General features: G+C 60.8%; 51 protein-coding genes and 1 pseudogene (1 of these 52 running past the window's edge). 27 read left to right on the plus strand and 25 right to left on the minus strand.

The features are described from left to right. The coding region (locus DVH23_RS17070) for a twin-arginine translocation signal domain-containing protein (RefSeq protein WP_198667969.1) at positions 1-366 on the minus strand (366 nt) is incomplete at its 3' end. 221 nt (positions 367-587) lie between these two features. Between DVH23_RS17070 and DVH23_RS17075 the strand changes: the two genes are divergently transcribed. Continuing rightward, positions 588-1,019 carry a universal stress protein gene (locus tag DVH23_RS17075; RefSeq protein WP_114578634.1) on the plus strand — a complete coding sequence of 144 codons (432 nt, stop codon included), beginning with the start codon at positions 588-590 and terminating at the stop codon, positions 1,017-1,019. A gap of 6 nt (positions 1,020-1,025) precedes the next feature. Here DVH23_RS17075 and DVH23_RS17080 read toward each other — a convergent pair whose 3' ends face one another. The 5 genes from DVH23_RS17080 to DVH23_RS17100 all read right to left on the minus strand — a co-directional run bounded on the left by DVH23_RS17080 (position 1,026) and on the right by DVH23_RS17100 (position 6,583). Further along, positions 1,026-2,174 carry an inorganic phosphate transporter gene (locus DVH23_RS17080; protein WP_114578701.1) on the minus strand — a complete coding sequence of 383 codons (1,149 nt, stop codon included), beginning with the start codon at positions 2,172-2,174 and terminating at the stop codon, positions 1,026-1,028. Between the two features lie 50 nt (positions 2,175-2,224). Further along, positions 2,225-3,136 (minus strand): universal stress protein, encoded by a 912-nt coding sequence (locus DVH23_RS17085; protein WP_198667970.1) that lies wholly within the window; start codon positions 3,134-3,136, stop codon positions 2,225-2,227. A 113-nt stretch (positions 3,137-3,249) separates the two neighbouring features. Beyond that, complete coding sequence (locus tag DVH23_RS17090; RefSeq protein ID WP_198667971.1) at positions 3,250-3,990, minus strand: RNA methyltransferase; 741 nt, start codon at positions 3,988-3,990, stop codon at positions 3,250-3,252. After that, complete coding sequence (locus DVH23_RS17095; RefSeq protein ID WP_114578635.1) at positions 3,987-4,499, minus strand: hypothetical protein; 513 nt, start codon at positions 4,497-4,499, stop codon at positions 3,987-3,989. The genes DVH23_RS17090 and DVH23_RS17095 overlap by 4 nt, the downstream gene beginning before the upstream one ends. Positions 4,500-4,534: 35 nt before the next feature. After that, positions 4,535-6,583, minus strand: coding sequence for a polysaccharide deacetylase (locus DVH23_RS17100; protein ID WP_114578636.1), 2,049 nt, complete (start codon positions 6,581-6,583; stop codon positions 4,535-4,537). 302 nt (positions 6,584-6,885) lie between these two features. On the opposite strand from DVH23_RS17100, the gene DVH23_RS17105 reads away from it, so the two are divergent. The 5 genes and pseudogenes from DVH23_RS17105 (at position 6,886) to DVH23_RS17125 (ending at position 11,679) form a co-directional block, all read left to right on the plus strand. Then, positions 6,886-7,704 (plus strand): winged helix-turn-helix domain-containing protein, encoded by an 819-nt coding sequence (locus DVH23_RS17105; RefSeq protein ID WP_114578637.1) that lies wholly within the window; start codon positions 6,886-6,888, stop codon positions 7,702-7,704. 212 nt (positions 7,705-7,916) lie between these two features. Continuing rightward, the gene (locus DVH23_RS17110; protein ID WP_114578638.1) at positions 7,917-8,594 is read left to right on the plus strand and encodes a helix-turn-helix domain-containing protein; all 678 of its coding nucleotides are present in this window, start codon (positions 7,917-7,919) and stop codon (positions 8,592-8,594) included. A 191-nt stretch (positions 8,595-8,785) separates the two neighbouring features. After that, positions 8,786-9,550, plus strand: coding sequence for an SDR family oxidoreductase (locus DVH23_RS17115; protein ID WP_114578639.1), 765 nt, complete (start codon positions 8,786-8,788; stop codon positions 9,548-9,550). Between the two features lie 784 nt (positions 9,551-10,334). Next, positions 10,335-11,204, plus strand: a pseudogene (locus DVH23_RS17120) (nitrate/nitrite transporter); the annotation flags it as partial. Between the two features lie 67 nt (positions 11,205-11,271). Further along, a complete protein-coding gene (locus DVH23_RS17125) occupies positions 11,272-11,679 on the plus strand; it encodes a cupin domain-containing protein (RefSeq protein WP_114578641.1) in 408 nt (135 codons plus the stop codon). 495 nt (positions 11,680-12,174) lie between these two features. Here the strand turns inward: DVH23_RS17125 and DVH23_RS17130 are convergent, their stop codons facing one another. The 3 genes from DVH23_RS17130 to DVH23_RS17140 all read right to left on the minus strand — a co-directional run bounded on the left by DVH23_RS17130 (position 12,175) and on the right by DVH23_RS17140 (position 16,864). Beyond that, positions 12,175-12,759: a histidine phosphatase family protein gene (locus DVH23_RS17130; protein WP_198667972.1), complete on the minus strand. Its 585-nt coding sequence runs from the start codon at positions 12,757-12,759 to the stop codon at positions 12,175-12,177. A gap of 272 nt (positions 12,760-13,031) precedes the next feature. Continuing rightward, entirely contained in the window at positions 13,032-14,903 is a 1,872-nt protein-coding gene (locus DVH23_RS17135) for an ABC transporter ATP-binding protein (protein WP_114578642.1), read from the minus strand. Continuing rightward, positions 14,900-16,864, minus strand: coding sequence for an ABC transporter ATP-binding protein (locus DVH23_RS17140; protein WP_114578643.1), 1,965 nt, complete (start codon positions 16,862-16,864; stop codon positions 14,900-14,902). Before DVH23_RS17140 ends, DVH23_RS17135 begins: the two co-directional genes overlap by 4 nt. A gap of 412 nt (positions 16,865-17,276) precedes the next feature. On the opposite strand from DVH23_RS17140, the gene DVH23_RS25280 reads away from it, so the two are divergent. Then, positions 17,277-17,636: a hypothetical protein gene (locus DVH23_RS25280; protein WP_394342643.1), complete on the plus strand. Its 360-nt coding sequence runs from the start codon at positions 17,277-17,279 to the stop codon at positions 17,634-17,636. On the opposite strand, the gene DVH23_RS17145 is transcribed toward DVH23_RS25280, so the two are convergent. Next, positions 17,593-18,876, minus strand: coding sequence for a cytosine deaminase (locus tag DVH23_RS17145; protein ID WP_114578644.1), 1,284 nt, complete (start codon positions 18,874-18,876; stop codon positions 17,593-17,595). The genes DVH23_RS25280 and DVH23_RS17145 overlap by 44 nt on opposite strands. A gap of 151 nt (positions 18,877-19,027) precedes the next feature. On the opposite strand from DVH23_RS17145, the gene codB reads away from it, so the two are divergent. The 5 genes from codB (at position 19,028) to DVH23_RS17170 (ending at position 24,812) form a co-directional block, all read left to right on the plus strand. Then, complete coding sequence (gene codB / locus DVH23_RS17150) at positions 19,028-20,416, plus strand: cytosine permease (RefSeq protein ID WP_114578645.1); 1,389 nt, start codon at positions 19,028-19,030, stop codon at positions 20,414-20,416. A gap of 275 nt (positions 20,417-20,691) precedes the next feature. Next, the gene (locus DVH23_RS17155) at positions 20,692-22,023 is read left to right on the plus strand and encodes an extracellular solute-binding protein (protein WP_198667973.1); all 1,332 of its coding nucleotides are present in this window, start codon (positions 20,692-20,694) and stop codon (positions 22,021-22,023) included. A gap of 3 nt (positions 22,024-22,026) precedes the next feature. Further along, positions 22,027-22,950 (plus strand): ABC transporter permease, encoded by a 924-nt coding sequence (locus DVH23_RS17160; RefSeq protein WP_114578646.1) that lies wholly within the window; start codon positions 22,027-22,029, stop codon positions 22,948-22,950. Continuing rightward, positions 22,950-23,783, plus strand: coding sequence for an ABC transporter permease (locus DVH23_RS17165; protein WP_114578647.1), 834 nt, complete (start codon positions 22,950-22,952; stop codon positions 23,781-23,783). Before DVH23_RS17160 ends, DVH23_RS17165 begins: the two co-directional genes overlap by 1 nt. Before the next feature lie 3 nt (positions 23,784-23,786). Further along, a complete protein-coding gene (locus DVH23_RS17170; RefSeq protein ID WP_114578648.1) occupies positions 23,787-24,812 on the plus strand; it encodes an ABC transporter ATP-binding protein in 1,026 nt (341 codons plus the stop codon). A gap of 513 nt (positions 24,813-25,325) precedes the next feature. On the opposite strand, the gene DVH23_RS17175 is transcribed toward DVH23_RS17170, so the two are convergent. From DVH23_RS17175 to DVH23_RS17185, 3 genes are read right to left on the minus strand one after another with little or no spacing between them, the layout of a single operon-like run. Further along, entirely contained in the window at positions 25,326-26,228 is a 903-nt protein-coding gene (locus DVH23_RS17175) for an ABC transporter permease (protein WP_114578649.1), read from the minus strand. Further along, positions 26,225-27,265, minus strand: coding sequence for an ATP-binding cassette domain-containing protein (locus tag DVH23_RS17180; protein WP_198667975.1), 1,041 nt, complete (start codon positions 27,263-27,265; stop codon positions 26,225-26,227). Before DVH23_RS17180 ends, DVH23_RS17175 begins: the two co-directional genes overlap by 4 nt. Positions 27,266-27,301: 36 nt before the next feature. Then, positions 27,302-27,982 (minus strand): helix-turn-helix domain-containing protein, encoded by a 681-nt coding sequence (locus DVH23_RS17185; RefSeq protein ID WP_232833801.1) that lies wholly within the window; start codon positions 27,980-27,982, stop codon positions 27,302-27,304. Positions 27,983-28,216: 234 nt separating this feature from the next. Here DVH23_RS17185 and DVH23_RS17190 point away from each other — a divergent pair, with 234 nt between their 5' ends. From DVH23_RS17190 to DVH23_RS23735, 8 genes are all read left to right on the plus strand, one after another. After that, entirely contained in the window at positions 28,217-28,966 is a 750-nt protein-coding gene (locus DVH23_RS17190; protein ID WP_114578651.1) for a helix-turn-helix domain-containing protein, read from the plus strand. 59 nt (positions 28,967-29,025) lie between these two features. Then, a complete protein-coding gene (locus tag DVH23_RS17195; RefSeq protein WP_198667976.1) occupies positions 29,026-31,398 on the plus strand; it encodes a cation-translocating P-type ATPase in 2,373 nt (790 codons plus the stop codon). 350 nt (positions 31,399-31,748) lie between these two features. After that, positions 31,749-32,114 carry a hypothetical protein gene (locus DVH23_RS17200; protein ID WP_232833802.1) on the plus strand — a complete coding sequence of 122 codons (366 nt, stop codon included), beginning with the start codon at positions 31,749-31,751 and terminating at the stop codon, positions 32,112-32,114. A gap of 536 nt (positions 32,115-32,650) precedes the next feature. Then, positions 32,651-33,946 (plus strand): acyl-CoA thioester hydrolase/BAAT C-terminal domain-containing protein, encoded by a 1,296-nt coding sequence (locus tag DVH23_RS17205; RefSeq protein WP_255565269.1) that lies wholly within the window; start codon positions 32,651-32,653, stop codon positions 33,944-33,946. Continuing rightward, complete coding sequence (locus DVH23_RS17210) at positions 33,943-34,719, plus strand: acyl-CoA thioesterase/BAAT N-terminal domain-containing protein (protein ID WP_114578654.1); 777 nt, start codon at positions 33,943-33,945, stop codon at positions 34,717-34,719. Before DVH23_RS17205 ends, DVH23_RS17210 begins: the two co-directional genes overlap by 4 nt. Continuing rightward, positions 34,716-35,096 carry an acyl-CoA thioester hydrolase/BAAT C-terminal domain-containing protein gene (locus tag DVH23_RS25285; RefSeq protein WP_114578655.1) on the plus strand — a complete coding sequence of 127 codons (381 nt, stop codon included), beginning with the start codon at positions 34,716-34,718 and terminating at the stop codon, positions 35,094-35,096. The genes DVH23_RS17210 and DVH23_RS25285 overlap by 4 nt, the downstream gene beginning before the upstream one ends. 26 nt (positions 35,097-35,122) lie before the next feature. Continuing rightward, a complete protein-coding gene (locus DVH23_RS24355) occupies positions 35,123-35,599 on the plus strand; it encodes a hypothetical protein (RefSeq protein ID WP_198667977.1) in 477 nt (158 codons plus the stop codon). 403 nt (positions 35,600-36,002) lie between these two features. Continuing rightward, on the plus strand, positions 36,003-36,425 hold the full coding sequence (locus DVH23_RS23735) for a hypothetical protein (RefSeq protein ID WP_157972464.1): 423 nt from the start codon (positions 36,003-36,005) through the stop codon (positions 36,423-36,425). A gap of 179 nt (positions 36,426-36,604) precedes the next feature. Here the strand turns inward: DVH23_RS23735 and DVH23_RS25290 are convergent, their stop codons facing one another. The 4 genes from DVH23_RS25290 to DVH23_RS17235 form a co-directional block, all read right to left on the minus strand. Further along, on the minus strand, positions 36,605-36,835 hold the full coding sequence (locus DVH23_RS25290; RefSeq protein ID WP_394342641.1) for a DUF6788 family protein: 231 nt from the start codon (positions 36,833-36,835) through the stop codon (positions 36,605-36,607). Between the two features lie 14 nt (positions 36,836-36,849). Beyond that, on the minus strand, positions 36,850-37,197 hold the full coding sequence (locus DVH23_RS23740) for a hypothetical protein (protein ID WP_157972465.1): 348 nt from the start codon (positions 37,195-37,197) through the stop codon (positions 36,850-36,852). Positions 37,198-37,303: 106 nt separating this feature from the next. After that, positions 37,304-38,539 carry an asparaginase gene (locus DVH23_RS17230; protein ID WP_198667978.1) on the minus strand — a complete coding sequence of 412 codons (1,236 nt, stop codon included), beginning with the start codon at positions 38,537-38,539 and terminating at the stop codon, positions 37,304-37,306. Positions 38,540-38,778: 239 nt separating this feature from the next. Continuing rightward, positions 38,779-39,435 carry a helix-turn-helix domain-containing protein gene (locus tag DVH23_RS17235; RefSeq protein ID WP_198667979.1) on the minus strand — a complete coding sequence of 219 codons (657 nt, stop codon included), beginning with the start codon at positions 39,433-39,435 and terminating at the stop codon, positions 38,779-38,781. 39 nt (positions 39,436-39,474) lie between these two features. On the opposite strand from DVH23_RS17235, the gene DVH23_RS17240 reads away from it, so the two are divergent. Then, a complete protein-coding gene (locus tag DVH23_RS17240; RefSeq protein ID WP_114578659.1) occupies positions 39,475-40,893 on the plus strand; it encodes a cytochrome P450 in 1,419 nt (472 codons plus the stop codon). Between the two features lie 349 nt (positions 40,894-41,242). On the opposite strand, the gene DVH23_RS17245 is transcribed toward DVH23_RS17240, so the two are convergent. The 6 genes from DVH23_RS17245 to DVH23_RS17270 form a co-directional block, all read right to left on the minus strand. After that, complete coding sequence (locus tag DVH23_RS17245; protein WP_114578660.1) at positions 41,243-42,118, minus strand: polymer-forming cytoskeletal protein; 876 nt, start codon at positions 42,116-42,118, stop codon at positions 41,243-41,245. Then, the gene (locus DVH23_RS17250) at positions 42,115-43,416 is read right to left on the minus strand and encodes an MFS transporter (protein WP_114578661.1); all 1,302 of its coding nucleotides are present in this window, start codon (positions 43,414-43,416) and stop codon (positions 42,115-42,117) included. Before DVH23_RS17250 ends, DVH23_RS17245 begins: the two co-directional genes overlap by 4 nt. A 226-nt stretch (positions 43,417-43,642) precedes the next feature. Continuing rightward, on the minus strand, positions 43,643-44,221 hold the full coding sequence (locus DVH23_RS17255; protein ID WP_114578662.1) for a flavodoxin domain-containing protein: 579 nt from the start codon (positions 44,219-44,221) through the stop codon (positions 43,643-43,645). Positions 44,222-44,266: 45 nt separating this feature from the next. Then, positions 44,267-45,136: an ABC transporter permease subunit gene (locus DVH23_RS17260; protein ID WP_114578663.1), complete on the minus strand. Its 870-nt coding sequence runs from the start codon at positions 45,134-45,136 to the stop codon at positions 44,267-44,269. Next, complete coding sequence (locus DVH23_RS17265; RefSeq protein WP_114578664.1) at positions 45,133-46,053, minus strand: ABC transporter ATP-binding protein; 921 nt, start codon at positions 46,051-46,053, stop codon at positions 45,133-45,135. The genes DVH23_RS17260 and DVH23_RS17265 overlap by 4 nt, the downstream gene beginning before the upstream one ends. Before the next feature lie 58 nt (positions 46,054-46,111). Continuing rightward, positions 46,112-46,885, minus strand: coding sequence for a CPBP family intramembrane glutamic endopeptidase (locus tag DVH23_RS17270; RefSeq protein WP_114578665.1), 774 nt, complete (start codon positions 46,883-46,885; stop codon positions 46,112-46,114). A 270-nt stretch (positions 46,886-47,155) separates the two neighbouring features. Here DVH23_RS17270 and DVH23_RS17275 point away from each other — a divergent pair, with 270 nt between their 5' ends. Continuing rightward, on the plus strand, positions 47,156-48,031 hold the full coding sequence (locus DVH23_RS17275; RefSeq protein WP_114578666.1) for a helix-turn-helix domain-containing protein: 876 nt from the start codon (positions 47,156-47,158) through the stop codon (positions 48,029-48,031). 591 nt (positions 48,032-48,622) lie between these two features. On the opposite strand, the gene DVH23_RS17285 is transcribed toward DVH23_RS17275, so the two are convergent. After that, a complete protein-coding gene (locus DVH23_RS17285; RefSeq protein ID WP_157972466.1) occupies positions 48,623-49,060 on the minus strand; it encodes a hypothetical protein in 438 nt (145 codons plus the stop codon). A 71-nt stretch (positions 49,061-49,131) separates the two neighbouring features. Between DVH23_RS17285 and DVH23_RS17290 the strand changes: the two genes are divergently transcribed. The 4 genes from DVH23_RS17290 (at position 49,132) to DVH23_RS17305 (ending at position 53,897) form a co-directional block, all read left to right on the plus strand. Beyond that, positions 49,132-49,971: a hypothetical protein gene (locus DVH23_RS17290; RefSeq protein WP_114578707.1), complete on the plus strand. Its 840-nt coding sequence runs from the start codon at positions 49,132-49,134 to the stop codon at positions 49,969-49,971. A gap of 743 nt (positions 49,972-50,714) precedes the next feature. After that, positions 50,715-51,404, plus strand: coding sequence for a nucleotidyltransferase domain-containing protein (locus DVH23_RS17295; RefSeq protein ID WP_394342642.1), 690 nt, complete (start codon positions 50,715-50,717; stop codon positions 51,402-51,404). A 92-nt stretch (positions 51,405-51,496) separates the two neighbouring features. Then, complete coding sequence (locus DVH23_RS17300; protein WP_114578669.1) at positions 51,497-52,864, plus strand: ATP-binding protein; 1,368 nt, start codon at positions 51,497-51,499, stop codon at positions 52,862-52,864. A 100-nt stretch (positions 52,865-52,964) separates the two neighbouring features. After that, a complete protein-coding gene (locus DVH23_RS17305; protein ID WP_114578670.1) occupies positions 52,965-53,897 on the plus strand; it encodes a glycerophosphodiester phosphodiesterase in 933 nt (310 codons plus the stop codon). 491 nt (positions 53,898-54,388) lie between these two features. Here DVH23_RS17305 and DVH23_RS17310 read toward each other — a convergent pair whose 3' ends face one another. Continuing rightward, positions 54,389-55,516, minus strand: a complete 1,128-nt coding sequence (locus DVH23_RS17310; RefSeq protein ID WP_198667980.1) for a CHRD domain-containing protein — start codon at positions 55,514-55,516, stop codon at positions 54,389-54,391. Positions 55,517-56,193: 677 nt separating this feature from the next. Between DVH23_RS17310 and DVH23_RS17315 the strand changes: the two genes are divergently transcribed. Continuing rightward, positions 56,194-57,671: the 5' portion of an HNH endonuclease gene (locus tag DVH23_RS17315; RefSeq protein ID WP_232833804.1), read on the plus strand. Its footprint extends 64 nt past the window's final position; only the first 1,478 of its 1,542 coding nucleotides appear in the window; it begins with the start codon at positions 56,194-56,196; its stop codon lies off the right edge, out of view.

A 57,671-nucleotide genomic window follows, 5' to 3' on the forward strand; every position in this document is an offset into this window, starting at 1 on the left:
GTTGACCTCGGCGCGGATGACGTTGGTGATCCAGTAGCTCCTGACGAGGTCGACGTTGTCGAACTCGGCGAGGGTCGTGCGGGCGGGCTCCTGGCTCGCCTCGGCGTGCTCGCGGAGCAGGCGGATGTGCTCGGCGCGATCGCCGGACAGGCTCTCGTCGTACTGGTCGAACACGATGTAGACCTGCTGGGTTCCCTCGGCGTCGTCGAAGCGGGCGGCGGCCGCCGCCCGCACCTCCTCGATGGCACCGCCGCCGAACGCCGACGCCGCCCCGATCCCCGCAGCACCCTGCAGGATCGTGCGCCGCGAGACGTCGATCGATCGCTTCTCCTGACTCTCCGTTTCGTCCGTGGTATCTGAAGGCACGACATCCAGTCTCGAACACACGTTCTTAAAACTATTGGATATATCTAGAGAGAATTTCCGTTAGATATCCACTCGAGCCGAGTGAACCCGCTCTGCGAACCCGCCAGCAGCGCGACGACGGTCCGTGACACGGTACGATGCGGCCGGTGGCCGTGGCCGCCTCCTCTCGGAGTGCTCGAGGGCGCCGCGAGATACAAGACGACCGGCGTCGAAGGAGGGACGTGGCTCCCTCGCACGTCCTCGTCGCGCTGGACGGCTCACCGCTGGCCGACGACGCCCTCGAGTTCGCACTCGAGGTCTTCGAGTGCCCGATCACGGTGGTGAACGTCGTGACGCCCCTGGACGCGGGGATGAGCGAGGGTGGCGTACTGGAACCCGACGAGAAACGGCTCGAGACCGCGGAGGACCGCGCCGAGCGGGTGATCGAGCGCGCCCGCGACCGGGCGGCGGCCGTCGACCGGACGGTCGAGACGACCGTCGAGTCCGGCGACCCGGCCGAGGCGATCCTGGCCTACGTCGAGGCGTCCGGCGTCGATCACGTAGTGATGGGCGGCCACGGCGGATCCGAGAGCGGCGTCCTCCCCAGGCTGCTCGGGACGGTGGCGACCACGGTTGTCGGCGAGGCGCCGGTTCCGGTGACTGTCGTCAGGTAACTCCGACTACTGGATCTCCAGGACCGCCGAGAACAGCCGGTAGAGGCCGAATCCGATCCCGACCGAACTCGCGAGCGTGAGCACCCAGAAGCCGATCGTGACGCCGATCTTCCGCCGGGAGACGCCGGCGGTTCCGGCGGCCAGTCCGCCGCCGATGACCCCCGAGATGATGATGTTGTTGAACGAGATCGGAATCCCGAGCGTGATTGCGGCCTGTGCGATGAGAAAGCCCGGGACGAGCGCCGCGACCGACCGGCGCACTCCCAGCTGGGCGTACTCGCGGGAGGTCGCCTGCAACAGTCGGGGTGCCCCCATCCACGCCCCCGCGAGGATGCCCGTGGCACCGATCGCGAGCAGGACGATCCCGGGAAGCCCGAGCTCGGCCCCGTACAGCGCCTCCAGGGGCCCGGTCGCGAGCCCGACCTGGCTACCGCCGCTGCTGAAGGCGACGATCCCGCCGAGGACGAGCAGGAAGGTTCGGATCCCCTGCTCGACCGATGCCGCCACCTGCCGACGGATGAACCGGTAGCCGACGGCGGCAAAGACGACGGTGACGACGATCGCCACGGGGTCGATGCCGGCGACGTTCGGGGAGCCGAGCGCGGACGAGACCAGGTCCGCGACCGACCCCTGTGCGCGCTCGGGGTGGGGGATGATCCCGAGGCGGATGTGGGCGAGGACGCCCGCGACGACCGCCGCGAGCACCGGGACGCCGACGGTCTCGGGGATGTCCTCCCGGCGGAGGAGACTCGCCGTGAGGTAGGCGATCCCGCCCGAGGTCGGCGGGACCAGAAGCCAGAACGTCCCGATCCGGCGGTAGGTGTCGACGGCGGGGTCGCCACCCAGCGAGAGGCCGACGCCGACCATCGCCCCGGTCGTCGCGAACGCCGCCGGCACCGGATACCCCGAGTAGACCCCGAAGGTCATGAACGTCGCCGCGACCAGCAGCCCGGTCGTCGCGGCAAGCGGCGTGAACGCGGTGCCGACGATCAGGTCCGCGCCGACGGTCTCGGAGATGCTTCCCCCCTGGGTGAGCGCGCCCGCCGCCGCGAGGATCCCGATGAGGAACGCGGCCCGCATCGTCGAGACGGCGTTGGCACCGATCGCGGGCGCAAAGGGCGGCGAGTTGCTGTTGGCGCCCAGCGACCACGCCATGAACAGGCCGGTCACCGTCGCGAGGGCGACCAGCGCCCAGAACGACGCTGTCACGGCCGTCTCCAGAAGCGCGCGAGCCGTCTCAGCCGCGGCCGTCCAACGGCGTCGCCCGCACGCGAGAGCAGGACCGTCTCGTCGATGCGGGGCAACACCACCTGCGGGATCGATCCGACGAGCCGTCGATGGATCCCGCTCCGGCGGGTGACGCCGAAGACGACGACGTCGTGGTCGGCCGCGGCCTCGACGAGCACCGCCGAAACGTCGTCGCCGCGCTCGAGACGTGTCTCGATCCGAACGTCGGGACCGGGCGCAGTCTCGACGTGTTCGACCGCCTCCTCGATCGCCTCGTCGGCCGCGCCCTCGTGGTCGGTTCCGTCCTCGCCGTCCGGGTCGGCGACCGAGAGGACCGACACGGTCGCGTCGTTGCGCGCGGCGATCGCCTTCGCCGCGGCCGCCGCCGGCCCGACGTGGGGACCGCCGGCGACCGGAACCAGAACGGAGTCGACGCCGTCGGCCTCGTAGCCGATCCGCTCGACGTAGAGGTCACAGGGCACGCGTTCGATGAGGCGATCGAGGTTCGTCCCGAGCAGCGCGTCGGTCCGCGAGCTTCGCTCGTGCCACCCGATCACGAGCGCGCGGGGCTCGACGCGGCGAACCTCCGAGAGGACGCCGTCGGCGACCGAGCGATCGACGACGACCTCGCGCTCGACGGGGACGTCCCCGGGGGCGACGGCGATCGCCGCCTCGAGGACGGCCTGCGTGTCGTGGGCGTACTGCTCGACGATCGTCTCGTCGGAGTAGATCGAAAACGGCGAGCCGTGGGGTTTGGCGACGACCGAGACGATCCGGACGCCGACGCCGGCCGCACGTGCGAGGTCGCTCGCGGTTCGGACCAACTGCTCGACGTGATCCGGGTTCGCGACCGCGACCAGCACGGGTTCGTCCGTCGGCGGTTCGTTCATCGGTACCTACTTGCACGGGAGAAGAGGAATATCCTCCGGTGGGACCGGTCTCGCCGCCGACCGCTCCTCGCACGGATCGCAGGGCGGGTCCGCCCCCGGAGTCCGGCACCCGCTCACCGCTTCCGGGTCGCCCGCTCGATTGCCCGCAACACGCCGTGAAGCGTCGTGATCTCCCGGTCGGTGGGATGGGCTCGCCCGACCAGCCGCCGGACCAGCCGCATCGTCTTCGCGCGTTTCTCCGCCGGGTAGCCGACGGACGTGAGGGTCTCCCCGAACCGGTCGTAGAAGCGTTCGATCTCGCCCTCGTCGGCGCGTTCGTGGGAGACGTCGGGAAGCTGGGAGTCGGCCATCGCCAGCCCGCGGAGCTCGTAGAGCGCGATCGTCGCGGCCTGGCCGAGGTTGAGAACGGGATACTCCGCGCTCGCGGGGATCGCACACACCTGGTCGAGAGAGGCGAGTTCCTCGTTGGTGAGCCCGATCCGCTCGCGCCCGAACAGGAGCGCCGTGTCGGCACCGACCCCCGCGAGGTCGTCGGCGAGGTCGGCGGGCGTCCGGAACGGGAACCGGACGTGTTTCCGGGCGTCCTCGTTGGTCGTTGCCGTGAAGCCGACGGTGTGGTAGCTCTCGACGACCTTCTCGAGAGTGACTTCGCGCGCGTTCGGGAGGACGTCCTCGCGGGCCTGGCCGGCAAAGCCGTAGGCGTCGCTCTCCCGGTCGAGGTCGGGAGGGTCGACCAGCAGCAGCTCCTCGAAGCCGAAGTTCTTCATCGCGCGGGCGATCGTGCCGACGTTGCCGGGGGTGTCGGCGTCGACGACGACGACTGCCGGCAGGCTCGCGGGCGGCTCCCCGGTCACGAGGGGTAGTCGGGATCGAGGTCGACGCCGCTGTCGGCGATCGCCTCCTCGGTGAGTTCGGGGTGGTCGTCCGGGCTGACCGTCGGCGGCTCGGGGAGGTCCTCGGGGTCGGTCTCGACGTACTCCATCCCCTCGTAGCCCTCGGGGGCCCGTCCGCCGTCCGCGAACCACTCGAAGAAGGCGTCCTCGAGCCCGTCCGTTCCCCGATGCTCGTCGCCTCCTTCCCGGCGGAACCAGTAGACGAAGTCGGGTTCGTGCTCCTCACAGAGGATCACCTCGTCCAGGGGCTCGCCGTAGACGTACTGGGCGGTGTTACACGCCTCCAGGTCGGCGTCGCCGTGGATCAGCCAGCAGGCGTTACACGGTGCGTTGTAGATCGATCCCAGCCGGACGATCCGTTTCCGGTCCTCGGGGGACATCTCCTCGAAGGGGAGGAACTCGCCGTCGTCGTCGAGGATTGCCGCCTCGTCGAAGCGCCATCCGAGCATCCCGATGCTCACCTTGCCCATACGGGGGCTACGGAGCCGGGAGGGGAAAAGGCGTACTACTCGATCGAGATGGTCCAGTCGCCGTCGGCCTCGACGTTGAGCCAGACCGCGCCGCCGGCGCTGTACGAGCGGTTGTTGTCGAACTCGCCCTCGTCGTAGATCACCTGCTCCCAGTTGCCCTCGGTGTCGTAGCCGTCGACGATGAACTCGCCGGAGCCGTCGTGGGTCGCCTGGAGGGAGACGCCGCCCTCCGTCCACAGCGGCCCGATGTACGAGGAGCCGCTTCCCGACGCTTCCGTCGGAAGCTCCGCCAAGTCGTCGCTGTGGACCTCCGGCTGTTCGATCTCGATCGTCCAGTCGCCGTCGGCCTCGACCTCGAGGGTGTAGCTCCCGCCGCCGACGGCAAAGGCCGACTCCCCGGAGCCGGTCCCGGCCGTCGAGACGACGAGTTCGTTCGGGAGTTCGCCCTGGACTTCGACGACGAACTCGCCGGAGCCGCCGTGTTCGAAGCTCGCGAGCGCGATCCCCGACTGGAGGTCGAACTCGCCCGTCGAACCGCTTCCGGAGCCCTCGAACTCGTGAGAGGGGCCGGCCTCCAAGAGCGTCCCCTCCTCGCGTTCGGGGGTCTCGGAAGACTCGGAGTCGCCGTCGCCGGCGTCGATCCCCCCGTCGACCAGCGCCGACGGCGTGACGACGTCGAGCCCCCGTTGTTCGATGTGGTTGACGAGCTCCTCGAAGTCCGAGACGGGCATGAATTCCCCGGAGGCGTCCTCGGCGGCGTCGTCGGCGACGATCCGGGGGACCCGGATCACGACGAGCTGGTTGTACTGGTCTGCGAGGTTGATCTGGCGGCGGACGCCGTCGTGGAGCGCCATCCCCCAGAACGTCGAAACCGTGTGGATCCCCGTCGGCGGAGCCGCGGTCGGGTTGTACCCGAACAGGAAGCCCGACTCGTGGACGTCCCTGACGATCTCTACGGTCTCCCGGCCCATTCGGTCGTCGGGCGCGAAGAAGTGTCGTGCGCCGTCCTCGAACCCCTGATCGGCGAGGAACTCCTGGCCGTTCTCGATGATGTCGCGTTGCTGTTCGGGCGGGCGCTCGGGCAGCGCGCCCGCGTTTGCGGGGTGAGAACAGACGTCCCAGCCCCGGTCGCGGAGTTCGGTTAGCTCCTCTACGCCCATCCGGCCCGAGCTGCCGATCGCGCGCGGGTCGATCGGCAGGGCCGCGGGCCACTCGCGCTCGGCGAGGTTGGGGATCGCGACCTCCCGGTGGGACTCGATCCCGCCGTAAAACGCGAGGATCGCCTTCCCGTTGTCGGGAGTCTGGGTCCGCCGGAGGTCGTCGGCGACAAAGCGGGTCGGTCCGTCCTCGGGCCCGAAGACGGTCAGGCGCAACTCGGTGACGTTCGTGAGGTCCGGGGTGCCGTGTTTCGACGTGTAGCCGAAGTCCACCCGGAACCAGTCGTCGAGGCCCTCGGGGACGATCCGGTTTGCGGTGAGGTGGGTCCCCCGCTCGGGGGCGATGACCTCCATGACGACCCGCCGGGCCGACTCGGCTTTGATCGCCATCGAGAGCGTCCAGTTCTCGAGGTCGATCCCGTCGGGGAAACCCATTGCCATCACGGCCGCGTCGTCCTCGCTCTCAACCGCGATCGCCTGTGATCCCGTCCGTGCCTCCTCGGAGGCGGCTTCGGGGACCCCGGTGTGGACTACCCAGTCGCCGAGGCTCTCGAAGTCCGAGACGACCTCGCCGTACTCGATCGCCGGCCAGCGGGGCAGTTCCGCGTCGGACGCTCCCTCGTCGGTTTCGTCTCCATCGGTTTCGTTGGTCTCCGTCTCGTTCCCGTCGGTTTCGTTGGTCTCCGTCTCGTTTCCGCCCCCGTCGCTCTCGTTGTCGACGGTCTCGTTGCCGTCGCTCTCGTTTTCCGTCTCGGTGGTTTCGGTCTCGGTTTCCTCCGATTCTTCCTCGTCCGTCTCGTTCGTCCCGTTCTCGGTCGCCGTCTCCGTGGAGTCGTTTTCCTCACCGGACTCGTTTTCTTCCTCGTCCCCCGAGAGCGACTCGGTACAGCCGGCCAGCGGGATCGACGCCCCGAGCGCCGTCAACATGGTCCGTCGCGACGGTCCGTTATCCATACGCGGCCGTTGGGTTCGCGGTACTTGTTAATACGGATGTTAAGCCGAGCCCCGCGGTCGCGGGAAAACGATCGGAAGACCCCACGCAGTAGGGCACTCGTCGCGCACTTATGGGTCCGATAGCAACGGAACCGACCGCGAATCAGCGCTCGCGGCGGACGGTCAGGGCCGCGGCCGGACCGCCGCCCGGTCGGGCTCCAGCTCCGATCGACCGTCACGAAACGCCGAATTGGCCGGCATAGTTAATGTATTCCTGCCCGATACTCCCCACGGGAATGGACACCGAACGGCTCATCGAACTCGTCAGACGGGGGCCGGTGCTCGAGGCGCTCCTCGAGGAGGGGACGATGGATCGCCGCGAGATCGAACGACGCCTCGGGGTCTCGCGGTCGACCGTCCACCGGTCGACCGGATCGCTCCGGGACAGCGGGCTGGTCGAGCGCACCGACGGCGCGTTCTCGCTCACGCCGCTCGGGGAGGTGTGCGCCCGGGAGGTCACGGGCCTCGAGCGGACCGTCGGGACCGCCTGGGAGATCGCCCCGATCCTGCGGGCGGCACGCGACCACGACATCGCCCTCGACGTCGAGACGTTCGTCGACGCGACCGTGACGACCGCCGCGCCGGGCAACCCGTACCGTCCGGTGGCCCGGTTCATGTCGCTGCTGGAGGACACCGACACCCTGCGTGGCCTCGACCCCGCCTCGATCAACCCCCTCCACATAGACGAACTCTGCGACCGGATCGCCGACGGGATGGTAACCGAGGCGGTCTTTCCGTCCGCCGTGCTCGAGGAACTCCTCGTCTCGAACCCCGAACGCGCACGGACGGTCGTCGAGAGCGGGAACCTGGTACTGCTCGCCCACGACGACCTTCCCTTCGGGCTCACGATCTGTGACGACCGGGTCGGCGTCGGGGTCTACGACGACGAAACTGGGCTGTTGCGAACGTACGTCGACACGGACTCGCCGGCCGCACGGGATTGGGCCGACGCCGTCTTCGCCGAGTACCGCTCGGCGGCGACCACCCTCGTCGAACACGACGAACTCTCGGAGTTTCCCTCGGCTCGAGCCATGGCCGAGGACGGCTCCGGCTGAGAGGGGCGATGGAAGAGGTATCGACCGATCGGACTTCCGTGTCGCGATCGACGGTGCAACGGGATACATCCGAGCCTATGAGCACTACCCGGTCCACACCGGATGGCACAGGCTCCCGTTCGAGCGGCGAGCGATCCCCTGCAGGGCGTGAGGTGGCCGATAACTTCGGAGGACCCAGAGGGTTAACATCGAATAGAGTCTACGGCCCTCCCATGACCCTCACTACGGAGTTCGTTATCCGCTCGTCCGCCCTTCCGTTCGTCCGCCTTGCGGAATCGCTCCCGTCGGAGCGAGTCGAGTGCGTACATGGTCTCTGTCACGAGGGGAACTCGCGGGTATTCGTCGTCTATCTCGAGCCGACCGACGAGGTGTCAGAAGAAGACCTCTCGGCTCTCGCCGAGGTCGTAGAAACGGCCCCGCTCGGACGCGCAAGCGGCAGGGACGTCTACCAACTCACGATCGAACTGGAGGATGTCGTCTCGGAGGCCTTCGCCCCCGAACGGTTTACTGCAACCCAGATGGAGCCGATGGTCGTCACGCCCGAGGGCTGGTACGAGAAGAAGCTCTTTCAGAACTACAACGCGTTCAACGGAATGCGAACACGGTGTGAGGAGTACGGGATCGAGATCGACTTGGTTTCGATCTCTCAGAACCCTCCCGAGGACGACGGGTCCTCTCAGTACGGGCTGACCGATCGGCAACACGAGGCGCTCCGACTGGCGATCAGCCGGGGCTATTACGAAAGCCCGCGTCAAGCCAGTACTGAAGAACTGGCCGACGAGATGGACATCTCGCAACCGTCCATGTCGAGTCTCCTCCGGCGCGGCGAACGTCAACTCCTCACTACGGCGCTCGGTTCACAACCACGGGTAGACGCGCTTTCCAGATAGCATCTCAGCCGTATTCCCTCTCGGTCTCGGCTCAGCGGATAGTAGCAGGATCGGAGTTCGAAACCGGATCCGGCACTCGTCTTTCGAAGATCACCTGCGGTAGACACCTCGTTCAGTTCCGCGATCGCGTATTTAAAAACCCTTTTTAGACAGCACAACTCCGAAACGTATCGCCGGTCGTTTTCTACTCGATGTCAATGGATCTCGGTTCGGAACTCGACGAACAGGTCGCACTGGTCACCGGCGCGTCCTCCGGAATCGGCAGTGCGACCGCTGCGTCACTCGCATCACGGGGCGCACGCGTCGTCCTCGCGTCCCGGCGTGAAGACGAACTCGAGGAGCTCGAAGCCCGTATCGAGGACGACGGCGGAGAAGCGCTCGTGGTCGAGACGGACGTGACGAACGACGATGATATCGACAACGTCGTCGAGACCACGCTCGACGAGTACGGCCGCATCGATATCCTCGTGAACAACGCCGGCCTCATGCCGCTCGCACATATCGCGGAAGCGGACCGCGAGACGCTTCAGACGACCATCGACGTGAATCTCAGCGGACTCATCAAACTCACACACGCGGTCGTCCCGACGATGATAGACCAAGAGAGCGGATACATCGTCAACGTCTCCTCCGTAGTCGGGCGATTCCTCCAGCCGAACAGCTCCCACTATAACGCGACGAAAGCGGGCGTCAAGACGTTCGGCGACTCGCTCCGGCTCGACGTCGCCGAAGAGGGAATCCACGTCGCCACGATCGAGCCGGGCTCGGTCGACACCGAACTCCTCGATCACATCCCCGACGACGAGCTTCAGTCGGACGTACGGGAGCTCGTGGGGTCGATGGAATCGCTCGCGCCCGAGGACATCGCTCGGACCATCACGTTCGTCGTCACCCAACCACCGCGCGTCGACATCAACGAAGTCCTCGTTCGGCCGATCGATCAGGTCCAGCCGTAAAACGGTAGTAACCTGCGTACGGAGCGTCGTATTTCTTCTCTCCACGCACGAGTCGCTCGGTCGTCACCGGAGCCTCGCCGCTAGTCAACCCACCCGTTCGCCCGAGAAACCGGCGAACGGCGCGCCTCCCTCGGCCCAGCACACTGGGTATTTAATCACCCTCTCCAGATAGGATCGCTTCTATGCCCCCAAGCACCCATTCTCTGGTCAATGGTTCCGACCGCCCGGCCCGGATCCGACGGACAGGTGTGGCTCGTCACGGGCGCGAGCCGCGGCATGGGATTACACCATGAATAACTCGGTCCGACAGTTAGGGAGGCTTCTCGGCATGTTTGAACAGCGATGGCGAACAGTCAGCGAAACGTACTGTACGGCACCCCTTCGTTCGATGGAGGGACATGTTTAGTGGCGGAAACTAAGAAATCTACGGCCCGCGAAGGGGCCCTCGACTCTGCCCAGGGGAGGCTGATCGTCGCCCTCGGCGTCTGTATGCTCACGATGATCTGGGGAACCGTCTTCACGTTCACCGTGTACGCCGACCAGCTCGCCGCCGCCTTTGGCCTTACCGCGCTCCAGGTCTCATCTGTCTTTTCGATCACGGCTGCAGTCTTCCTTACCGTCGGGGGGATCTTCGGGATATTCGCTGCCCGATTTTCGCTCCGGCCGGTCCTCGTACTGATCGGTTTCGGTCTGGCTATGACCGTCGTTCTCCTTCAGGTCGTCGACTCATACGTCGGCGTCGTCACCACGTTCACGCTTCTCGGCACGGCGGGGGGGGGGTACGGCCTTTACGGTCATCGTCTCGCTGGCACCGCAGTGGTTCGAAACCCACCAGGGACTCGCCACGAGCATCACGATGACTGGGGTCGGCTTTGGTCCACTGGTTCTCCCGTTCGCGTGGCTCTGGCTTCTCGATGGAACGGGTTTCAGAACCGCTTTCGCTGTTGTCGTTGGCGTGACGACCCTTGTCGTGCTCGTGTCGAGCCTCGTCTATCGTCGACCGATTGACCGCTCGAAAAACGCGCGTCCCGTCGACGGAACCTGGCTCCGCGCGAGGGTGGGCGACCCGCGGTTCCAGAGTGCGGCGATTGGATTCCCGCTCGTTTTTGTCTGGTTCCACGTCCTTTCTGCACATCTCGTTGATATCCTCACTACGAACGGCATCGGTCTGGAGGTCGCTGCAGTGGGGATCAGTGTTATCAGCGGTGTGAGTGTCGTGAGCCGGATCGGCGGTGGATTCGTCGGCGATCGCCTCGGCCAGCGTGAGACGTTCTTGACGAATGTGGGCCTCGCCAGTGTTTGTGCCATCGTACTGCCGTTTGCCCGGTCATCCCTGCTCGTCGTCCTCGTCCTCGCCGGCTTCGGCGTCGCTCTCGGTCCACTCGCCTCGCTCTGGTCGCCAATCATCCTCACTCGCTTCGGACACGAGAACGCGACGGCGACCGTCGGTTTGCTCAATATCACGATGGGCGGGTTCGCCTTCGTCGTACCGCTTGCCGTCGGCATGCTTTACCGCGTGACTGGAGGGTACGCTGTTCCACTCGTTACGCTGGGTGTCGGTACCGTTCTCGGGGGCGTTCTCTTCCGCTGGGGGACGAACGGAAGACGAGAACAGCGGCTTGGCCGAATTCCTTTCGACGACCGAGACACTTAAATGCCCTTTCAAAATAGCACCGAGCTCAAGGGGCAAATACGTCTCACTGTTGTGCGGGTACAATCACATGGAGATTACTAGCGGCTGTTCACAACCCGCCAACGAGGGTCCTGAGGAGTACTTCACAGGAAACGCCCGGATCGACCCTCTATTCGATCCACAGGACGAGGCCCGCACAGCGGCGGCAAGCGTCACGTTCAAACCGGGCGCTCGCACTGCGTGGCACACTCACCCGCTCGGGCAACGACTGATCGTGACGAGCGGCTGTGGTCTCGTGCAACGCGACGGCGGAGAGATCGAGCAGATTCGAGCAGGTGATGTGGTCTGGTTCCCACCCGGCGAGAAACACTGGCATGGTGCGACGTCGAACAACGCGATGACCCACATCGCCATCCAGGAAGAACAGGACGGGGAGGTCGTCACCTGGCTGGACCACGTCACGAACGCGGAGTACGACTCGAGGTCGGATAGCTGACCCGACACCACTCCGGCTGGACCGGCACTCGAGGAACCACCCGGTTATCGGATGGTTACGACCCGTTCGGCCGCCGTCGGCGCTACGAGCAACTCGTTCCGTCTATCAGACGTGAACCCTTCGAAAACCATGGGCGCTGCAGGGTTTGCTAATCCCGTTTCGCTCACACTCCGAAATATGGCTTCTGAAAACGAACAGATTGTAAGAGCCCCATTTGACATCCTGCTCACCGGCCTTGTCTTGGGGCTTCTAGTCACTCTTCTCATTGTCTTTATTTACGTACGAGCACTTTCTCCACTACGGGAGCGAGATAAAGGTGAGACCTCATCCAGATCGGTCCTCGTCAAGCCGATAGGCAGTTCGTTCAAGAGCAGCAACGTAGTACAGGTTGGTGGGGTAGACTCCCGGTGTTAGAGGGGTCATTCGTCGTGTGATGTGCCATGCAGCAACAGTGGGTGATTCAGCAGTGGTTGGTATCGTTCTCGCGAACGATCCTTACCGTACCTGTCTTCTGGTCGAACTCGAACTCGTTAATTGAGCGTTCCCCTGTGACTGCTCGATGATCGTTTCGACGATATCGAGCTCCTTCAGGTGGCCGAGAAGCATGCGAATGGGGCCACCATGAGTCACGATGAGGATCGTCTCTCCTGATTCACATTCGGCCAGTGTCGTCTCCCACTTCTCGGTGACACGTTCGCGGACATCAATGAGACTCTCACCGCTTTCCGGGCGTCTGTGGGCTGCATCTGGGCCACTCTCTCCGAGATTATACTCAGGGAACCGCTCCGACATCTGATCGACCGGCAAGCCCTGGTGGACGCCAATGTCACGTTCGCGCCACGCTGATTCAAACGTGACGGGCGCGTCGAAGTGTTCAAGCAGGATTTCTACCGTCTTCTCCGTCCGATACAGGTCCGACGAGAGAACACGGTCGATATCGTATTGCTTTGTGAGTGTTGCGCCGAGTTGGTCGGTTTGCTCTCGACCGAGGTCGGTGAGTCGGGCAGGGGCCCAGCCTTGCAATCGTTGCTCCCGATTCCACGTGGTCTCACCGTGTCGGACTGCAACTATAGTTGCCATTCCTTTCGATAGACTGAACGACGATCTGAGGATTCAAATTAGTTCCTCTGATCTCTTGGGCTTCAACGGAAATCAGTTCTCAGCGTCAGTTGGTGAGTACGCATCTGGGTGTAAGTTGGATCACGCCGATCAGACTATTCGACGTTACGTAAGACAATGAAACACGTCGTGGAGATGGACATGGGAGACGGATTTTCCTGGAACAAAGTCATATTCAGATTGCAATATTGAGAAACAACTACTGCTGTTGAACTCTGGGCTGGAGAGATCGCTCAGTCGGCGTCGATTTCGCCGACCTGAACCTTCCAGAGGTCGGCGTAGGTTCCGTCTCGTTCAAGCAGTTCGTCGTGGGTCCCCCGCTCGGCGATCTCCCCGTCGGAGAGAACATAGATGCGATCCGCGTTTCGTACGGTCGAGAGCCGGTGGGCGACGACGAACGTCGTCCGGTCGGCGGTGAGCCGATCGAGGCTCCGCTGTATCAGCACTTCGGTGCGGTTGTCGACGTGACTGGTCGCCTCGTCGAAGACGAACAGTGAGGGGTTGGTCAGGAGGACGCGGGCGAGGGCGATGCGCTGGCGCTGGCCACCAGAGAGGCGCACGCCACGCTGGCCGACTTCCGTGTCGTAGCCGTTGTCCAGTTCAATGATGAACTCGTGGGCACCAGCCTCGTGTGCGGCGGTCTCAATCTCGTTGTCGCCAACATCGTGCACACCGTAGGCAATGTTCTCCCGTACCGTTCCCGAAAACAGGAACGGATCCTGCCGCACGTAGCCGATCGACTCGCGTAGCGACGCTCGCGAGACGTTCTGCAGGTCGTGGTCATCGATCGTAACTCGGCCCTCGTCGGGCTCGTAGTACGCCAGCAGCAACTTCAACAGCGTCGACTTGCCTGCGCCCGTGTGTCCGACTAGTCCGATGGTTTCGCCCGGCGAGATGTCGAAGGAGATATCCCGAAGTACCGGTTCCGCATCCATTCCATCGTCGTCCGCATCGTAACTGAAGGTGACATCCTCGTAGCTGACCGCGCCGCGGGGCGCTTCAAGGATGTCTTCGCCGTCCTCACGCGGTGGTGAGAGCCGTCGGAGTCCGAGGACGCGCTTGGCAGCTGCCTTTCCGGCTTTGTAGAGGCCAGTCACCCAAGCGAGAAACCGCATCGGCTGGGCAAGTTGCTGCGTGTAGTAGAGGAACGGAATGAGTTCGCCGGCGGTAATCGTCCCAGTAAAGATCCAGAACCGCTCATCGAGGACCCACTCGGTGCCGACGAACAGAGTCAGAACGAACGCGGCGCCGGCGAGCAGTCGCATCGACGGCTGGTGGAGGACGCCGACGACGTGGGCATACCAGGACGCCTCTCGATGAGCGTCGGAAGCCTCTCTGACGCGGCCGGTCTCGTAGCGCTCTCCGCTGAAGGCTTTGACCGTCCCGACGCCGCTAACGTTCGTCTCCAGCAGGGCATTAACGACGCCAGTCTCCTCGCGGACCTCGTCGTTGCGCCGCTCGTGTTGCCCACTGAACCACCAGTTGACGGCGGCGATCAGGGGCACGAGCGCTAGCGAGAGAAGCGCTAGCCGCCAGTTCAGGAGCACCATGTACAGCAGGGAACTGACGAAGATCGTCGTCGCGAAGACAACGAGGTTTGGGCCCTGCGTCAGCGACTCTTCGAGAGAGTTGACGTCGTTGTTCAAGACGCTCATCACCTCGCCGGTCCGCTGGTCGTCAAAGAAGCCAGCGTCGAGACGCTGGACGTCATCGTAGGCGGCGACCCGGATGCGGTGTAACGTGCGCTGGGCGAACAGAAACAACGCCCACAGCGAGAAGATCGCCATGGTCATGTCGATAACCTTTATTCCTGCTAGCAGCACGACCGTAAACAGGAGTTGCCCCGTCGGATCGGCCGGAATCCAGCCATTGGGCACCAGAAACAGGGCATAGGGCTGGTCGTTGAACATTGCGTCGAACGCCAGCCCAATGAGCAGCATATCAATATTCGAGAGAAATTGCGAGAAAGCGGAGGTGGCGGTGCCGAGGCCAAGCCACTTCAAATCGCCGGAGCCGTGTTCGCGGACCAGGGTGACTAGCGGCCATCGTTCGTCGGCGGCCGCTGCGATTTCGCCTTCGCCCTCACGGCCGGATTCGTCGCTCATCTCGACACCTCCCCGGTGCTCTCGGTTTCCTCTGCGACGCGCCCCCGCGCAGACTCGCCGATACGGGCGTGGGCCCGTTCGAGGAACGCCTCGGAGACGGCCTCGATGTCCCCGACCTGCACCCGCCAGAGATCAGCGTAGAGCCCATCTTGGGCGACGAGTTCGTCGTGAGTACCGCGCTCGACGATCTCGCCGCCGTCGACGACGAGGATCAGATCGGCGTTGCGGACTGTCGAGAGCCGGTGGGCAATCGCGATCGTCGTCTGCTCGCCCGCTGTCGCGTCGAGACTTCGCTGGATCTGGCGTTCGGTCTCGTTGTCGACGTGACTCGTCGCCTCGTCTAAAACGAGGACGTCGGGTTCCTTGAGGATCGCCCGCGCGATCGCGATGCGCTGGCGCTGGCCACCAGAAAGGGTCGCGCCACGCTCGCCGACCTGGGTGTCGTATCCGTCCTCGAGGTCGGTGACGAACTCGTGAGCACCAGCCAGTTTCGCAGCGGCCACAACATCTTTGTGGTCGATCTCGGATCCTGTAATTCGATGGTCCGCTTCGCGACGGCCGTACGTGATGTTTTCGCGTACCGTCCCGTAGAAGAGGAACGGATCCTGTGAGACGTAACCGAGGTGTTCACGGAGGCTCCGCCGGGATACGTCTCGGATGTCAGTCCCGTCGATCCGGATCGCCCCTCGAGTCGGCTCGTAGAACCGAAAGAGTAGCTTCGTCAGGGTCGACTTGCCCGCTCCCGTTGGCCCGACGACGCCGACGAGCGACCCCGGCTCGGCGGTGAACTCGATGTCGGTCAGGGTCTCCTCGTCCGCTCCCTCGTACGTGAAGGAAACGTCCTCGTACTCGACGCGACCCTCGGGTACGGCCAGTTCTTGGCCCTCGTTTCGGTTGGGGTGATCACCTTCTACCACCGAAACGATCCGCTTGCTCGAGGCGAGCGCGTCCTCGTAGCTGTCCAGCACGTCGAGCATCAACTGCCGGATCGGCGCGTAGAACGACTTGCTGTACATCAGGAACGTCAACAGTGCACCGGCAGTCAGCGAGCCGCCGAACCACGGGGGCGTTCCGACGAGGATCAGGTACGATCCGAGCCCGAACAGACCAATGAACGCAACCGAGACGACCGTCCAACTCGCGAAACTGAACCCGAGCCGGAGTCGGATCACCGACCAGTTGTGATCAAGGTAGGACCGTGAGGCCGACTCCAGTCGATCTCGTTCTGCGTCCTCGCGTGCGAAGGCCTTGACCGTCGAGATACCATCGATGCTGTCTTCGAGTCGCGAGTTTACCCGCCCAACGCTCTCGCGGACGTCCTCGTAGCGGGGCTCGACGCGGGTCATATACCACTGGGACAGCCCGATCAGCAGGAGAGGCATTAGCGCCAAGAGCGCTGCCAGCGGGACCTGAATTGTCAGCATGAACGCGAAAGCGACCAGTATCTGCATCGAGAGCCTAAGTCCCTCGTAGGCATTGCTCCCGAACCGATTCATGTTCGAGACGTCGTTGTTCAGGACGCTCATGATATCGCCAGTCTGGTGGCGGTCGAAAAACGACCGTTCGTGACCCACGACCGCCTCAAAGGCGTCGACCCGGATTTCGTGGAGCGTCTGCAGTCGCGCAGTCCCTTCGATCCGGCCAGCGAGCCAGGTCATCGTCCCGTCGAGGACGTAGGCCGCAACGAGCAGCCCAATAGTAAACTGGACTTGCCCCGGAGTCGTGGTCGGGATCCAACTATCGGGAATCATCGGGAGCGCGTACGACGTGTCCTGCAGGAGGATTGCATCCAGCGCGACGCCGATTACGAGCGCCGGCAGCCGCTGAGGAATCTGAGCGATCAGGGTACCGACTGCTGCGAGGATATACCGGAGCGTGTAGGGACGAGCGTATCGTCGAACGAGCAGCCACAGCGGATTGTCGACGTCCGCAGGCGGCTCGAACTCGCCTGGTTCCGGCACGCGTCAATCCTCGTGTTCGGTGATAACGCCAGTTGCTGCGGGCCGACATCGTTCACCGATCGTCGAGGTGAGGCATAGGGCAGCTTTCGGCGATCGGGGAAGCCGTCGAGACACGTACTGGTGTGCACGGTGCTGGGTTATCCCGTTTCTGGTGGTGGGTGGAATCGTACCACACCACAGAAGACTTCTTCGGATCTATTGGCCGAATCGCCGAAGTTGCGACCACCTTTGGGGAGGATGATGTACACGTAAATCTCTATCGGGCTCAAAGATCACAGCCATCAGTGGGATGATAGCATGTATGGCAACAGGTGTAACACCCTATTATGTCCGTGCTGAACGCTATGCCGCTGAGACAGAGGGAGATATTGCCGAGGGTATTCATACCATCACCGAACTTCCAACCTACCCAATGAATAGTCCTGATACACAACACATTGCAATATTATCACATTTCTATAATGAGGGTGAGGTTAGGAAGAGCGACTTGATCAACTATGGGCGAGAAGAAGACCTCTTGCTAATGACATATTATTTATATTCGTACCTCAAGGTAACGCTGGGGCTGGTGTTACATACAGAGTGTGGATTTACCAGAGTGACTCCCCACTCCAGATCCGACGAAATAACCTGCCGATTTAATTTCTCAGTGGTCGTTTCTTGCACAGGGTTTCCAGCCCGTTCCTTCACTCGAGCCTCACGATTGCTTTCAGACGACTATATCTCCGTCAGCGATGGAAATCAACAGATCGCTCACCGTTGTTGCGAATAACTGTCGTGGTTGTAGGTTCCGTTCGCGCGATTTCGCGGCCCTTCTTGAGAACTAGCGTCCGAGGCGCTCGCGTTCGGAGCACGTTGAACGGATCGGGCGAATCATAGACGACAAGTGAGCCCTCTTGGCCGACCGAGAGACCGTACTCGTCTACGCCGAAAATATCGGCATTCGCATCAGTGAGTAGGTCCCACAGCGGTCCTACGTCGCTTCGACCGTTCATATGCGCGTAGTGCAGGAGGATGAATGCGGCGTCAAGTGGGTCGGCTCGACCATAGTGGTACCAGGGATCCATAACGGAGTCGTGGCCGATTCCGACAGTCACATTAGCGTCACGCAATTCGTCGATACGGGTGTGACCTCGACGACGCGGATAGTCGTCGTACCTGCCCTGCAACACAGAATTATCCGGCGGGTTCGTAATGACGCTCACACCGCTCTCGGCGAGCAGCGAAATCACTTTTGCCGCGTAGCTGTTGGGGTATGAGTGCATCGCCGTCACGTGGCTCGCAGTTACCCGATCACCGATACCTCGTTTGATTGCCTCGCTCGCAAGCACTTCGGTAAACCGTGAGCCCGGATCGTCCGTCTCGTCGATATGAAGGTCAACCGGCAGTTCATACGACTCCGCGAGATCCATCGCGAGCTCTATCGATGCGGTGCCATCCTCGCGGGTGTGCTCGTTGTGAGGGATCCCGCCGACAACGTCGACTCCCATCTCGAGTGCCTCCCGAAGCAGGTCCTCATGTAACTCGTCGGTGAAGATACCGTCCTGTGGGAAAGCAACCACTTGGAGGTCGACCAGATCTGCGACCGTCTCGCGGAGTTCGAGCAGCGCTTGAACGCCGGTCAGCGACTCCTCAGTGGTGTCAGCGTGCGTTCGAATACGGGTGACTCCGTTGGCCGCGAGCCACTCGATCGCCTGCTCAGCCCGTGCTTTCACGTCGTCGGCCTCGAGCGACTGCTTTCGTTTGCTCCAAATATCGATTCCCTCCGCGAGGGTGCCCGACTCATTCCAGCTGGGCTCGCCGGCGGTGAGTGTCGCGTCGAGGTGGAGGTGCGGTTCGGTTAGCGTCGGGGTCACGAGTCTGCCGTCCGCATCGTATCGTTGGTCCGCCGGAGCAACCGAGGGGTCGATAGAGCCACCGTCCTCAAGGCGACTTATCGTCCCATTTTCAATCGCGATATCGACTGACGACCCGTCGCGTGTCGCTGCATTAGTAATGAGCCATGTGGCCATACGAATCACATTCGTACTAGTATACTAATAGTCCCGTTTGTACCGTTTGACCACTAAAAACCGATATAGATGTCGAGAGGTGGAGTTTGATGGCCAAATATTGACTATTTGACGGCAGTATTTATTACGGTCGCGTGGCCTGTCATGCGTAATGGCAACACGCGATGATGGATTCGACTGGCGACGTCTCGTACTTGGTCATGAGGACCTACCTGACCCTGACTATCCACTGGATCACGTTCCAAAAGACGAGCGTAAGGGACTGGTCAGCCTCTCGGCGGTGCTGCTCGGGCTCGTTTTCTTCGCGGGGACGATGTGGGCGGGTGCAGAGGTCAGCGCGGCGATGGGTTTTCAGGAGATGCTGTCCGCGATGGTGGTCGGACATGTTATCCTCGGCGGGTACGTCGCGCTTCTCTGTGCGATTTCAGCGAAGGCGGGTTTGACGACGGTTCTGCTGGCCCGCTACTCGTTCGGGCGGTTCGGCGCGAAGTGGGCCGATCTCCTGTTGGGCGGAACACAAGTCGGCTGGTTCGGCGTCACTATTCCGATGGTCGCGGTCCCCACGGCGACGTATCTCGGCCTCGAGAGTGGGGCGATGCTCAGTGCGTTGATCCTCATTTGGGGGATATTACACATGCTGACGGCGTACTTCGGCTACGACGGTATGGAGAAACTCTCATACATCGCGGTTCCCTTCCTAATCATCGTCGGCGTTCTCTCGATTGCCCTCGCGATTGGTGAGGCCGGCGGTATTGCCGGTTTGATGGCTCAGACGGGCGGTGGTGAGATGACCTTCGGTCTGGCGGTGACGATCGTCGTCGGGACGTTCATTAGCGCTGGCACGCAGGCCCCGAACTGGGCGCGATTCGCGATCGACTCGCGAGTAGGCTTCTGGGCCGGACTGATCGCGTTCCTCGTAGGAAACAGCTTTCTCTTTCTCAGCGGCGCGGTCGGTGGTGCCGTTTACGACGTGACGCCACAGGGAGACCTCTATGAAGTGCTAGTCGCACAGGGACTTGCGACCGTCGGGCTGATTGCGTTGATCCTGAACATTTGGACGACGAACGACAACGCGGCCTATGCGTTCAGTGTCGCTGGCTCTGAGGCTTTCGAGTTCGACCGCAAGCGGCCGTTCGTCATCGTCGGTTGTTTAATAGGTATCGGCCTCGCTCTAGCCGGTGCCGACGCACTCTTGCTTCCGTGGCTCGAACTGCTGGGACAGTATATCCCGCCGCTTGGGGCGATCATCATCGCCGACTTCTTGCTGTGTTGGCGCAGCGGGATCCCGCGGATGGACGACGTGCAGTTCACGAGCGTTCGGTGGACCGGCGTACTCGCGTACCTCGTAGGCTGTCTCGTTGCCGTCCTAACCGCTGGCTCGGTCGTTCCGGGCATCGCGATTATGGCCCCGGTCCCAGGAATGGCGGCGCTCAACGGCATGATCGCCGCGGCAGCCGCCCACATTATTGGTCACTATGCACTCGAACAGACCGGAATGCTATCATCTCACAGGGTTCCCGGGAACACTGATCGGATCTAATCAAAACTCCCATCGGTTCCAGAGCAACGTACCGGAACGGCTACCTGATGATGAACACCGGAACCAGTGACCGCCGCGACACCTTCTCGGCAACGATCTCAAGCAGGACAAGTTCACTGACTTCCGAACCCGCTGGATCGGGACTTGCTGCCCCTTTCTGCCGAATTCGCCGGACAGAAGCGCTACTGTGATCTCCCTATTCAGAACGGTCTGTACATTCGAATATATATGTTTCATAGCATACTATTTCTATAACCCTCCGCACCGCTCGGGTGATGACGGCAGACAACGGCCGTTCGATCCGAGGCATCTCGAGGCGGAAACTCGTTGCGACGACGGGCGTCGTCGGCGTGTTGTCAGTCGCCGGCTGCCTCGGCGGTGGAAGCAGTGGGAACGGAAACGGCAACGGGAACGGTAATGACGACGAGAACGGCAATGAAAACGGAAACGGTGGGAATGGGGAGACCGGTAACGGCAACAGTAGTGGGAGCAGTAACGGCGCCAACGGTAGCGGATCCGGTGGGAACGAAAGCCCCAACGAAAACAACGCCAGCAACGGCAGCGAGAACGGCGACGGCGACACCTACCAGATTGGGTACGGCGATTCAGAGACGACGGTCAGTGCCGCCGACTTCCCGACGAGCGAACAGCTCTACATCTACTGCGTCCAGTCGGGCTGGATGAACTGGCCGTCGGTGATGGAAGCCTTCCAGGATGAGTACGGTGTCGAACTCAACGATAACGACCGCTCGTCCGGCGAGGCTCTCCAGGACGCGCGTGCGAACGCCCAGAATCCGACGCACTCGGCGTTCAACGGCGGCTACAGCTACGCCCTCCAGGCGATGAACGACGATCTGACCCAGGCGTATAAGCCCGCAAACTGGGATGCCGTTCCCGAGGACGCAAAGACCGAAAACGGTCACTGCACGGGGACGCGCAAGGTTACGACCGCTCTCACCTACCGCCAGGACCTCTTCGACGAGCGCGGCCTCGACACGCCCGAAACCTGGGAGGACCTGCTCCACCCCGATATCATGCAGGACCTCGCGCTACAGACGCCACAGGCCGCCGTCGGCCTCGCTGCGGCACTGTCGATCAATAACGCCCGCGGCGGTTCGCTGGACGACGTCCAGCCGGTGATCGACTACTACAACGAGATCCAGGAGGGCGGCGCAGAGTACACCGACAACTTCCTCGCACAGTTCACGCGCGGGGAGTACGGATCGTTCATCAGGTACGACTACTCGGGGCTCGATCTGAAGTACAACAACGAGGATCTGCCCGAGGAGGACGTTGGTGTCGCCATCCTCGGCAGCGAGGAGGGGAATCAGAGCGCGTTCAACGCCCTATACGGCTACGCGTTGCTCGCGGACGCCCCAAACCCCGAGGCCGCGAAGTTGTTCATGGATTACGTCCTCTCCATCGAGGGCCAACAGCACTTCACGGACGCCTACGTTCGTCCGATCCGTGCCCCGGAGATGGAGTTACCCGACGAGTTCCCCGATCAAAGCCGGTACGACGAGACGGAGTTCACCATCGATCAGCAGACCCTCGTCGAACGGCAGGACGCCATCATCGAAGAGATCACGCGCGGCGCCGGCCTGTAAGCGATGGCAATCGACAGAGAATCCCTCGCAACTGGTCGCGTAAACAGGGCCTTGGGGGCGTTCCGTGGAGTCGTCTCGCCGCAGTCGGAACTTCAGCGTGAGCGACGCCGGATCGTCGCGCTCTGTCTCCCCTTTCTTGTCTTATTGGCGTTTTCGGGCGTCGTCCCGCTGATCGAGATGATCCGGATCAGCTTCTCGGAGGCGCGACTTACCACCGAGGGATTCACTTTCGAGTACTACACGACGTTGCTCACCGATTCCTACTACCGTACCATCGCGCTCAACACGCTCTGGTTCGGGCTCGCGACGACGATCGCCTCAATCACGATCGCGGTCCCTGTCGCCCACGCCCTAGAGAAGTACGACCTGCCGGGCGAGTCGGTGATCGTCACGGTTCTCTCCTTTCCGAACAGCCTCCCCGGCATCGTCGCTGCGTTCATGATCATCGTCCTCTTTGGTAACACGGGACTGATCACGAACGTCGTCGCCGCCTTCTCCGGACAGTCTCCGATTGACCTGGCGCTTGCGACGAGCGTGGTCGGCCTCTTCTTTGCTTACCTCTACTCGATGATCCCGCGTGCACTTCTCTTGCTCCGTGGGACGTACGCCGAGGTCAACACGGACGCCGAGGAGGCTGCCCGGAGCCTCGGTGCGACCCCCTTCGAGACGTTCCGGTATGTCACGCTCCCCCAAATCAAACCCGGACTGATCGGTGCGTGCGTCCTCCTCTTTCGGACGTCGCTTGCGATCTTCGGGACCATCCTCATTCTGAAGAGCCTGCTGGTCTGGACCCTCCAGATCGACCGGGAAATCGCCCAGGGCTTTAACATCGCCCAGGCGTCCGCGATGGCGACGATATGGTTCGTCTTCGTGTTCGGCTTTACCTTCCTGGCGCTTCGATTTACGAGTGCGGAGGTGAGCATCTGATGGCCGGTCGCCTCGACCAAGCGAGCCCCTCGGCGCGGTTTGGACGCCCGTTTGTGACGGTCGTGTTGGCTGCGACGGTCGTCTTCCTGTCTCTTCCCGTCGTGCTCACGTTCGTCAGTTCGTTCGCTGCCGACTGGGTCGGGCCGCTCCCGAGTGGGTTCCTGACCATCGAGAACTGGTCGGACGTCCTCGGGGGGACCGACGTCGGCGCCGATGTCTCGGTTGGCTCGTCGCTTCTGTACAGCGCGGGTCTCGCGCTAGGCGGGGTCCTCATCAATCTCGTCGTCGGCGTCCCCATCGCGTACGCCGTCGCCCGGTACGACTTCCGAGGAAGTGACTGGGTCAACGTCTTCGCGATCCTGCCGCTGGCGCCCGGCATCATTCTCGGCATCGCCTTCCTGCGGACCTATCCTGACCTCTCGACGTCGGGCATCGCGTTGATGATCGGCTACTCGCTGCTCAAGGCGCCGTACATGGTGATGGCGGTTCAATCGAGTTTCCAGTCGATGGATCTCCAGCGATTGGAGGAGAGTTCTCGATCGCTCGGAGCGTCGTGGCCACGGACTTTTCTCACCGTTATCGTCCCGAACGCGAAGGCAGGCATCATCGCGGGGTCGATCATCTCCTGGACGCTCGCCGCCGCGGAGTTCAACTTCTCGTATATCGTCTACTCACGGGGGACGCCCCCACTGTCGATCTTCCTGTTCAATAATATCACGAACGCATCGTTTCTGAACGCTGCGGCCGCAGTCTCCGTGTTCTTCCTATTGATCGCGCTCGTCACCATCGCCTTGCAGCTCGTCGGCAACCGGGATACCGTCAGGAGGCTCTAACACATGGCCGAAATCACGCTGGACAGCGTCACGAAACGCTTCGATACGACCACCGCCGTCGATGACGTCTCGCTGTCGATCGCCGACGGCGAAGTCATGGGGATCGTCGGCCCGTCAGGATGTGGCAAGACCACGGCGCTCCGACTGATCGCAGGCTTTGAGACTGCGACCGACGGAACGATCCGATACGACGGCGTGGACGTCACCCACGTCCCGCCGGAGAACCGAAACGTGGGGCTAGTTTTCCAGGGCTACGCCCTGTTCAACAACATGACAGTTTTTCAAAACGTCACTTTCGGACCCAAGATGCACGGCGTCGGCAAAACGGAACGCCGGGCGCGTGCTCACGAACTCCTCGATCTGCTCGACATCGGGGAGCTGGCCGATCGGGCACCCGAAACGCTGTCCGGCGGCCAACAACAGCGCGTTGGGCTCGCACGCGCTCTCGCGATCGAGCCACGATTGCTCTTGCTCGATGAGCCGATGACGGGGCTCGATGCGAAGCTGAAACACACCTTACGCCGGGAACTGGGCGACCTGCTCTCCGACCTCGGCGTGACGACGCTGTACGTTACCCACGACCAGGAGCAGGCCATGGCGATGTGCGACCGCATCGCGGTGTTGAACGACGGCGTGGTCGAACAGGTCGGCCCGCCGGCGGACGTCTACGAGTCGCCCGCAAATGAGTTCGTCGCGAACTTCGTCGGCACCTCGAACGTCGTTACCGCGACGGTGACCGACGACGTCGTCGACTTCGGGTTCGCCAAGGTGGCCGACGCCGCGGTCTCCGCGCAGGGCGAGACAAGACTCGCGATCCGGCCCGACGACTTCGTGGTCGGCACCGGCCCGATCGACGCGGAGATCAGGAACCTGTTCTACCTCGGCGAGCACGTCCAAGCGATCGTCCGGCTCTCCGATGACACCGAACTCACTGTAACACTCGATCGATACGAGGACGGCGAGTTGGCGCCGGGTGAGCACGTCGAGCTGGATGTCGACACCGGTCGGATCCATGCGGTCGCACAATGAGTCCCGGTGACGGGTGGAGTGCCGTCTGCTCAGACCCCTTTAATCGACCATTGGGAATCGTCGCCCGCTTTGACGATCTCATGTGTCCCTTCTGCTAACCGCATACTCTCTATGTAACACCGAACTCAGCGCTACATACAGGGAACTCCTATGCCATTAGATATCTGGCTCGCTCTTGGGAAAGAGATTGTTGATACGGCTCTTCCCAGTGAAGTCGGGATAGAAACCGCTTGTCTGATCGCTCAACGACCGGGTTCCCGCCTCGACTAACTGAGTATAGAATCGCAAGATGGTTCTCCATCAACAATATGCTACGCAAGAGCGTTCTCACCCGATCGGGGCATGGTCGTACTGGATCATGGGACCATTTCTCCTTTGAGTTGTCACCCGTTTAGTTCTACTTCAATTTCACCTACGGAGCGGCCGGTAGCAAACTGGGAACCGTACCGAGACGATGCGTGTGCCGACCGGCCCGCAGTCACGTCAGCGGGGTGGACGTCGCCGCTGCGGATCTCACTGCACGGCAGAACTCGACGCGCGGTTGAGTAGGTAGACCATGACGCTGCCGAGCACGACGTCGAGCGCGAGGAGCACGGCGATTGCCGGGACGAGTGTGTCCCAGATACCACCGAAGCGGGTGACCTCAACGACGGTCATGACGTCCTGGTCGAGCATGAGCGCGCGTGCGGCGTCAACGCCGTAGGTGATCGGGTTGTACGTCGCGACGACTTGGATCCAGTCGGGCATCGCGTCCAGCGGGAGGAATGCCGTCGAAACAAACAAAAGGGGGAACTGCAGGAGATTCGCGCCGATGATCGTCGACTCCTGGTCGCGGGTTACGACGGCCATGATGTTCGAGAGTGCGATGAACCACACCGAGAAGAGGATACCGACGCCGAGGATACCGACGGCGCCGAGGAACCCGGTGGCGACGTTCGCTCCGAGCACCGCGCCCAGAGCGAGGATGATGGCGATCTGGACGACGATCCTGACGATCTCGGCGGCAGTCTTGCCGAGGAACATCGCTGAGCGGCTCATCGGCATCACGAGCGTCTTCTCGAACATCCCCTCCTCCATGTCATTAACGAGACCGATCCCTGACCCCGCGGCAGCTGCCAGCGACACCTGCATCGCGATGGCGGGTAACAGGAACGTCTCGTAGGTGATGCCCCCCGCCCCGCTACCGAGCGCGCTCGTCGCGATCTGGCCGAACACCTGCGTGAACAGGACGAGGAAGATGATCGGCTGGATGAGCGACCCAACGACGACGAATGGGTTGCGTATCGCCTTCAGGTTCCAGCGGACGAAGTTCACCCAGAAGTCGCTGAAAAAGGAGTTGCTCGACGGCGTCGTGTGGACGTGCCCGCCGTCGGCGCGGGCCTCGTCAGCGGCCTTATTTCCCGAGGCCTCGCTCATTCGGCGGTCACCTCCGGTTCCGTCACGTCAGCGGCGTCGGCCGACCGTTCTTCGGAGTCGAGTTCCTCTCCGGTGATCGCGAGGAAGACGTCGTCGAGTGTCGGCGCGCGGATATTGAACCCGGTGACGGTGATCTCGGCGTCGCGCAGGGCGACGAGCAGGTCCGTCCCGTGCTCGCGTGCCCGCTCGGCGGTGACGCTGATCCCGTCGTCGGTGACGGTCACGTCCGCGTCGGCTTCGAAGACATCGCCCTTTCGGGCGATCTCGGCGGCGCGTTCGCGGGCGTCCTCCCCGGCAGGGATGTCCACGTCGAGGATCTCCCCGCCGACTCGCCATTTCAGCTCTGCGGGCGAGCCCGTGGCGACGATCTCCCCGTCCATGATGACGGCAATGCGGTCGCAGAGCTGGTCGGCTTCTTCGAGGTACTGCGTGGTGAGAAACAGCGTCGTCCCGCGCTCTTTGATGCGCTCAAAGTACTCCCAGAGCCGGTTTCGTGCCTTCGGATCCAGTCCGGTCGTTGGTTCGTCGAGGAAGACGAGCGGCGGGTCGTGGACGAGCGCCGTCGCGGCGTCCAGTCGCTTCTTCATCCCGCCTGAGAACTCGCCGGCCTGCTTGTCGCCCACATCTGCTAGATCCACCAAGTCAAGCAGTTCGTCGATGCGTTCGGCACGCTCGCTCTTGGGGACGCCGTAGGCCCGTGCGGCGAAACGGATGTTCTCGCGGGCGGTGAGCTCCTCGTCGACGCTGGTCTCCTGAGCCATGTAGCCGATTGTCTCACGGATCCTGCGGGGCTCGTCCTGCACATCGAAGCCGTTGACCGTAATCGACCCCGCGGTCGGCGACAGCAGCGTCGAGAACGTCTTGATCGCCGTCGTCTTCCCCGCGCCGTTTGCGCCGAGGAAGCCGAAGAACTCTCCTTCGGGGATCGTCAGATCGATTCCCTTCACTGCCTCCGTCCCGTCGGCGTAGGTAAGTTCCACGCCCTCGGCGACGATGGCAGCTCCGTCCCCGTCCGTTCGTAGCGTGTCGTCGGTCACAGGGATCTTTGTGACTACGGACCCGTAGTCCACACCCTAATTTGTTGGGGGTTTTATACCAGAAACGCGTCGAAACTCCGCGACGAGGTGGTTTTGCGCGCGGCGCAGTCGCTCGGAGAGCGACGCAGACGCAACGCCGAGTTCGTTGGCGACGTCGGCCATCGTAGCGGTCCGCGGCGTGTCGAAGTAGCCCATCTCGTGGGCGATGACGAGGGCCTCCTGCTGGGCATCGGTCATCTCGCGGGGCCAGGAGCGGTCGCCGTTCCCGAACGGACTGGTCACCCTCCCGTCTGACCCCTCGTCGGTCTCAACAAGGCGGTCCAGCTGGAATCCGTAGTCGTTGGACCGACAGAATGTCCGGAACTGGTCGAACTCCTCGCGGTCGGCGAACCAGCGCCGCTCTTCCCAACCGCTCGGGGTGGCAAGCACCCGGTCGGGGATCGATCCGTTGTCCGCGAGCAGTTCCAGGTCCGTCGGAGGGTCGCCGGTCGGGCGACAGCGGTAGCGCCGCGTCGCCCTGTCGGCGACGACTAGCGAGTGGTCGGTCACCGAGTCGGCGTCGGCAAACGTCGCCTCAATCGCGTCGGCGTCGGCACCCACGATTCGCACGATGAACGTTGGCGCCCCTGACGGGCGCCCCTGAACCGACTCGAACTCGACAGTTGCTTCGGACAAGTCCTCCGCCACATCAACCAGCGGCAGCTGCTCGGAGGACATACGGAACTCCGCAATAAGACCCATGGTGGTCAACGGACGGACGGACAGTTAGCGCTGTCGGGGTGAGCAAGTTCTCATAAAACCGTTGTAATGTCACTCACTGTTCAGTATAGGTAATCTATGTAATTCAGAATGATTGGAACGACAGTAACGACCTCGGCGTAATCTGACTCTGGTCAACACGATGGAAGCACCGAGCAACGTGTTATATCCAGCCATCCTCTATGCGTGGGTATGCGTGAACTCGTCTTCGCACTCGAATACGAGCCGGGGTGCAACAGGGTGGCGGACGTCCTCGCCGACCATCCGGATGCTCGCGTCCGCTCGCTCTCGTTGCACGCTACCGCCCAACAGCTCTGGCGGGTCGACCACGCCACCGGAACTCCTGGAACACTCGACGCCATTGAGGACGCCTTTCTCACTACCGACTACTATGCAGACTGTCTCGCCACCGAGGACTGCGGCGCCACCCAGACCACTCGCGTTCTTGACCGCGAAGACGACACACTCGTTCTCTACTCCGACTGGGAACGCACGCCCACCTGCGCGTCAGTTCCTCATATCGCCCGCGACCACCTCGGCGACGGCGTGCTGTTCGAAACACGTCACGAAGGGCGTCACTACACGTGGCGGCTCATCCACTCCGGTGAGGGCGAAGTGGCGGCGTTCTTTGACGCCCTCGAAGCCGCTGTCGGGGACTGTGCCCAGTTGGAGATGCTCCGAACCGCGGACACGACGACGTCTGCGGAGGGAGTCGACGAGACGCAACGTGACCTGTCTCCGGAGCAGGAGGCAGCACTCCGGGCAGCCGTCGAACACGGGTACTACGAGTCCCCACGCGAAGTCGACGTCGGCGAACTGGCCGAACATCTCGACGTGCCGCGGTCGACGCTGACCTATCGACTCCGCCGGGCGGAGGAACACTTGGCGAAGCAGCACGTTGCGGGCGAGCGAGTGCCGGAAGAGTCGCCGGCAACACGCTGACTCTCGGTTTGGAATATTCCAACAAACGCTTATCGAAGTGACGCCCCTACCGAGAGGTAATGACAGAGAATCCGGATGCAGCGGACCAGACGAGCGCGGGCGGGCAGCGACGGGACCTGACTGCCCGCCTCGTCGTCCCCGAGATGGACTGCCCATCCTGTGCCCAGAAGGTCGACAAGAGTCTCCAGCGCGTCGACGGCGTTCTCGACGCTACGCTCCAGCCGACCACCGGCACGGCCAACGTCACGTACGATCCCGACCGCATCAGTGAAGCCGACGTGGTCGAGGCGATCGAGGCCGTCGGCTACGAGGTTGTCGGAGGCTCGGACACCGACGGTGACGATAAGCAAACCGAGGCGGATGACGGCGTCGACATCGCGCCACCGTCGGAGGTCTGGACGAGTCTCCGCGCGAAGAAGACGTGGCTCGGCGCGGCGTTCGTCGCCCTCGGTCTCCTCTTCGAGTTCATCCTCACCGCCCAGAACGTTGCGGTGACGAGCGTCCTCGACTACCCGCTCCACGTCGCGGACGTGCTGTTCCTCGGCGCGGTCGCCGCCAGCGGCATCCCCGTCGTCCGCGGCGGCTACTACTCCGCGAAGAACCGGAGTCTGGACATCGATCTGCTGATGGGGACGGCGATCATCGCCGCGACCGGCATCGGCTACTTCGTTGAGGCCGCGACACTGGCTGTCCTCTTCAGTATTGCCGAACTGCTCGAAGACTACGCGATGGATAGGGCGCGGGACTCCCTGCGCGAACTGATGGAGCTGTCGCCCGACGAGGCCACTGTCAAACGCGACGGCGAGGAGGTGACCGTGCCCGCCGACGAGGTGGAGGTGGGCGAGACCGTTGTCGTCCGACCCGGCGACAAGATTCCGCTCGACGGCACGGTCGTTGAGGGAGAGAGCGCGGTCGACCAGTCGCCGATCACCGGCGAAAGTGTCCCCGTCGACAAGACCGCCGGCGACGAAGTGTACGCTGGTGCGATCAACGAGGAGGGCTACCTCGAAGTGGAGGTCACGTCGACGGCAGGCGACTCGACGCTCTCACGAATCATCGAGATGGTGCAGGGCGCACAGGCGAAGAAGACCGAGACCGAGCAGTTCGTCGACCGGTTCTCGGGCTACTACACGCCGGTCGTGGTCGTACTGGCAATCCTGACCGCCGCCATTCCGCCGGTGGTCATCTCCGACCCCGTCTCGGTGGACGTGGCCGGGTACGGGGTTAGCTTCGCCGGTGACTGGCAGACGTGGTTCATCCGAGGGCTCACGCTGCTGGTCATTGCCTGCCCGTGTGCGTTCGTCATCTCGACACCCGTTTCGGTGGTCTCAGGCATCACCAGCGCTGCGAAGAACGGCGTCCTCATCAAGGGGGGCAACTACCTCGAAGCGATGGGTGAGGTCGACGCCGTCGCCGTCGACAAGACTGGCACGCTCACGAAGGGCGAACTCGCCGTCACCGACGTCGTTCCGGTCGGCGACACCGACGAGGCGACGCTGATCCGCCACGCTGCCGGACTGGAGCGGCGCAGCGAGCATCCCATCGCCGCGGCGATTCTCGCCCGCGTCGACGAGTCGGGCGTGGGCGATGTGCCCCACCCGACTGGCTTCGAGAGCCTGACGGGGAAGGGTATCCGCGGGGAGATCGACGGCGAGACGTACTACGCGGGCAAGCCCGCGCTCTTCGAGGAGTTGGGCTTCGACCTCTCTCGGGTACGTCGCGAGACGGACGGAGGCGTCCTGGAGGAAGATACGGCTGAGTCAGACGACGAGGTGTTCACCAAGGACGCACTCGCCGCGCTGGAGCGGGAGGGCAAGACGGTCGTCCTTGTCGGGACGGAAGCGGAGCTGCTGGGTGCTATCGCCATCGCCGACGAGGTTCGCCCCGCCTCGAAGCGGGCCGTCCAGCGTTTGCGGGAGCTTGGTGTCGAGCGCGTCGTGATGCTGACCGGCGACAATGAAGGCACTGCGCGGGCCATCGCGGAGGAAGTCGACGTCGACGAGTATCGCGCCGAACTCCTGCCGGAGGAGAAGGTCGACGCTGTCGAGGAACTGCAGGCGGAGTACGGCGAGGTGGCAATGGTTGGCGACGGCATCAACGACGCGCCCGCGCTCGCCACCGCGGAGGTCGGCATCGCGATGGGCGCGGCCGGCACCGATACCGCCCTCGAGACGGCTGACGTCGCGTTGATGGGCGACGATGTCGGGAAGCTGCCGTACCTCTACGACCTATCGCACACGGCTAACGGCGTGATCCGGCAGAATATCTGGGTGAGCCTCGGAATGAAGTTCCTACTCGCGCTGGGCGTTCCGTTGGGACTGGTGAACGTCGCACTTGCAGTCGTGGTCGGCGACATGGGGATGAGTCTCGGCGTCACCGGGAACGCGATGCGGTTATCACGGATCGGGCCCGACCAGTTCTCCGACACCTGACCTCCCTTCACCCACCAAGTCTGCTGTACTGCCGGGCTGTTTTCGGAGGCCGTTTTTCTCGACACGGAGGCACCAGTTCCCCCTTGTTCCCTTACAATCAACCGTCAGCACCTAAGGTCCTCGTCGAAGCGCCGGGTAATACCTTGATTGTCCGATACCGCTCCGTACCCTGTATAGTCGAGGTCGGGGCGGAGATTTGCGCTCATCTCAATCACATTTTACCGATACTCCCAATACTGGAGAGCACCTCAGTGGAGTAACCTACCGTGGACACAGACCCGATATATCGTGAAGTACAGCAGTTTCGTCAGCGGTGGCTCTGGGCCCTACTCGGCGGGACAGCGCTGATCATGCTCGTGTTTGGGCCCGTCTCGTGGCCCGGACTCGTCATCGTTGGGGCCGTCGCCGCGTTCGTCTACAGCCTTCGCCTCGAAACGGAGGTCAGATCGGATGGGATCTACTTCAAGATGTGGCCGCTTCATCGATCGTTCCGTCGAATTACCTGGTCCGAGATCGACCAGTATGAGGCGAGAACATACAGGCATCTTCGCGAGTTCGGTGGCTGGGGGATTCGCTGGGCACCGGGGAAGCGTGCGTACAACGTCAGCGGCAATCGGGGCGTCTGGATCCAGCGGACGAACGCTAGTGGCGTTCTCGTGGGGTCACAGCACGCAGACGACTTCGTTACTGCGATTGACGAGGTCTCTACGAACTAAGTAGGAACAGTGTCATGACGAATAGTTTGCTCACGAATTGAGAACCTCGGTCGCAACCACTGTTCAGGCTCCATCAATCAAGGGAAAACGCTTAATCAGGAGGATCTTAGCTGGTTCGGTGGCGAAGAGGATTGGAGAATCGATCCAGCTGAACAAACTGTACCGGCTACCCAGCGGGTTTGATTCCGCTTTCCCGCGCGCCAGATCCGGTTGGGTGGCATCTCCCCGGTTTTCACCGGATAGAATCAATTTCCGCGCGGATACTCGCCGATCCACGATCAATGATGTCATACGACCTGAAAAAGGCTTAACTCTCCAGCAGACGAAGTTGTAAGTAAGGTATAATTACTAGGTGGCCGTAAGTTTTATTCGATAGTCCCAACTGTTCGTCTATCCCGGAGTAGCAGCCACAGTACCGTAGAAACGGCCGGCATCTCTCGCACACGAACAGCTGTGGCTCTGCCAATCCGGGGGGATTGCCAATGACACCAAATCCACATGGTGGTGACACGAACCCCACCGAAGACGATGAATCGATGGGTAACAATCAGCAAACCTCAACTCGAGTTCGGATCGACATTCCAAACACCACACGGCTTGACGAGCGGTTCGTCCCCCGAATCACTGGGATCGAACCCCACGATCATGTGACATTGACCACGAGTACATCGGATGGGGTCCGTGACTGGTCAACGACCGCGACCTTCGAAGCCGATGAGGAGGGCGTTGTCGACCTTGCATCAATCGCGCCCGTGGGCGGAAGCTATGACCGGGCGGACTCGATGGGTCCGATCTGGTCGATGACGACCGAAGACGGTGAGCCGCATCGATTCGAATTCACACCGCTCGGGAGCCACGATGTCACGTTCACGGCCGAAGCCGATGACCGATCTGCCACGGAGTCGGTTACGATCCATCACGGTGATCCCGGCGTGACCCGACATACGGTCGATGAGCCCGGGATCGAGGGTTCGTGGTTCGAGCCGGAGGTAGCCGGACCCCACCCCGGAGTCTTGGTGCTCCATGGATCGGGCGGGAGACCGATGGAGACGACCGCAGCCCTGCTCGCGTCCCACGGATTTGCGGCGTTTTCGCTCCAGTATTTGGAGGTGCTCGATCTCCCTGACCGGCCAATTGGGGTGCCCGTATCATACGTTCATCGGGCGGCCGACTGGTTCCGCGACCGAGACGCGATCGCTGGCGACGGGCTCGGGATCTACGGCGCCTCAATGGGTGGTCAACTCGCCTTACTGTTCGCAACTCTCGATGAGGAGATTGATGCCGTCGTCTCGGATGCCGGAGCGAACCTGGTGTTCTCGAGCGGCGAGACTGCACCGTGGACCGTAGACGGCGAACCTCATCCGCGGATTGACATCCGAGAAGAACCGGCAGAGACGTGGGACCGATACGTCGACGGTGCACCAGTCAAGCGGGAGATGTGGATCCAGATGCTCGAAGCGGCGAGTACCGATCAACGGCGTGCGGCTACGATTCCCATCGAGGAAACCGAGGCCGCCTTGCTCTTCTTATCGGGGAGCGACGACGCGATCTGGCCGGCGCCGACCTTCGGAAACATGGCGCTCGCGAGACTTGATGCCCTCCAGTATGACCGGAAGTATGATCATCTGGTCTATCACGATGCCGGTCACTGTATCGGGTATCCTTATCGGCCAACAACGTGGCGACCCATCGACGAAGGGCTAGTAAACGGCGGCGATCCCGCGGCCCACGCTGATGCGCAGACCGCTGCGTGGCCCCGGGTGCTTGGGTTCTTGAACGAGGAGCTCTCGACCGGCGAGCCGAGCGATCACTGCGAACGAGGTCACCGATGACGGAAGATACCTCACAGCGGCAGTCGAACGGACCGGAGGACGCTAGCGACTTGGAGATTGAGGCTCCAGAGCGTACCAGACCGGACGAACCAATTACTGTCCGTATCCTGGGAGCACCGCCGAACGAAGTCGTCGAATTCGAGGCGGCGGTGGAGGACGAAGGTAGGATCGAGTGGCGCTCTACGGTGACGTTTCGAGCGCCGGACGACGGAATCGTCGATCTCTCAAAACACGCACCCGAGTCAGGATCCTATGGGGGAGTCCGATCCATGAGCTGGTGTTGGTCGGGGGAGTCCGTCGATCCCGATCGACTCGTCACGGCCCTGATGACCCCAGAACCCACCGAAGTCCGCTTCCAAGCAATGGCCGGAGAGCAAAACGCTGAGCGAACGATCACTCGAGCGATCCCGGAGGGCGTATCTCGAACTCAGTTCGGTAAAGAGGATCTCTCAGGGGTCGTCTTCGAACCGGCCGGCCCCGGACCATATCCGGGCGTGCTCGTGTTACACGGGTCGGGCGGCACGCTGCCGACCTATTCGGCTGCACTGCTTGCCGCTCACGGCTTCATCGCCGTTGCACTTCGGTACTTTGGCGAGGATGACACGATTCCTGATGAACTGACACGGATTCCACTCTCCTATTTCGACGAGGCTGCGGACCGGCTCCGACATCAGCCCGATGTGATCGGTGAACGAATCGGCCTCGTGGGCCACTCTCGGGGCCAGAGGTTGGCCTCCTACTGGGGGCACGCCGCAACTGGGTCGGGTCAATGATTTCCTATGTCGGAAGCGGCGTCATCTGGGACATTCCTACCGGTGCGCCCGCATGGGTTGACGATGGAGGCCCGGTTCCTGCGATCTCTGGTGAGGAGAAGCCGACACTACTGGAGGGGCAGTTAGACGCTGCCGACGAGGACCAACGGCAGGCAGCGACAGTTCCAGTCGAAGGGATCGATGGCCCAGTCCTACTCATTTCGGGCGGCGAAGACGCAATCTGGCCAGCACGTCGCACTGCCGAGATGGCAATCGATCGGTTGGAGCGGGCCGACTTCGAATATGCGTACGCCCACTTGACCTACGACAACGCAGGCCACTTCATCACTCCTCCGTATCTACCTAAGAGCCACCACGTCTTCGAGGGAACGCCCTGAGGGATGGTCAAGGCCGACGCAGATGTGTGGCCGACCGCTCTCGAATACCCCCGACAAGGACTATCCGCCGAACGGTAAACAACGAGCCAGCGGTCGCCGCGTTCCCCATCGAGCAGTTATTTGCTCGCGCCGAACAGGGCCCGATGGGCGATGATGACCTCCATGCTCAACTCGATGAGGTTCGCCAGCGGGTCGACGAAGAGGACGTTTCCAATGCGATTGAAGTGGCTCGCGAAAAACTCGCCGACGAGTCTCGAACAGGCGTGAAGATCCTCGACACAAACCTCTGGGTGTTCGGAATGCTTGGGGCAAGCGAGCGATCAGCCCAGCTTCTCGACGAGATCGAACACGGAGAGATGGTGTCGGCGATCACCGCTTACATGGTCCAAGAGGCGTTCAACGCATTCGACCGAACGCCTGGGTTGACTGCGAGCGAACGAGACGAGGTGAAGACCCTCCCTTCTCATTCGACTGACCAGGCTCCTCAAGCCATCTTCAAGTAGAGATATGATAGAAAATAAATAGCGTGCGCTGGATGAATCTCGTTATGGTTTGCAAGCAGAGGCCTATCTGTCCCATACAAACGTGCTACCGCTTGCGGAAGCCAACTGATGGTAGGCGTTTTAGCGGGAGACGGCGCTCTGTTTACGGGAAAAGCAGTTCGTTGAGCCAATGACTGCTCACACGCCCCAGCGTTCCGCGGTCACGTTCGAGCCACAGACTGGCGGACTCACGATGATGCCTACCCGTCTGGCACTCGCTACCCTCTCTTCGAGCCGACGGTGGTGGGCGTTCCTGTTCATACTCGTCCCCCTCGGCTTTCTGGCGAGTAGTTTCTGGATCAGTCCTCAGATCGCGAACGGTATTGTGGGGCTCTGCGGGTTCCTCGCGTTGGTTCTGTGGAGCGTGAGCTACTACAACTACGACCGGCCGCACGTTCGAATCGACGGCGGGGATCGTTCGCTAACGGTGGGCTACGAGAACGCCGGACGACAGGAACGAGCCGTGGACCTGAAGCGGGTCGAATCGGTTTCGATACACACGCTGGGTTCGATGGCACTCATTCGGATCGAAGGCCACACCTTCAGCCCACTGAAGCGCTTCCTGTTACCGGAGCCGTTCCTCGTTTCGGCGGAAAGAGTTCCAGCAGCCCTCGATGGCCTCCACACGGCGGGTGTGGCCGTTCCGGAGACGGGGTCAAAAACCAACGATAGAAGCTCTCTCGAGACGAGCGTCCGACTCGCCGTGACGCCGATTGTGCTCGTCGGCGTCCCGCTATTGCTCTTTTCGCGTTCGGACACTCGGTCCTGGTCACCAATGGGACCGTGATCGTGGTTGTTCTCGGACTAGTGGCGATCACTCGAGAACTCCAATAATAGGCTGATGATACAGGCTTCTATGCTCCTTAATTCAGACCAATCCGTGGACACCGCGTTTCCGCTGTATCAAAGACCGGAATCTTCGACTGACGATCGTAGAGTACAGCGTGTGTCGAAAGAAACAAAGCCTCACTCCGACTCGGCCTTGCCAAGATACTCCTGGCGAACGGTATCACCGTCACGATACGCTCGATATGAGTACGGACCGTGTTTCGGGCCTCCAGTCATGCATTGACAGGTGTCGTCGCCACAGGTCCGATACTCGTGATAGACCGTGCCGCTGGACCCCTCCTCGACGACGTCGAGTGTGCATAGATTCGGTCGGCTGCATAAATCGACGTCTGACTCGGGACTCCACACTCGAAGACCCGTCTTCAGCTTCGTCCTGCCCTCGTAGTGGAGCGGGTGCTCGTACTGAGTCGGTAGGTAGCGACAATGAGAAGGGCGAGTATAAGCCCCAAGACAAGGCCGGTGAGCGGGACCTCAAATGGGGCAATAGTAATCTGTTCGTTTTCAGAAACCATCTTTCGGAGTGTGAACGAAACGTGATGAGGAAACCGTGCAGCGACGATCATCGCGATCCCTGAGAGGCCACCTGCTGAAAGCGCCCAGGTCCTGCTGTGAGCAAGGTTTCGATTGGATGCATCACGGTATATTAGTCCACCGACCAACCCGGCTACCACGGAACCTACGACCAGCAGGAACAGGAGGTACGTGTCCATGTGAACCCTGTGTCACCTTCCAGTTGTAGTTCTTTTGCCGGGTTTCTCTATCTTGCCATGTGGATTGATTGGATGATTTCGCTGTAACTCTATATTAGGGGTGCTATTAGAGTGCTGACGGCCTCATAGCTTCGTTCCCATACTTACTTTCATACACTGCGTGTCGAATGGTCTCGATTCCGGACTCATCGTCACCCTCTGACGCCGCAAGCGCCGCCATCGTCAGTAGCCGTGCGTTCCACGGTGCGATGTCTTCGGTCGTGATCGCCGACCACTCCTCGTCGTCAGGAGTCGGCCCAGAACTCATTGGACCCCAATACACACGAGTGCTTTCAGCGACTGGGATTCCTGCTTCGAGAGCCTCATCGACTGCTTCCGAGATCGCGGGTTGGACACCACCGTTGCCGGTCGTCTGAATGACAATCCCGTCAACATCGTACTCGCCCGCAATCGCTTGGTCGAAGAGATACGTCCCATACCCTGCACCAGTGTCGGCAATCGGGACCGTTTTCTCCGGTACTGCGTCGAGATTATCGCAGGGAAGGTTTACGGTATAGCTTCCGGGTTCTCGATAGAGCACGATTTCACTATCGGAGAGGATCCCGATTGGCCCTGCTGGCCCGGATTCGAACGTATCGGCCATCTTCGTGTGTGATTTCCGGACGTCACGTGCGGCGTGAATCGTATTGTTCATCACCAAGTAGACGCCGCTGGGTTCGTCCTGGAGATGGAACTCTTCGCGTGTACACATCCGCACGGCCGAGAGGAGGTTTGCCGGTCCATCGGCGCTGACGGCGTCCGCTGGACGCATTGCTCCGACGAATGCAACGGGAATGTCGAGATTGAGGACGAGATCTTGGAAGAACGCATCCTCTTCGATCGCATCAGTGCCATGCGTGACGATCACGCCGTCTACTCCATCATCCTCGGCACTCATGATCGCCCGTGAGATCGAGACAAAGTCCTCGGCGGTCAAATACGGACTCGGCTTTTGAACGGGTTGATCGAACGAAATCTCGGCGAATTCGTCTAGAATCGGGACTGCGTTTACGATTGCTTCTGCTTGTTCTGCGAGCGAGTATCCGCCGTCGCCAGCAGCTTCTTGCGTACTTGCAATCGTGCCACCCGTACCGACGACCCGTACTTCTGGGAGTTCGTCGTCCTCTGCAAGTGTCGTACTCCCGACTCCGTCGGCACTTACAGCACTGCTTCCTGCTACCAGACCGGTGCCAGCCGCACCAGTTAATTGTAAGAACTGTCTTCTATTCGGCATCAAGCTACCTTCTTGTCCACGTAATCGCTTTCCACCAGTCATTATTTCTCCCCTTTCGGGGACAAACATGGATGTATGTTTCTTTGTGTTAAGCGTTCCCTACCAAGAGATGGAATCCATATATACCCTTGAATCTGAATAGAACAGTCTCATGGCGATGTTTTTCATAATATACTGGTACATCGGTCATTGCGATCTATGTCGGAGTATAATTTCTCTATGGTCAACCAAATCTAGGAAAGAAGTTGTAAGGACCAACACCTCATACTGAAGATTAGTTCTCGATCACCGCTGTCTCGACATGTCTGTTATCGGAACGCGCGCTCGACCAGCCGTGACTCGGCCTTCCGAAGGTGGTTCGAGGCCGTACTTGGTGCACACCCTATGGCCTCAGCCACGTCCGCGACGCTGCCTTCGCGGGGCACTTGATAGTACCCGGTGTCACGCGCTGCGGCCACCGCCTCGCGCTGACGGGCGGTGAGGGTAGCGGCAAACTGCCTCGGCCGGGCGTCGTACTCGCCGACCTCACGGACCTCCGCCGTAATCCCCTCGGGAAGTTGGTCAAGCATGGCTTCGAGCGCTGCGGGTTCGCCCACGACATCGAACGCCAGCACGCCGTTCGGGCGATAGTCAAGCGGTGGAACCACCATCAACGACGGCTGCTCGAACGCCGTGCGAAAGCGCCGGAATCGATCGGTGTCGCGCTCACGGACGTAAGCATAGAACGCCCCGTCGTGGACGGGGGTGAGGTCGTAGCCCTCGTTGGTTTCGACCGCTGCGACCTCCTCCTCGTACGATTCGCGTTCGCCGACGACGTAAAACAGCGCGGAGGTAATGTTTGTCTCGACGGTGAGGTTCCACGCGACGAGCCATTCGCGCTCGATGGCGTCGCTCTCGGTCATGAATCGGTGCATCGGGTGCTGGGCAGCCGGCGCGTACTGGAGCACAAGATGGAGCGACTTCACATTAGAACATTGTAACCTTGCTAATAAAGACACTAGTGGATGCGACTGAACGCCGATTACGCGCTGGACTCACAATCAAATATGGTGACCGAGACCGATGCGACGACCGACGACGCGGGGAGCGAGACCACGAGGGCTGGGCGCGAGCCACCGGGGCCAGATGGGCTTCCCGGGGTTGGCAACACGTTCGCACTGGCGCGCGACGTTTTCGGCTTTTACGAGCGGTTGGCGGACGAGTACGAGGGCGACGTGGCTCGCTACCGCGTCGCGGGCGATACAGCGTATCTGCTCACCCATCCCGATCACGTCGAGCAGGTGCTCGTGACCGACGCGCCGCGGTTCGTCAAAGGAGAGATGCAACAGCGCCAGATCGGCTCAGCGTTCGGCGAGGGGATGTTGCTTGCCGAGGGCGACGACTGGCGCGAACAGCGGACCACCGCCCAACCGGCCTTCTACCGCGAGCGTATCGAAGCGTACGCGCCGGTCGCGGTTTCCCACGCCGAGGCGATGGCCAACGAGTGGGACGATGGCGACACCATCGAAATCCACGATGCGATGACTGAACTCACGCTCTCGGTGCTAGCCCGGGCGCTGTTTGGGATCGACATCCGGGGTCGGCAGTCGCCGGTTCGGGCGGCGGCCACCGCTACGCGCGAGCGCTTCGATACGTCCCGGCTTGGCGCATACCTGCCCGAGTGGCTCCCGACGCCGGTTAACAGGCGGTACAAACACTCGCTGGCCGCTCTTCAAGAGTTCATCGAGGAACTCGTCGCTGAGCGCCGCACGGCCGACAAGTCGGGTACGGACCTCCTCTCCTTGCTCGTCGCGGCCACCGATGGCGACGGGATGGACGACGAAACTCTTCGAGACAACATGGCAACCTTCCTCTTTGCAGGTCACGAGACGACCGCACTCACGCTCACGTACACGTTGTTCCTGCTCGGCCACCATCCCGACACCCAGGAGCGACTCCACGCCGAACTTGACGAGGTGCTTGGTGACGACTCCCCGACAGCGGCCATCCTCCCCGAACTGGACTATACCGAGCAGGTCGTCGAAGAGGCGATGCGTCTCTACCCGCCGGTGTGGACGACGTTCCGCGAGCCGGCCGTGGACACCGAAGTCGGCGGCTACACCATCCCGGAAGGGGCGGTCGTGTCACTCCCACAGTGGATCGTCCACCGCGACGAGCGATGGTACGACGCCCCGCTGGAATTCCGACCCGAACGCTGGGCAGGTGGGGGGGACGACCGCCCAGAGTACGCTCATTATCCCTTTGGCGGTGGTCCGCGCCACTGCATCGGGATGCGCTTTGCCCGGATGGAAGCCCGGCTCGTCGTTGCGACGCTTGCCAACGAATTCACGGTCGAGTCGCTGACCGACGCGCCGCTTGACCTGACCGCGAGCGCGAACGCCCTACCAGCCGAGCCAGTTGAACTGCGCCTATCCCGGCGATAGCGGACCGTACAGACCCCTCCGCGGCGAGATGTGGAGTTCGCTTGATGGACGGCTTGGTTCAGGAGTGATCGTTGGTGCGCTTGTTCTCAGGTCTCTCGTTCGAATAGGCAAGGATGTGATTCAGGGCGTCACGATCGTCACGACTGTTGTGACAGTGGTGAGAGTCCCAGCCGCTCCAGAGTGTTACTAACTCTTCCACGACTTCTGAACAAAAGGCTGCTCCTCCCTAGCTGTCACTACTGCACGGAGCATTCCCAGGGTGTCTGGGATGGATCGGCGCCCTAGCGACCGTCGAACGGCTCGTCTCTTTACGGGCCGCCGTCCTTGCTCCTCGCAGTGGGAGAGTCCATTACCCATCATCTCCCGGGATCGTCACAGGCTCGAATCGCTGCAGTCCGAAATACGTGTTCAGGACGGCACCGAGGCCGATCATGACCAGCCCAAACTGGACGGTAGCCCCCAGGTACGGGATCGCTCCGAGGACCTCAATGACGACGAGGAACGCTCCGATCCCGGCGGTCGTCGCGAGGTCGGCACGGTCGACCGGCAATCGGGTCCCGATTAGGTATCCGAAGACGAGCTGCCCGTACAGAGCGACCGTCAGTAGGCCACCGAGACCGACGATACTGAGCGGGAGCAGGATGAGCGTGAACGCCATGTAGACGAACAAGACGAGCAGCGTCGTACCGGCCAGCGCGCCGACGACGCCGCTGACGATCGTGTGATCCGTGATCGAGTGGCTGACGTTCTTGAGCAGCGCCGGATGCCGCCCGACGAGCCACCACCCGACGACCGACAGGCCGAGGAACTGAACGAGAAACGTACCGACATGCCTTGCGAGCGAGTCCGAGGTCGCCTGCGGATCGAATATCGAGACCTCGCCGACGGACGCACCGCCGGCAATCGACGACTCCCCAGCGATCGTCTGTACCGTGCCAGTGACGGCTCCGTTACTGGATACCGACAAATTGCCAGCCAGCAGCGTTACATTGCCGTCGACCTCGCCGTCGATCCGCGTCGTCCCCCCGATCACGTAGACGTCGCCCGCGATGGACTCGCCGTTGGGAACGGTCGTCGTTCCGCCGGCGACGACCAGGACACCGTCGATTTCCTCAATGTCGTGGTCACCCTGAAAGGTCACCTCCATCTGATCGGTATCCGCGCCGCCGATCGAGAGGAGGAGCAACACGACGATCAACAGCGGAATGACCTCGGTCGGGTTCATGCGACAGATCCCTCCCTGGCGATCGCGATCATTCGACGGACGTAGAGGCCGACCGCGAGCCCGAACAGCAGGAGGAGCGCGAGCGCTTGAACGACGTTTAGGTGCGACAGAAGCGTCAACTCGGCCGCCTGAAAGTACAGGGCGAGGGCTGTACTGAGGAAGGTCGCGAGCCATCCGGCGACACCGATCCCGATTGCGGAGCGCGTCCCGATCGTCTTGGCGGTCGAGAGATCGGGCCACAATGCGAAGTTGAGCGTCGTGTAGAAGCTCACCGCTACCGCGTACAGCATGGGATTGAACGGCGACGTTGTCTCCTGGGCAAGTGCCGGAAACATCGTGGCGACCCGGATATCGGAGGTGTAGAGGACGTGTGTGAGCGCGAATAGCGTGAACGTCCACAGGAACAGCCGGTAGAGGCTGAAGTTGGCGTAGATGACGCCGGCCATCACTGCGCCGATAACGTGTGCAACTGCGATAAGCAGTCGCGTCGAGAACTCTGGGGACTGCCACGAACTGAGGAGAAGTGCGGGTGTATCGATGATACGGAGGAAGCCGAGGCTGTCCACGAAGAACACGCCGAACATCAATACGACGGGCACGGCGAAGACGAGACTATAGGTCCGGATGGGGTCGGGGCGACAGAACCGGCCAGGACCGATTTCGTGGTGCCGATCGTCGAGATCCGTGAGAATCCCCTCGACGAACGCTACTCGGCCGGAGACAAGCACGCCCAGCGCTACGATCCCCGGCACCATCGCGATGACCATCAGTCGGCTGAAGACGTCGATCGACCACGCGAGCGGATACGCGTTCGCGGCGAAGTACGCGATCGCCGTGATGGCAGCTGCTACGTAGCCCCGATCCTGAACAGGAACGAGATCAACGGCCAGCGAGAACGAGACGGGGAAACCGACACCGAGGCTGATGGAGGCCGCAACGATCCACGATCCAAAGACAGGGACGGTCCGGATCAACGGCGCGACGAGCGTGAGGAGGAACTGGGCGATGACGACGCCCAACAGCAGGCGGAACTTCGTCCGGAGGTCAGTGCTCCACCCGCGGCGGTCCATCGTTACGCCGGTGACGATCGCAACGACGAGCGTACACAGCGCGAGGCCCGCCATCCACGCAGAAACCGCGGTCTCTGACATGCCGACGAGACGTGTTCCCAGATCGATAAGCCCCAACTGGATGAAGGTAATGTTGTAGTAGTACCCGGCGACCATGAGGGCGACGAACAGAAGGTAACCGAAGACGATCGGCCACTGGCGTTCACGCAGGTGAGTGAACAGGCGCATACTTTGAGCTATTTCGTGGACCGGTGTACGACGGCCTTCCTAAAGAAGTGTTTCCGCAGAAGAGCGCTCTCGTATCCCTGTTCGGGCGAGTATTCGAGGATTATGGAAGCACATCAACTATTTGATATTCGCCTCTGTCTACACATCCTTTCGATTGATTGCTCCGCGAACCCTCGATATAGTGCCCTACGAGAATCATTCGAGTCCGGAGTAGCCACGATTCTGCCTAACGATCCTTCACGGCTGGTGGAGCGATACCGAGGCGCCCTTCGACGAACGCGGCGAAGTCGGTTGCGAACGCCTCGACCTCTGCCCAGTCAGTGTACTCGTAATCCCGGGATGTGTCTATGTCGCCGGTGGCTTCCCTCGCAATCTGCTTCATCATCAGGCGTTTGAGAAATCCGTACTTCGAGTATCGAAGGGCACCACCAAAGAGACCGATCCGCTCCGGATTCCAGTCCGTCTCCTCGACGAAGGCGTCGACGTAGCCCGCGGCCTCCGCGCGGCGCTCCAAATCGTCGGTCGCCGACGAGAGCGACACTTGGAAGAAGCCCGACGGACACGCATCGAGTTCGTCGCGGCGATCGTTCACGAAGTCCCGGATCGTGGATCCGTGTTTCCCGACATGGATTGACGAGCCCACCAGCACCGCGTCGTGAGATCCAACGTCGATCGAAGCCTCCTTGTCTGCGACGTCGACTACGGTCGGATCGTGACCGCGGTCGCCCAATACGTCGGCGATCCGGCTGGCAATCTTCGCTGTTTGACCTTCGCCCGTTCCGTAGGCCACGAGAATTGATGCCATGCGAAGGATATCGGTGCTGGATCGAAAAGAGTTGCTCCGACCCGGTCAGAGGTCCGACGATTCGAACCGCCAGTAGCCGACGACCAGCGGGATGATCAGCCAGACCAACAACACGATGAGGCCGATCTCCGGGCTGAGGTAGAACGGGTCGGCGTCGGTGACGCTCACCTCAACGCCGGCCGACGTCCCACCCACATTGCCCGGGGTGTCCGTCAGGCCGGGGAGCAGTGCGGTGACCGACGAGAAGTACGCTGTCGACGGAGACAGTTGCATGACCGGGAACACCCAGTCGGGCATCTGTGTGGGGAGTCGGAACCCTTCGACGACGTAGAGAACCGCCATCGGAACGACGTCCCAGAACAGTTCGAAGACGACGAAAAAGCCCAATGCCAGGGTTGTCGCGCGGGACGTAGAGCCGGTCGTCGCGGAGATACTAACCATGATCTCCGCATAGATACCCGCAAACACCAGCGTCACGAGCACGAAAATCAGGGCCGAAATGATGTCGATTCCATCGAGTAGCAGGGCGCCGAACCCGACTCCGACGAGGAGACCGACACCTAACCCGACGATAATGACGGCCGCGCGACCGAGCACCTTCCCGACGAAGACGTCTCGCCGGTTCGTTGGCAGCGAGAGCAGGAGCTTGATGCTCCCGAGTTCGCGCTCGCCGGCGAGGGACTTGTAACAGACGACGATCGCAGCCAGCGGGACGAACAGGCCGGTGAGTCCCACCGTAAACAGGATCAGTCCGTCGAAGGTCGCGCCGCCCGGCTCGCCGAACATCTCGGGGACCTCTACGAAGGCGTACGTCGAGAGCATCGAAAGCAGTACGAACACGGCGACCAGCGCCCACAGCGCTCGCGACTGCACGGCGTCCCGGAAGTCCTTCTTCGCGACGGCCAGCCAGGTCATGTCCGGACCTCCTGTTGGTCGTTCGTGTACTGGACGAACAGATCCTCGAGCGAGGATTCGACGACCGAGAAGTCCTGGATCGGGGCGACCTCCGAGTCGATGGCGTGGAGAACGGCGAACTTCGACCCGTCGGCGACCGTCACGCGGAGACGGTCCTCCTGGATCGAGGCGCTCCCCACGCCGTCGAGCATCGCGACTCGTTCTGCGACCCCATCGTCGAACTCGGTGAAGTACACGTACAGCGTCTCACCACCCTCGGTGGCGTCCCGAAGACCGTCGATGGTGTCGACGGCCACCAGTTGTCCCCGATTGATGATCGCGACGCGATCACAGACCGCTTCGACCTGTTCCATCACGTGGCTGGAAAAGAAGACCGTCGTTCCACGGGCGTTCTCCTCGCGGATGATCTCACGTATCTCCCGGGCACCGTTGGGATCGAGGCCCGTCGATGGTTCGTCCAGTACGAGCAGGTCCGGATCGCCGGCCAGCGCCATCGCGAGGACGAGCCGCTGGCGCATTCCTTTTGAGTACCCACCGGCCTTGCGGTCGGCGGCGTCAGCAATTCTGACGCGCTCGAGGAGGGCCTCCGGCGCCTCGTCGGCGTCCTTTAACTCGAGAGCGAACTCGAGGTGCTGGCGGCCCGTGAGCCTGTCGTAGACGTGGTAAGCGTCCGGGAGGACGCCCGTGCGGCGCCGGACAGCCTGCCCGTCCGACTGGGCGTCATGACCGAGTACCGTCACGCTCCCCCCGGTCGGGCGGATGAAGTCCAGGAGGATGTCGATCGTCGTCGACTTCCCGGCGCCGTTGGGGCCGAGGAAGCCGAAGATTTCGCCGTTTTCGACGGTGAGATCGAGGTCGTCGACAGCGACGACGTCGCCGAATCGCTTCGTGAGTTCGTTGATTTCGATTGCAGCCATGATTACAGTGTCTCCGTAGGTCGCGTGTCGGTGCGTTGCCGGACCATCGCGTTCACACTCATCGAGCCACCCCTCGGATGTAGGCTGTTCCCCGAATTTCCCCGCGAGCGAGAGATTCTCGGCCGAAGTACGCGACGATGGCGATGACGACGAGGAGTTGTACCGTTACCTGTGTTGCGGTGACCGTTGCTATCGCGGTTTCGTCGATGACCCCATCGACGACGAGCAGATCCGGCGCAAGTGGCAGGAGTATGTCGGCGGTGTTCGCCATCCCATGCAGGACCATCGCGAGTAGCACACTGCCTGTATTGTTGTAGACCCACCCGAGGAGAACCGACAACAGAAGGATTCCGACGAACCACCCGACCTGATTGGCAAGCGTGAATCCGGAGTGGGGGGCGATGGGGATGACAAAATACGGGAGGTGCCAGCCTGCCCAGCCCACACCGATGACGAGGCTCGCCGTCAGCGCGCTGTACCGGTCGTTCAGGTAGGGTTGTGCGAACCCTCGCCACCCTGGTTCCTCGTTCAACCCGCCGCTGACAGTCAATCCGAAGATGAATACGACGGCGATCAGCACGGACGACTGGAGGGGTTGATCGAGATCAACCGGGCCGCCGACTGCGACGAGAGCGACCGTCGTAATCCCAACGATGACTAGCGGGACACCGAAGGCCGCGGCCCACCACCGCCAGCCGACTCGCCACCGAACGGTCTGGCGCGCCCAGGCCCTGACATTGTCGTCTCGCAGCCACGTTACCACCGCGGCACTCACTGGCGGCCCGAAGCTGCCGACGTAGATGAGAATCCACGGCGTCCAATTCTCTTGCATGAATGCGGCCGGTGCCGATACAAGCCACGTGTAGGCTTATGCGCCCACGACAAACGCTATGACTGGATGATCGTCGATCCACGACCGCAGGGGGCTCGCCATTGTCAGTACTGTTCCGGACGGACCAGATAAAAGTATTTGAAATAATATGTTTTGTCAAAGACATCACGTCACCGGGTTTGAGATACGAAGTTGACACGAATCGGCGGACTGGGGGACCGGTCGCCCCACACCGAAAACGCTTCGTGATGTCCGTTCTAGTCGTCTCCAGTGGAATCGGATCTTTCGGACACCGAAGACGCGTTTTCCGTATTAGCGAGTAGCGTTCGGCTTGAGATACTGCGGACGCTCCGTGATAGTGCCGATGGGTCGCCATCTTCCTTCACGGAGTTATATAACGCGGTCGATGTGGCCAGTACATCGCAGTTTTCGTACCACCTGCACGAACTCACCGATCGATACGTCGACCACACCGACGACGGATACGTCATCTCCGATACGGGTCGTCGCGTCGTTCGATCGGTGAACGCCGACGAGTACACTCTCCAGCCCGAGTTTGAGCCGGTCGATGTCTCGACGTACTGTCCGTATTGCGCCGAAACCGACGCCGAAGCAACGTATGACGGCCAACTTGCCGCGGTCGACTGCCGTTCGTGCGGGTTTACGCTGCTCAGGTACGACCTGCGTCCAGCCCACGTTGCGGATCGAAACTCGCTGGAGGCCCTGAAGGCGGCCGATCGTCAAATGCGCGCCGAGTACGGCTCCGCACTTGTTGGCGTTTGCCAACGCTGTGGTGGCTCTATCGAAACCGAACTCGTCACGGGTGAGGACGCCGACCCCGCGACAGCCATCCTTGTGTGTGACTGTCGGTACTGCGGTACATTGATTTCCGCCCCCGTATCGATCGCGATCCTCCACCACCCCGACGTAATTTCGAAGTGCCTGAACGAGACGGTAGATACGATGGCGACCCCAATCTGGCAACTGTTCGAACTCGTGTCGGCGTGGGACGTCGTCCTCGACGGACCGAACGACGTGGCAGTGGTGAGAACGGAAATCCGGCATATTAGAATCGACGCTCGTGCCGATTTGGTGATACGGGTACGCGACACTCCAGCAGAAGATCTAGCTTATACTGACCGCTGAAACATGCACCCCGGGTTCGGGTATCCACTACCCAAGAGAGTGTCATACAACAGTTCTCACATCCCGGTTTTCGCTTCCTCTATTTGTTCAGCGTATATGCATACTGAACGTCCAAGAGATTATAGCAACCGCAGCCATCGAGTATTATATGGTGAGGTGGCTTCGAATATGGACCAAAATATACCACTACCACTGGCCAGTTATCGGGTTTTGTGGCATGATAGCGACAGTCGTATTATCTAGTCCGGGAGAATACTCCATTTCCGTCGGCCCATTACAGTTGGACATGTTCTATATTACACTCGTCTCGTTCGGACTGCTATTCGCTCTCTCAGCAACCGATGAGTATAACCCAGAAGACTATGGGCTTAGTTCGTCGAATTCTGAAAAGTGAGTTTCCTGTACCAAGCGCGAGATTCACCTGTAGCGCCAATGAAATCAAATCTCTTGCGAACTGTTCTATGACACCCTATACCCAAACTAAATGGCTCTACTCCTGTTTTCCATTGAACACGAAGTACCGAGTGGTATACCGTTTAGCGTTGGCTCTGATGGGTGTGACGCTGCTATCGTCTACTCACGAGTCGAACTTCATTCCCGAACCAACGGGATGACATAGACCACCACGCCGGCTACGATCCCGACGCCGACCATCACCGGGATTGACAACACGTCGCGACTCGGCCCAAGGTTCACATACCTCGTTGCGAACATGACCAGTATCGTGAGCCCGAACGTTCCGTACACGCTCACCGCTCGGCGGGCATTCACGTCCAGATTGTCGAACGAAACCGCAAGCCCGATCATGACGACCAGCCCGGCCAGCAATCCGAGCGGGACCCCGACGATCGCGGAAAACTCGACCCCCAGAAGTTTGATCACTAGAACGGCGACCACCACGAACGTCGTAATCCCGGCGCCAACCGCTGTGAGGAGATGCCGAGAATTCATCGCCAGGTGTTCAGGCAGGTGTGAGATAAAACCCGAGCCCGTTCTTACCCGCAGGACTGGTACAGGAGACTCTTCCATTAGTAGATTGATGTCATGATCGGCGTAACAGGTACGAGGGGAACGATCGAATAATGGCTATGAGAGAACAGATGCCTCCATCTAAAGTGTCCGTCCCACGCCCGTACGTCCTTGCATCGATCGCCACGCTGTTGCTGACGATGGTCGCAACCGGGGTGGGGCTGTTCGTCCCCGACTTCTATCGCGACGCACCATCGCTCCTCCCGCAAGTTTACGGCCAGGACCTGTTGACGCTGGTCGTCGCTGTACCCGCCCTGGGGATTTCGCTGTATTTCGCCGTCCGCGGATCGCTTCGGGGGTACGTCGTTTGGCTGGGTGTGACCGGCTACCTGCTCTATACCTACGCCTCGTACTCGTTCATGACGGCATTTAACGAACTATACCTCGTGTATACGACGCTGCTCTGGCTGACCCTCTTCACCTTCGTCGGCGGGATGGTCCGCCTAGAGGCGACTGCACTGAAGCGAACGATCGGTGAGACGCATCGTCAAGCGTATATCGGATTTCACCTGCTGTTGGCCATCCTAACCGCCGTTCTCTGGATATCGGAGATTCTTCCAGCGATCGGTTCGGGAACGGTCCCGCCGAGTATCGCCGACGCCGGCCTTCCGACGTCCGTAATCTACTCGTTCGATCTCGGTATCATCATTCCTGCGTTCGTACTCACTGCATATTGGCTGTGGAAACGTCGTCCGTATGGATACGCGTTCACTGCCGTCCTTCTCGTAAAGGTCGCCACGCTCGGCGGGGCCGTGCTGGCGATGGCTCTCTTCATGATCCGAGACGGGCAAGCTGTTCCTCTCCCTCAAATCGTTATCTTTGGAGCGCTGACGGTTAGTAGCGTGCTCCTGTTAGGTCGTCTTTTCCTTTCGATCCCGTCGAAAGCAGGGGAACCTCAGAAGGGATACTAGTGCGGTTTCAAGTCTGAACTACGAGAATCAATCGAGAGACGCTGTATCGCATGCATATAGCGATTTTGAGAACGGCCTCGGCTGCCGGCAGACCGGAGCAGAGTTCAGCGAATACCTCTCCCGAAGTCACTCCCACGTGAGATCGTTGGTTGTAGAGCAAGCTTCATGGAGTGACCGGTCATAGCTGCGTACAAGCTGTTTCCTGCATGCAACGACTGAATGCACTCTTTGGGCCTGTCGAGCGATATGCGGATGCCGTTTCTCCCAGAACCCACGGTATCGTAGCTGCTGTATCGTTTGCCACTTTTGTCGGAGTCATTGCTCTGGGCGAATCTTCAGTAGACGATTCTTGGCTCATACTTGTCTCTATTAGGTTGATACGGTTATAGATCTCTCGACAGAGAGTTAACCACATAACGGATAGAAAACGAGAGTGACCAATGGTTGCCGATCCTCGAGAGTACGATAAAGACATTGAGGTGGTAGTTGACGGTCGCTCACGGCGACGGTTCGGGATCGATACCGACCGTGGAACGGTCACGCGCTTTGTCGTTCAATTCGAGTACCGAACTGATTCCGCTGAGGACGAATGGGCTACCGTCGTCCGATACCATCACGATAGCGAGGGGAGCGATGAAGCCACCCACGACGTCACACCCTCACGTTGGCGTCCAAATGGGCTCAGATAGCGATCTCACCTTGATGCCGCCATTCGTTTATATGTCATTGCATATAATAAGACAGTGTCTGAAATAGCGCAACAAGATATAACGATCTGCATCGATGCCTATCCCGAGGCGGATACCAGGGTCTTTCGCATTGGGGCCGCAGACGATATCGTCCGGCTCTTAGCCGATGCCCACGACGCGGAGTTCACGATTCCTGAGCTCGTCGACGCAACGGATGTAACTCGGTCGACGGTTTGGCGGGCTGTCGACCTCTTGGACACTATCGGCGCCGTTCGAATTCGAGAGACGCCACAACGAAACTACGTTTCGATCGACCCGGACCGTCTCCAGAAGGACGATCCGATACTCGCGATTCCACAATCGGAGTACCACGCTCCAGTTCGAGCCTTTGTGACCACCGTTCAGGAGGCGGTCGCTAATACAGACGATGTCGACGACCTCCTCGGTATCATTGTATTCGGAAGCGTCGCTCGGGGTGAGGCTGACCGTCAAAGCGACATTGACGTCTTCGTGGTCATTGAGGGTGATCGAACGAGTGCTCGGCGTGCTGTCACGGATGTTGTTGCTGATCTCCGTGACCAACGGTTCGATGGTGACCGGTTTGAATTCGAGCGGTACGTGGAATCCGTCGAAAATGCGCACCGGGCTCGTTCAAAACTCCGTGAGATCTTCACAGAGGGGCTTACCATGTATGGCACTGAGCGCTTGCACTCGCTCCGGAAGGAAGTGATGGCTAATGACTGATTTTCTCTCTGATTCCAACAAGAAATCATGATTTCTGAAATCTAGATTTCCAAAATCGAGGGTTCTATTTGTGAGGACGTGCTCCTGGATATATGGGACGATTCGTTGATCGGGACGTCGAACTCGATCAACTGACGGACTGCTACGAGTCTGAGACGGCAGATTTCGTCGTGATCTATGGACGACGCCGTCTAGGGAAGAGCGAACTCGTCCGTCAGTCCATCGCTGAGCGGGACGATGCCGTCTACTATCAAGCAGTCGAGTCAACGGCACAAAACCAGCGTGAGCAGTTCGTGGAGACAGCGACTGCAGAGTTTTCCTCGCTTCGGAACGTCCGCCGTGATTGGGAGGCGCTCCTCGAAGCGCTCGGTGGGGAAGATGCAGTCGTCGTTATTGATGAATTCCCATTCCTCATTGAGGAAGACGAGTCACTTCCGTCTCGGCTCCAACGTGTCTGGGATCTCGAGTTACAGGAGACTGGGATGACGCTTGTGCTCGTCGGCTCTTCAATTAGCGTCATGGAGGACAAGGTACTCTCGGGGAGTGCGCCGCTGTATGGGCGACGAACAGCCACAATCGATCTCAAACCACTCTCCGTCACCGACGCACGGCAATTCTTCCCGGAATACGACCCTGAAACCGCTCTCACCGCATGGTCGATCTACGGCGGGACACCATACTATCTCCAGACCATCGACCCTGACCGAGAGTTGGCACAGAACGTCCAGCAGTCGATCCTGTCGGAACGTGGACTCCTGTACTCCGAGCCAGAATTCCTGCTCCGAACTGAGCTCCGGCAGCCGAACACGTACTTCAGTATCCTCCGTGCACTCGCCCACGGACGCCGCGCTCCAAACGAAATTGCAGGAATGGCCGGCATCGAGTCGGGCTCACTCAGCACGTACCTTCAGAAGCTCCGCCGACTCCGCCTCGTCGAACGCCACATTCCCGTGACGGAATCACCGACTTCATCGAAACGCGGCCGGTATCGGATCGCCGCCCCGCTGTTCCGGTTTTGGTTCCGATTCGTCTACGGCACCCAAGATCAGCTTCGGATGCTCGACGAAAACGCGTACGAAGAACTCGTCGAACCGGAACTCGCGGATTACGTGAGTCCGCTGTTCGAACGACTCTGCCAGAATGCGCTCCCAATTCTCGTCGACCGACAGTTCCAGAACGTCGGGCAGTGGTGGTTCAAAGAACACGAACTGGATGTCGTTGGTCTGACAGCAGAGGGACTTGTCGCTGGAGAGTGTAAGTTCACCTCCCACCCAGTCAGCGAAGGTGTCCTGTCTGATCTTGAACGGACCGCGACGAACGTGCGGTGGTCGGAGAGACCCGCAAACGGAGAGCCGCTATACGTGCTGTTCAGCCGTTCGGGATACACTGATGACCTTGAACAGGTCGCTGAAAGACGGGATGACGTCTGTCTCTTCAATCTGTCCGACGTAGTCACCTAGAACAGTCGACTATATTCTCCTCCGACCATCCAATAGATCCATATAGAAAAATTACAGAAATTATAAAAATTCATCTCGGCGGTCAGTATCGGATCCAGTGATGTCTGCAGACAATCGGGGCATCAGGACTGTCGTATCGCGACGAAACCTCGTCAAAGGAGGCGGTGCAGCACTCGCCGTTGTCGGCCTCAGTGGTACTGGCGCCGCATGGCCGGACTGGAAAGATGACGACAGGGAGGATGAAGAAGATAGAGACGAAGCGGACGACTGGGGTTGGGAACGCACTGGAGGCGTCCGAATCACGGCCCACCGTGGGTACCGGGATGTCTTTCCACAGAACACGGTCGCTGCCGTGGCGGGTTCGACCCGACTCGGAACTGATCGGATCGAGATCGATCTCGTCGCAACGAGTGATGGGGAGATCGTCGTCTTCCACGACGCGGCCCTGGACGATCTTACCGACAAATCGGGACTCGTCGGCGAGACGCCGGCTGAAACGGTACTTGAGGCCGACGTGCTTTCCTCTGGAGAGACGATCCCGACCCTCGAAGAGACCCTCGAAGCGGTCCGGCCGCCGGTGATGATGAACCTCGAATTCAAGGAGTCAGGTCCGCTTTCGTGGAGGGAATTCGCTGAGCGGACGCTCGACATTGCATCCGGCTATCCTGGCGACTACTACGCGTCCTCGTTCGATCCTGACGCGATCCGCGCCGTGCGCGAGGTCGACTCGAGCGTCGCCGTCGCGCCTATCTTCGGCGGCAACGTTGCCGGGAATCTCGAGATTGCCCGCGAACTCGATGCCGAAGCACTGAACGTCTCGACTGGTGCCCTTGACCGAGACCTTGTCGAGACTGCCCATGACGAAGGCCGGGACGTCAACGTCTGGACGATCGATAGCTGGCGGGAAGCAAGCGAGCCCCTCGAACTGAGCGTCGACGGGCTGATCGCCGATTACCCGAACATGGCGACGTTTGCACTGACGAAGTCCCACCACGATAAGCCGGGTCGGGGCAACCGTGGTCCGTTCGAGTAAGAGTCATATGATGGAAGAAGGCACTGAGGGGGTAGCATATTATCGCATCGAGGAAGGTGCCGAGCCGAGAGAGTGGGTGATTGAGCAACTGGAAAACAAGCATGGCGACGTAGAAGCGACTCAAGTTTGATTGGCCCCCATCTTCTTTGACGCCGTTCCTGTCCCTGTTTCACCTCAAATTATCTCAGATCGCACGACTGAACCCAAGCCTACTGTCCGGTATCACATCGGGCTCAAACCCGATGGATACCGACTATTCGAGGGCGACATCAGGGTCATCACTTGGGGTACATCCTGGGAGAGCGGCATACCACCAATAGCGACCGAACACACGATCGTCGAGAAATCCCACTGATCTTCATAGTCTCCAATACTCCAACTAATTCAAAGATATTGTGGCCGAGTGTCCTTCCCAGATATTTTCGGAACTGGTCTCCGGATTCCCCTATAACGTCTGAAAACGTTCGGTAGAAACCGGTAGGCTTGCGACTCTACGAGTCGATGGATTCGATCTGACCGCGAATTTCACCGGCTGGATACTTTTCAGTGTGAACGTTAACGTAGGCTGCGTGCTCTTCTAAGGCCGCTTCTGCCTCTTCGATGCTGGCACCCTCCCACTCATTAACCAAGTCGTCCTCGGTAAGTGTGCCTTCGGCAAGCGTTCCAGAGAAGAAGCCTTCGTTCAATGCGGGTTCCATACCTTCTTCAGGGTAGAGCCATGCGACGACCGGACCGTCTTCATCTTCAGCACCGAGATGGATATGTGCCTGAGTGACGTTACAGATGCTATCAACGGTTAATTCGTAGTGTGCATCCACTTCGCCGTCATGCATATCGACCGTGAACGCTGCCTTTCCTGATGCATCCGTCTCTACGCCGTGAGCTTCCCCCGAAAGGTGCGCTTCGAACTCATGGGGGAAGTGCTCCGTCGATTCTTCGTCTTCTGTCGTCTCTTCTTCGGACTCTTCCTCCTCTTCGGATTCTTCGCCAGTGTCCGTCTCTTCTGATTGGTCCTCTTCCTGCTCTTCAGAGCTGTCTTCCTCGCTCTCTTCTTCGGATTCGTCCTCAGTTTCAGAGTCGTCGTCGTTCTGGGACTCTTCTTCTGTCTCCTCACTCTCCTCAGATTCATTGGATTCCCCATCGTCTCCGCCATCATCCTGTGGGGGCTCGGGCTCTGGTGGTTGAATCTCGCCGTCACTGGTTGCAATGACCTCGCCTCCAGGAGAGAGGAACGCGATTACGTCCGGGTTTTCATCATTGATTCGGCCCTGATCGTAGCTTGCGATCTGATAGTCGTACTCAACGTCCGAAATCTCTGTTGACTGGAACCCAGTCCAAACAACCAACTGCGCGTCTGCTTCGATCGTCACATCCTGATCGAAGGTATCAGTCTGTGTCTGTTCATCAGCGTACTCCCAGTCGAGTTGGTATCCACCCAGGTCAACTGCTTCATTCCCGATGTTCTCGAGCACGACAGTCTCTTCTTGGGGGTTCACCCCGGCGATGCGCACTGGACTCTCGTGTCCATCCGCAATGACCCGTGATCCGGTGGCGAGAAGTCCGGTAAGTCCGACGCCCGTTCCGACCAGCATTGACCGACGTGATATGTCACGTACCATACTGCAGCTAGAGATATTATCATCACACATAAAAAGGTGGCTATAATTCAGTCTGGCATGAAAGTAGTATGAATAATAGTAAATTACTATGAAACTGGGGTTCTAAACCTGATGGAGGCCAAATAGTTGAGGATGACGTCTGGTCATTACCTGTGGTACACCCTGGAAGAACGACGACACCGCCACTGGCGATCGAAAGGACCGAGAGACCCCCCCCCCACGATTCTATCTGTCGGTGTCGTCTAGCTGATACTGAGCGCAGAGGGGCTGCGTGGAGCCTGTGTGACCATGGCCCGAAAGCCCGGTGGTGCAAACCAATGGGCGTTGATGATGGACATGGGCACAGGAACCGCACCTATTCCTTTATCTCCGAGAGATAATTCGCTAGCCCGTGGTATCCCGCTTAATCTGCTCAGTCGACGATAGCAGTCACGGAGCGATCCGTCGCGAAGGGTTCTCCGGCGAATCCGAATCTCCACCTCGTCCGACCTTGTGCAACAGAAGACCGTGGTGGAGGGTCCGATGTTGCACAAGGCTGCCCAAATCGAATTCTGTTGGCGAGGAATCCCCTCTCAAGATAGTGGAAACGTGGTGTCACCTGGACTGGTCCAGATTCTCGCCCCGATAGGGTAGGCCACGCAAGAAGAACTTTCACTCTCCGACTAAGATCCGACCGTATGGCCGACGAGCGTCGGATGACGACGGATCGCTTCTTCGGAGGCGTTGAAAAACGACTCGAGAATCTCCGGTCCATGCTCGCATTCGTCGATGAGGCCACTCCTGACGAACCTGCACTCCGGAACTGGCTCACATCCAATACAGCCGCAGAGAGCGAGTCCACGATCACAACGTACGTCGGCTTCCAGCGCTCGATTAGTCTCCTCACCAGCCAAGACGCCCAGTACCACCCAACAGCTCGTGGCGCAGCGTTTGCAGAGACCGGTGATCCGGAACTCGTCTTTGAGGCGCTTCTCGACAACGTCGCTGGCTTCGAAACGATTCTCCAGACACTCGACGCCCAACCGACTACTGCCACGGAAATCCAAGCACACCTCCGAGAGGCATACCCCGAGTATCAACTCCCGGAGGCAGTAGTGGGCAGACACCTCGAATGGCTCCGTGCACTCGATACGATCGAACAGAACTCACAGAGTGACCATTACGAACTGACGGCGTTCGGAACCCAACTCCTCCGCGAAACGATCGACCAGACACCGGCCCTCGACGATCTCGAGATCGGCAGCACATACGACCGCGTCGACCTTCACGACACGTACGGTGGGGCACGATATCGTGGGATTGCCCCCTCCGCCGAGCATCCCTACCTCTTCTTATTCACAGGTGATTCCGGCACGGAGCACGGGTACAAGGACGAATTTCGTGGTGATACGTTCATCTACACCGGCGAAGGCAGGACAGGCGATATGGAGATGACGGGTGGGAACAAAGCGATCCGTGACCACCAGGAGGATGGCCGTGATCTCCACCTCTTCGAGAACAACGAGGAAGCGTGGAGCGTCACCTACCTCGGGCAGTTCGAGTGTGTCGATTGGTTCGAAGAACAGCTTCCGGACACTGATGGGAACCGCCGCAGAGCGATCCGATTCAAACTCGAACCGGTCGAGAACACAATCGAAGTCACAGACACCGATCTCGAAGAACTCGATACGGCTGACCTCTACGAAAGGGCTACGGGAGCAGCGACATCCACCGGAGAAAACACCCCACAGGATACGACCGAAACGACACGAACTAGCTACACCAGATCAGACGTCGTCAGAGAATACGCCCTTCGCGTTGCTGATGGCATGTGCCAGGGCTGTGGGAATGAGGCGCCATTCCTCAGGACCGACGGTGAGCCGTTCTTAGAGGTGCATCATCTCTACCGCCGCAGTGATGGTGGTCCTGATCATCCCGATAACGTGGTTGCTCTGTGTCCGAACTGCCACCGACAAGTCCACCACGGCAAAGATGGCGACGAATTCAATCAGAACTCATCTCAGGAGTGGAAGGCAAGTAGTATGATCGTGAGAGTGCTGTTATTCGCCGCCAGTGCTCTACTCAAAGGAAAAATCAGCCGAACAGGTACATCAATCGGCTCTGACACACTCGGTCTTGGCCCGCATCGGCCACAAGAGCCATTTAGATTGAATTA

The sequence above is a fragment of the Saliphagus sp. LR7 genome (assembly GCF_003344565.1).
Lineage (GTDB): Archaea > Halobacteriota > Halobacteria > Halobacteriales > Natrialbaceae > Saliphagus > Saliphagus infecundisoli.

Excerpts from the sequence above, each read along its gene's own strand:
- DVH23_RS17310 (WP_198667980.1), bottom strand. The coding sequence starts at position 55,516 with ATGGTACGTGACATATCACGTCGGTCAATGCTGGTCGGAACGGGCGTC.
- DVH23_RS17125 (WP_114578641.1), top strand. The coding sequence starts at position 11,272 with ATGGAGATTACTAGCGGCTGTTCACAACCCGCCAACGAGGGTCCTGAG.
- DVH23_RS25280 (WP_394342643.1), top strand. The coding sequence starts at position 17,277 with ATGAATAGTCCTGATACACAACACATTGCAATATTATCACATTTCTAT.
- DVH23_RS17260 (WP_114578663.1), bottom strand. The coding sequence starts at position 45,136 with ATGACCTGGCTGGCCGTCGCGAAGAAGGACTTCCGGGACGCCGTGCAG.
- DVH23_RS17200 (WP_232833802.1), top strand. The coding sequence starts at position 31,749 with ATGCTCGTGTTTGGGCCCGTCTCGTGGCCCGGACTCGTCATCGTTGGG.
- DVH23_RS17255 (WP_114578662.1), bottom strand. The coding sequence starts at position 44,221 with ATGGCATCAATTCTCGTGGCCTACGGAACGGGCGAAGGTCAAACAGCG.
- DVH23_RS17085 (WP_198667970.1), bottom strand. The coding sequence starts at position 3,136 with ATGAACGAACCGCCGACGGACGAACCCGTGCTGGTCGCGGTCGCGAAC.
- DVH23_RS17285 (WP_157972466.1), bottom strand. The coding sequence starts at position 49,060 with ATGGAAGAGTCTCCTGTACCAGTCCTGCGGGTAAGAACGGGCTCGGGT.
- DVH23_RS17175 (WP_114578649.1), bottom strand. The coding sequence starts at position 26,228 with ATGAGCGAGGCCTCGGGAAATAAGGCCGCTGACGAGGCCCGCGCCGAC.
- DVH23_RS17110 (WP_114578638.1), top strand. The coding sequence starts at position 7,917 with ATGACCCTCACTACGGAGTTCGTTATCCGCTCGTCCGCCCTTCCGTTC.
- DVH23_RS17240 (WP_114578659.1), top strand. The coding sequence starts at position 39,475 with ATGCGACTGAACGCCGATTACGCGCTGGACTCACAATCAAATATGGTG.
- DVH23_RS17155 (WP_198667973.1), top strand. The coding sequence starts at position 20,692 with ATGACGGCAGACAACGGCCGTTCGATCCGAGGCATCTCGAGGCGGAAA.
- DVH23_RS17245 (WP_114578660.1), bottom strand. The coding sequence starts at position 42,118 with ATGAACCCGACCGAGGTCATTCCGCTGTTGATCGTCGTGTTGCTCCTC.
- DVH23_RS17160 (WP_114578646.1), top strand. The coding sequence starts at position 22,027 with ATGGCAATCGACAGAGAATCCCTCGCAACTGGTCGCGTAAACAGGGCC.
- DVH23_RS17250 (WP_114578661.1), bottom strand. The coding sequence starts at position 43,416 with ATGCGCCTGTTCACTCACCTGCGTGAACGCCAGTGGCCGATCGTCTTC.
- DVH23_RS17130 (WP_198667972.1), bottom strand. The coding sequence starts at position 12,759 with ATGGCAACTATAGTTGCAGTCCGACACGGTGAGACCACGTGGAATCGG.
- DVH23_RS17165 (WP_114578647.1), top strand. The coding sequence starts at position 22,950 with ATGGCCGGTCGCCTCGACCAAGCGAGCCCCTCGGCGCGGTTTGGACGC.
- DVH23_RS17105 (WP_114578637.1), top strand. The coding sequence starts at position 6,886 with ATGGACACCGAACGGCTCATCGAACTCGTCAGACGGGGGCCGGTGCTC.
- DVH23_RS25285 (WP_114578655.1), top strand. The coding sequence starts at position 34,716 with ATGATTTCCTATGTCGGAAGCGGCGTCATCTGGGACATTCCTACCGGT.
- DVH23_RS17270 (WP_114578665.1), bottom strand. The coding sequence starts at position 46,885 with ATGCAAGAGAATTGGACGCCGTGGATTCTCATCTACGTCGGCAGCTTC.
- DVH23_RS17265 (WP_114578664.1), bottom strand. The coding sequence starts at position 46,053 with ATGGCTGCAATCGAAATCAACGAACTCACGAAGCGATTCGGCGACGTC.
- DVH23_RS17230 (WP_198667978.1), bottom strand. The coding sequence starts at position 38,539 with ATGTTTGTCCCCGAAAGGGGAGAAATAATGACTGGTGGAAAGCGATTA.
- DVH23_RS17095 (WP_114578635.1), bottom strand. The coding sequence starts at position 4,499 with ATGGGCAAGGTGAGCATCGGGATGCTCGGATGGCGCTTCGACGAGGCG.
- codB (WP_114578645.1), top strand. The coding sequence starts at position 19,028 with ATGGCAACACGCGATGATGGATTCGACTGGCGACGTCTCGTACTTGGT.
- DVH23_RS23740 (WP_157972465.1), bottom strand. The coding sequence starts at position 37,197 with ATGGACACGTACCTCCTGTTCCTGCTGGTCGTAGGTTCCGTGGTAGCC.
- DVH23_RS17135 (WP_114578642.1), bottom strand. The coding sequence starts at position 14,903 with ATGAGCGACGAATCCGGCCGTGAGGGCGAAGGCGAAATCGCAGCGGCC.
- DVH23_RS17080 (WP_114578701.1), bottom strand. The coding sequence starts at position 2,174 with ATGGCGTGGTCGCTGGGCGCCAACAGCAACTCGCCGCCCTTTGCGCCC.
- DVH23_RS17145 (WP_114578644.1), bottom strand. The coding sequence starts at position 18,876 with ATGGCCACATGGCTCATTACTAATGCAGCGACACGCGACGGGTCGTCA.
- DVH23_RS17170 (WP_114578648.1), top strand. The coding sequence starts at position 23,787 with ATGGCCGAAATCACGCTGGACAGCGTCACGAAACGCTTCGATACGACC.
- DVH23_RS17205 (WP_255565269.1), top strand. The coding sequence starts at position 32,651 with ATGGGTAACAATCAGCAAACCTCAACTCGAGTTCGGATCGACATTCCA.
- DVH23_RS17300 (WP_114578669.1), top strand. The coding sequence starts at position 51,497 with ATGGGACGATTCGTTGATCGGGACGTCGAACTCGATCAACTGACGGAC.
- DVH23_RS17290 (WP_114578707.1), top strand. The coding sequence starts at position 49,132 with ATGCCTCCATCTAAAGTGTCCGTCCCACGCCCGTACGTCCTTGCATCG.
- DVH23_RS17185 (WP_232833801.1), bottom strand. The coding sequence starts at position 27,982 with ATGTCCTCCGAGCAGCTGCCGCTGGTTGATGTGGCGGAGGACTTGTCC.
- DVH23_RS17100 (WP_114578636.1), bottom strand. The coding sequence starts at position 6,583 with ATGTTGACGGCGCTCGGGGCGTCGATCCCGCTGGCCGGCTGTACCGAG.
- DVH23_RS17115 (WP_114578639.1), top strand. The coding sequence starts at position 8,786 with ATGTCAATGGATCTCGGTTCGGAACTCGACGAACAGGTCGCACTGGTC.
- DVH23_RS17190 (WP_114578651.1), top strand. The coding sequence starts at position 28,217 with ATGCGTGAACTCGTCTTCGCACTCGAATACGAGCCGGGGTGCAACAGG.
- DVH23_RS17305 (WP_114578670.1), top strand. The coding sequence starts at position 52,965 with ATGTCTGCAGACAATCGGGGCATCAGGACTGTCGTATCGCGACGAAAC.
- DVH23_RS17195 (WP_198667976.1), top strand. The coding sequence starts at position 29,026 with ATGACAGAGAATCCGGATGCAGCGGACCAGACGAGCGCGGGCGGGCAG.
- DVH23_RS17210 (WP_114578654.1), top strand. The coding sequence starts at position 33,943 with ATGACGGAAGATACCTCACAGCGGCAGTCGAACGGACCGGAGGACGCT.